A 57,671-nucleotide genomic window follows, 5' to 3' on the forward strand; every position below is an offset into this window, starting at 1 on the left:
TCTGGCGTAATGACGGATTGACACACTTGAAGCCGGAGTCATTCTCGCTGCTATAGGACTCACGCATCACGCGGCGCAACACATCCTCGATCAGATCCGGCGGTACCCCCTGCTGTGCGGCCTCATCGCGCCGGCGCGCCAACATGGCCGCCTCCCGATCCGGTGCATAGATGGGCAGACCATGGCGGCTCTTCACCTCCCCCACCTCGGCCACCAACGCCAGCCGGCGGGCCAGCAGTGCCACCAGCTGCTGATCCACCCCATCGATCTGATCCCTCAGGGCATTCAATTCTTCATTCATGCAAGCTCATCCAAAAATAAGGGGGCCGACCTCACGGCCGCCCCCCATTATGCGGGGTCATCAGGCGGACAGTCGAGCCTTGAGGGCATCCGTCAGCTGGCGATGGCAGTGAGCCAGCAGGGTGGCAGTCGTTTCCCAATCGATGCAGGCATCCGTGATGGAGATGCCGTATTGCATATCGCACTTGGGCTGCTCGCTGGACTGATTTCCCTCACCAATATTGGACTCCAGCATGATGCCGATGATGGAGCGATTACCATCCTGGATCTGATGTAGCACGTTGGCAGCCACCAGCGGCTGCAGTCTGTGGTTCTTGCTGGAGTTACCGTGGCTGCAATCCACCACCAGCCGCGCCGGCAACCCTGCCTTGGCCAAAGCCTGCTCGGCCAAGGCGACATTCACAGAGTCATAATTGGGATGTTTGCCACCACGCAGTATCACATGGCCATCCGGGTTGCCTTGGGTCTGCAACAAGGCGACCTGCCCTTGCTGGTTGATGCCCATGAAGGAGTGGCTAGAAGAGGCGGCCTGCATCGCATTGATGGCGGTATCCAGATTGCCATCGGTACCGTTTTTGAAGCCCACCGGCATGGAGAGACCAGAGGCCATCTCTCTGTGGGTCTGAGATTCTGTGGTACGAGCACCAATGGCTGACCAGGAGAAGAGGTCCGCCAGATATTGCGGACTGATGGGATCCAACGCCTCGGTGGCCAGCGGCAATTGAAGTTCGGCCAACCAGACCAGCAGCTCACGGGCCTTCTTCAGGCCCAGCTCGACGTCGAAGGTGCCGTCCAGGTTCGGATCATTGATGAAGCCTTTCCAGCCGACCGTGGTGCGCGGCTTCTCAAAGTAGACTCGCATGACTATGTACAGAGAATCGGCATATTGATCATGCAGCTTCTTCAGACGGCTGGCGTAATCCTTGGCGGCCTCCATGTCGTGAATGGAGCAGGGACCGCAGATCACCAACAGACGATGATCGCGCTGCTGGACAATATCGGCAATGGTCTTGCGCGCCTGGCTGATGTAGGCCCGAGCGTCCTCAGAGACCGGGAAGAGATCCTTGAGCTCAGCCGGGGTCATCAGCACTTTCTCGGATTGGATATTTACGTCATTGAGCACATCTTTCTGCATGGGAGTCACCAAGTAAACTTTTCTTTACGGCTATGCTGACTACAAAATCACTATCAGTATTGACTTGGTTATGTTTTATAGCTAGCGGACATCCCACCATACCAAGCCTGCACAGATTTGCAAGCCTGCCATCACCCACTTGCCCGTTTAAGTTGCACTAAAACAAGCAGGCCGGTCATCAAGACCGGCCTGCAGGAAACAGCGGCGAGGTTACTGATCTATCTCATCCAGATAATCATCCAAACCGGAATCTGCGGGCTCAGCCGGGGCCAGGCTCTGAGGCCCTGTCTGGTCTTGCACCTTGGCCTCCTCATACTGCAGATAGAAATCGCGAATGTTGGCATAGGGATCCAGAGAATTATCCAGCATGGGCTCTTGAGCTATAATGCTGCTGCGCACCGACAAACCGTCTAGCCCCCAGCGAGCCGCTTTCATCACGAACGTCATCTCGCTAAACGGGAAGTAGAGACCATCCACCACATCCCCCACGGTACTACGCACCGTACTGGGGCCATAAACCGGGTACATGATGTAAGGCCCCTGATCGACAGACCATTTGCCCAGCACGGTAGTCATCTCCATGGTGTTACGTTCCACACCGAGCCGGGAAGCGACATCGATGAAGCCCCCCAGCCCCACAGTGGTGTTGACCATGAAGCGGAAGACGCTGCCAAACGAGCCGCGAAGATCCCAGATCAGGAGATTATTGACGAAGTTATTCGGTTCTTCGAAATTGTTGGCAAAGTTAGCCACGCCATCCCGTAAAGGTTCAGGCACAGTATCAGCATACCAATGCACTACCGGGCGGACAGCCTTGCGATCCATGATGTCGTAGTTAAACCACCACAAACCGCGGTTGATGGATTCGAAATGATCGCTGGCCCCTCCTGGTCCCTGATACAAGCGAGCACCGGTAGGTGCGACGGGAGAGGTATCGGAAAGCGCCAAGTCCTGTTGTTTAGCGGTTTCCGCCAATAAGGAGGGCGTCAATGCCATGGACAGCACAAACACTAAGGCACGATAAGAAAACTGCATTATTATCCCCACACATGTGCTGAACACACTGCGTTAATCTAAGCGGACGATTATAAGAGATTATGATCCAAAAGTGTGACTTCGTGCACCCAGCTTTTATTCACGAAACACCATAAGAGCCGGCCTCGCCGACAGCGCAAGGTCCACTAAGATCCGATGGAGTGCTAGGCCTCACAGCGGCAGCCGCCTATCAAGTAACCACTGATGATGCCGATGAAATAACAATAGCAACAGTGGCGATTTCTTAACGAGCCACACTGCAGGCAGAGCATTCGCTATGGCGGATCTGTTGTCGCCTTGACGCATGACGCTACACGACGGAACAAGCCCGCGCTACAGTCACAGCTGGGCCTGATTAACCCAAGCCCGATGCCTCTGATGGGCCTTTGCCAATAGCAACCAAAGGGGACTTGCGTGTCATCGATTCACTGGCAGCCGGAGCGCCCAACCACAGCCCCGACCGAAGAACAAAATAATGTCAATTCGGCACCTCCGGCGGCGCAAGGATCTGGCGTGCCCAAAGGGCTGTTGGAAGATTTTTTGCGGCAGGTGTCAGCGACGCAGGGGCAATTACCCGCGCCATTGGCGCAAAGCTTGCAGACCTTGTTGCGCCAGATTCCCGCGGTGCTGTTACAAGGCGGTCAAACGACCGTCGCCGCCCAAACCCTAGATGATGCCCCCGTCGAACTGATGTGGTTACAACGCCTGTTGGTCCCCTTGCTAAAGCTTGAACCTAGCTTGCGTCAGGCTTGGCCGTTACCAAACAAAAATCCCCTACCCTCAGACACCAACAGCAATCAGATGATGCAGTCGACGCTCAGCAATGACAGCGTGCTGGCCCAATTGCTTCGGCAACAGCCGGGCCTTGGTCGAGCGCTACTTCAGTGGACGCTGCAGCTACTGGCGCAACACCCTAGATTGATGGAGCAATTGACACCGCAGGAACAACAGCAGTTTCGGCAGCAGACCAAGACTGCGCCAGCAGCGGCCAAGGATGGTAATCCGGCCAGTCCTTCACCTGAAAAAAATGCTGACGGGCTCACTGCGCGTCAACTGCCATCGTTACTCAAAGCGACCCTACCTCTACTACAACCTCAGGCGACTCCATCGGCCAAGGCGCCCCCCCAGAATGTACAGACTGGCCAACCGCAGACCGCATTGCCTCAAGATGCAAAAGCTCCCCAACATCAGGCTCCATCAGAGACGCGCGCGTCCCCTTACTCGGTCGGCCTGGCGCTGCCGCAGGGCGAGGCTTTACTGCACAGTGTCAAGCGCCTGTTACAGGCCCAGGGCTTAACGCCAGCGTCCGCCAATCTTGCCCCAATAGCAATGGCCAGCTCCACCGCCTCCACGCCTCAGTCAGGCAACAAACTGACTTGGGATGCGCTGCTCAGCCTTGCGGGGCTACTCCCTGAGGGCGAGGACTCAAACTGGCCCAAACCGGCACAAGCCGATAGTAACCTATCGGCTTTACCACAACTGATCCGCTTATTGCATAGCAGTAGCACACTAGTCTTGCCTCGCAGCCTGCAGACGGCCATGGCGCAGCTCACGAGCGATCTGCAACGCCCATTAGATACACCACAACAGGCCGAACAGTGGCTTCGCTTCATGAGCGCCCCACTGGCCGACAATACGCTGGGACAAGGCCTTCAACGCTGGCTGTTACAGCTATTGACTCAACGTTTGGCCCAGGCTGATGCCCAACAATCCTCGCTACAGCCATCCCCAGCTCAGACAGGGGAGACACAGTTAAGTCATGGCTTACTGCATCGTTTGGGAACAGCCAGCCTGCAGTTGGTGGAGCAACGCCAGGCGAGTCAACAAGAGCCAGCAGTCACCAATCAGCCCTGGCTTTGTCCTCTGCCCTCCACGCCGCAACGCGCCCATGAGCCTGTACTGACCATACACAGAGGGGGCCATACGGAGCAGGAGTATCACTGGCTGCTGAGTTTTTATCTGGAGCCAGAAGGCGTAGGACCGCTGCAGATCAAGGTCAGGTTGCAGATCCCGGATATAGGTATCATGGTCATAGCAGAACAAACGGAAGGTATCGAACGGGTAAAGCAGACACTGCCACAGTTGGAATCACGCTTTGCCGAATTGGGCCTGCAATCCACCGGTTTTCACTGCCGTCAGGGCAAGGTGAAACCACCACAAGTAGTCAACCCGCCCACCAATGACGGTCTTTCCATTCATATATGAAAAATACTCAAGAAAAGCAGGCCATTGGCTTGCGTTATGACGGCCAGCAAGCGCCCCATGTCAGTAGTCGTGGCGTCGGCGAGGCAGCCGAACAGATATTGGCCATGGCCAAAGAGGAAGGACTCTACATCCATGAGGATCCCCAGCTGCTAGAACGGCTGCTGGGCCTGCAAACAGGAGAGCAAATTCCTCCGGCCCTGTATGTGGTGATAGCAGAGATACTGGCTTATTCCTTTTTGCTCCAGGGCCGTTACCCCGAACACTGGCGCAGACCGGATGGCACAGAGGCGGTGGATACACAGGTATAGATAGGGATTAAGGCGGCAAAGCAAAAGGGAAGGTACTACCTTCCCTTGGCTCGTAACGAGATAAGCAGCTCAGCTTCAGCTTTGGGGATTTCACATTCAGCCATGATCTCTTCAATACCGGCACCCAGTTCAACCATCTTGGCGGCACGGCTGTAAAGTTTACGCTCCGGATCCTGCTGACTTAACTCTTGCTGACGCTCCGCTACCGCTAAAATGGCTTTTTCCACCTCGGTGACCTTCACTCCAAATCCCAAGGCGTTGGCATGCAGTTCGGTGAGTTGCTTGCGGGTACTCTCTTTGACCCGACTCAACTCCTTAATCAGCAGTTCCATGGCAGAGAGCTTGCGTTGTAAATGGGTTATCTGACGCCATAAAAACAAGACACCGGCGCAAGCTATTGCGAGCGCCAGCGTCACCAATAAAAACAGAATGAGCAGAGTATCCATCTGATTAGAGCTGGCTCAGCTCGTCCCACTCGTCATCGCTGAGCAACTTGTTCAAATCCACCAGGATCAGGAGCTCGCCATCACGGTTGCTCACCCCCTGGATGAACTTGGAGCTCTCTTCGGTGCCGACGCTCGGTGCCACATCGATCTCAGAAGAGCGCAGATAAACCACCTCGGCAACGCTATCCACCAAAATACCAATCACCTGCTTATCCGCTTCAATGATCACGATGCGTGAGTTGTCACTGATCTCTGCAGACGGCAGTCCGAAACGGGACCGAGTATCGATAACGGTTACGACATTGCCGCGCAGGTTGATGATGCCGATGACGTAATCCGGCGCTCCCGGTACAGGCGCGATTTCGGTGTAACGCAGTACTTCTTGTACCTGCATTACATTGATACCGTATGTCTCCTTGTCCAGCTGAAAGGTCACCCATTGCAACACTTCATCTTCGGCAATGTTCTGCGCGACATTTCGTTTCTGATTCATTTTGCCTTCCTTTAATTCCGGGTATAGGACTTTTTATACCAACACTAGCAATGATTGAAGTGACCAGCGACATCAGACGCCGTCGATATTGACGCCTTGTTTCAATAGTGTGAGCAACTCCCGTACGTGGAGCAAGGCACACATCTTATCTTTCACCATTCCCGCCAACCAGGGACGTTTCGCGGCCTTATCTCGCCACTTTATCTGATCCCGGTTGAGCCACTCTGTGCCCATCAGCTCATGGCATGCCAAGCCCCAGGTACTTTCCCCCAACATGATGAGGTATTGGTAATCCGTGGTAGCTTCTTTGTCCGGCATAATCCAGCGCCCAGTATCGACCACATTGAGCTGCCGATCCCGCTGGGTCATGACACCGGCGAACCAATCCGGTTTGCCAAATAAGCTGTTCAGTTTACCCAACTGATGGATGCCGCCCAGCTCGGTAAGCGGTACGCCAAAGGTGATCCCGGCAACGCTGAAAAATAGCGCCTGGAATTCCCGCTCCGTCTGAATGTTTTGCCAAACCACAGGTGGCGGCGAAGGAGGTGACTTCGCCACCACCGGCTTTACAACGGCTGTAGGCGCCGACACCACAGCCTTAGGCGCAGGTACCTTGGCAAGGAGTTGCTCCAACTCGGCCTGACGGGGTTTTTCGAGGGTGGGTTTGGCTACGGGAACGGATTGCATCTCCGCAGCCGCAGTAACCGGCTGATTCGGGACAGGAGCCGACTCATTGAGCAACGACTGGAAATAATCTTCCATCGCCTTGAACTGCGATGACTGACTCATGCGGTCTCCTTGCCGGTTTCCAGCTCCAGCTGCTGTAAATAATTGAGCAAGGTGCCATAGGCATGACTGCCTCTGGACTCAGGGGCGAAGATAGAAGGCGGCACATGCTGCAAGCTAGCATCCCGGAACTTGGTATCAATAGGGATCACCGAATTCCACACCACATCGCCGTATTCCGCCTTGATCGCCTGCAATGTCTGTAATGACGCCTTGGTGCGTTTGTCAAACATGGTGGGCACTATGGTATAGCGAAAGGGAGTAGATCGAGATTTTTCCATAATCTCAAAGGTTTTCACCATCCGCTCCAGACCTTTTAGCGCCAGGAATTCGGTCTGAACCGGCACCAAGATCCTATCACTGGCCGCTAATGCGTTGACCATCATGACCCCCAGCACCGGCGGACAGTCAATCAGTACGGCATCAAAATCCGGTTCGACACACTGCAACGCCCGCTTGATCACAAGCCCCATGCCATCCCGCGTGCCCAAGGTGCGATCCAATGTTGCCAGGGTAATGGATGCCGGCAGCAATGAGATCCCCTCAAAGGCGGTCCCCAGGGTCAGTCGCAACACCTGTTCACGGGTAGGCTGAGCACTCTGAAACAGCTCATAGAGGGTGCCATCCAACAAGTCCGAGTCGAAATTGAGGTAACTGGTCAAGGAACCGTGGGGATCCATGTCCAACAGCAATACCCGCTTGCCCTGTCTGGCCAGTAGACCGGCCAATGTCACGACTGTGGTGGTTTTGCCAACACCACCCTTTTGATTAGCGATAGTCCATACCAGCATGTTTCTTTCCTTTCGCCGCCGGCTGTTGAACAGCCAGCAGGCGCACAAGGTACCACCCCAAAAAAAAAGATAGGCAAACGTGGGTCAGCCCTTAACCTCAACCATGATGCGCTGCGCAATTCGCTCCAGGGGCAACACCTCTGCCGCCAAATCCGCTTTGACCACGGCCTGGGGCATGCCGTATACGACACAGCTGGCTTCATCCTGTGCCCAGATCACCGAACCATGACCATGCAACAATCTGGCACCATCACGACCATCGGCCCCCATGCCAGTCAAGACGATGGCGAGCACCTTGTCGCCATAAACCTTGGCCGCAGAAGCAAAGGTGATATCCACACAGGGCTTGTAATTGACCTTGTCATTACCATCCATGATGCGAATGCGCGCCCCGCCAGGACGACCATCCACCAACATCTGTCGGCCACCGGGCGCCAGATAAGCCGTTCCCGGCCGCAAGATATCGCCATCCTCCGCCTCTTTCACGGCAATCTTGCATAAGCCGTTTAGGCGAGAGGCGAACGCAGCAGTGAAAGTCGCCGGCATATGCTGAATCAGCAAAATAGGATACGGAAAGTCCGCTGGCAGCTGAGTCAACACCGTCTGCAAGGCGACCGGCCCGCCGGTTGAGGTCCCTATTGCCATCAATTGATATTGCTTGCCAGAACGCTTGAAGTTGACCGGCGCGGCCGGAGCAGCCGTTGTCAAACGTTCACCGGTTGATGCCGTAATTGACGCCCGTTGGCTGATTCGCAACCCCGCGGCACTAGCCTGAGTCGCGCCAGATGCCGTGCTAGTCGGCAAGGGTCGGGACGGGCTAGCAAAAACCCGGCGCCGAGCGATGGCCTTGACTCTCTGCTGCAGCAGACTGATGGCTTCCTCTTTATCTCTGGCGATGTCCTCAAATTTCTTCGGCAAGAAATCCAGCGCACCGGCGTCCAGTGCATCCAGCGTCGCCTTGGCACCTTCATGAGTCAGGGAAGAAAACATCAAGATGGGTGTCGGGGTCCTGGCCATGATTTCACGCACGGCAGAGATGCCATCCATCACCGGCATTTCGATGTCCATGGTGATGACATCAGGGCGCAAGGAGGCGGCCTTTTCAACCGCCTCCTTGCCATTTTTAGCCGTGTCAACGACCTCCATCATAGGATCCTGATTGATGATCTCAGATACCCGTCGACGGAAAAAGCTCGAATCATCAACTACTAATACTTTTACTGCCATCTGGTTGTCATTCTCGTCTGGGCGCTCATCATCGACGACGAGCATAGGCCTTCAGCAGGCTCGGAATATCCAGAATCAAGGCGATACCACCATCGCTGGTGATGGTAGCGCCGGCCATGCCAGGGGTGCCGTGCAACAGCTTGTCCAGCGGCTTAATCACCACCTCTTCTTGGCCTATCAGATTGTCCACCACAAAACCTACCTGTTTGGCACCGATCTGGACAATGACCACATGGCCCTTATCACGTCGGGTCGGCTTGCGATCCTTGGCCCGAACCAGCCAGTCTTGTAGGTAAAACAAGGGAATCGCCTTCTCACGGACTATGATGGTCAACTGACCATCCACCATCTTGGAGTTACCCAAGTCCAGGTGGAAAATCTCATTGACGTTGGTAAGCGGCAACGCAAAGGTCTGAGCCCCCACCTCAATCATCAGGGTCGGCAAAATGGCCAAGGTCAATGGCACCTTGATCTCAAGGCGTGTACCAACCCCTAATTCGGAATGGATGTAGACAGAGCCATTGAGCTGGCTGATGCTGGTCTTCACCACATCCATGCCCACACCACGACCAGAAATATCTGATATCTCCTGTTTGGTGGAAAAACCCGGGGCAAAAATGAGGTTATAGGCCTCGTTGTCGCTCATCCGTGCAGCGGCATCTTGATCCAAGATGCCGCGTTTGATGGCGATCTGCTTGAGCTTCTCGGGATCCATACCAGCACCGTCATCCTCGATGCACAGTAGGATATGATCCCCCTCTTGCGATGCGCTAAGGGTGATGGTGCCAACCCGTGGCTTACCGGCCTTGGCCCGAATCTCGGGCAACTCGACGCCGTGATCACAGGAGTTGCGAACCAAGTGAACAAGCGGATCCGCCAGGGCTTCAACCAAGTTCTTATCGAGATCAGTTTCCTCCCCCTCCATCACCAGGTTGATCTCTTTCTTGAGACTACGCGCCAAATCGCGAACCACGCGTGGGAAGCGGCCAAATACCTTCTTGATCGGTTGCATGCGGGTCTTCATCACCGCACCTTGGAGATCGGCTGTCACCACATCCAGATTGGAAACGGCCTTGCTCATCTCCTCATCATTACTGGCGATACCCAGACTGACTAAGCGGTTACGCACCAGCACCAATTCACCGACCATATTCATGATCACATCCAGGGTGCGAGTATCCACCCGCACCGTGGTTTCAGCCTGGCTGGCTGCAGGAGGTGCCGACGGAGCAGACTTAGTTACAGCCGCGGTCTGAGGTTCAACATGCACCGGCTTATCTGCACTCGGCTCTTGCTCGATGCCGGCCTCAGTGTTGGCACCCGGCCCCTTGCCCTTGCCATGTAATTCATCCAACAACCGCTCGAACTCATCGTCATTGATCAGTCCGTCGGCCTCCTGCTGGGCCTCTACGGTTGGATTGGCCGGTTTACCACCATGGGCACCTTTACCATGCAGTTGATCAAGCAGCGCCTCAAACTCATCATCCGTGATGTCACCCTCATCACTGATGACGTCTGCCTTGCTGCCAGGGGCATTACCAGAACCATGTAATTCATCCAGCAACCGCTCGAACTCATCATCGGTGATGTCATCAATGGAGCCAGCCGCTGTCGACTCCACCGGCATGGACATTGCTGGTTCTGGTTCCGGCCCGGGCTGCGATTTGGCCTGTTTGGCGGCCAACTCTTCGGCTGAGACAGGCTGACTCAGATCATGCAGCGCATGGAGCAAACTGGCGTCTGCCGCATCAAGGGGCTCACGATTCTGCACCTGGGCGAACATGGCATTGATAGTGTCGAGCGCCTGCAAGATCACATCCATCAACTCGGCATCGACTGGACGCTGGCCATTGCGCAGCATATCAAACACATTCTCCGCCCCGTGGCAGATATCTACCAATTCGGTCAGCGAGAGAAAACCAGCCCCGCCCTTGACGGTATGGAATCCGCGGAAGATGGCGTTGAGGAGATCCCGGTCATCAGGACGTTTCTCCAGATCCACCAACTGTTCGGAGAGTTGTTCCAGGATCTCAGAGGCCTCTACCAGAAAGTCCTGCAGGATATCCTCATCAACATCAAAGCCCATTCTTTCACTCCCTCAGAATCCTAAGCTTGACAGCAAATCGTCTACATCGTCCTGGCTGGCTACCACGTCAGGTCGTTCGTGTTTGTTATGGATAGGCCCTTCTGCCTCGATACCACTGCGCTGCGGTGCTTGTTGCGGCTCGCAGGGGGTATCCAACTGATCGCCGAACATGGTCAGAATCTCTACCAGCTTGCTTTCCACCTCGTGGACAAGCGCTATGACCTTACGGATCATCTGCCCGGTCAGATCCTGGAAATCCTGCGCCATGAGAATCTCGGTGAGCCGCTCCCGCAAGCGGTTCGCATCCAGCTCTGATTGCTTGATATGGTCATCCAGCTGATGACATAACTGCTTGAATTGCAGCACATCCAGTTGTCGGGTCATCAATTGATGCCAGCCTGGCTGCACCGCCTGGATGCGCTCACTGAGCTGATCCGCCAGGGGAAGACAGGCATCCACCGCATCCATGGTGCGATTGGCGGCCTTGTCGGTCATCTCGATAACATAGTTAAGACGAGCTCGAGCATCCGGGATGTCTTGATTAGCGAGATCGGTCAGCCTGGGATCCAGTCTGAACTCTTGCAACGAGGTATGCAGTTGACGTGTCAGCTGCCCCACCTTCTCAAACAACATGTGCACATTGGGAACACAGATGTCGGCCAGCAGTGCCTCGGCATCTTGCTGCCGGTCTTGCTCCAATAGCGTGACCAGCTGTCTGGCTTGCTCAAGGCTGATTAGTGGCGCTTTGACCGTCATGCCCACCCCGTTAGCCAATGCGCTCGAAGATCTTGTCGAGCTTTTCCTTAAGAGTGGCGGCTGTAAAGGGTTTCACAATATAACCGTTCACCCCCGCCTGAGCCGCTTCGATGATCTGCTCGCGCTTGGCTTCGGCAGTCACCATCAACACTGGAAGATGCTTGAGCTTTTCGTCCGCCCGGATGGCCTTGAGCAGATCAATCCCCTGCATCCCTGGCATATTCCAGTCGGTCACCACGAATTCGAAGTCACCATTTTTCAACATTGGTAGGGCCGTATTGCCATCATCGGCCTCATGGGTGTTGTTCAGACCCAAATCGCGGAGCAAGTTCTTGATAATCCGGCGCATCGTTGAGAAATCATCAACGATCAGGATCTTCATGTTCTTATCCAATGTATCCTCCTGATTGGTCGCTAATAAACGACCAAGAAAAGCTTGAAACAACCTGAATTAATTATGCCTGACACTTACGATTGATTGTAGCGGAGCTATTGTGCGTTCAGTACCAATCTTTCATTCTGGCCCGGACGCGATGCATAGCCTGAGAGTGGATCTGGCTGACTCTGGACTCACTGACGTTTAAAATTTGTCCAATTTCCTTAAGGTTAAGCTCTTCATCGTAATACAGAGAGAGTACCAGTGCTTCCCGTTCTGGCAAGCCATCAATGCATTCAGCCAGCGCCGAGTGGAAGCGTTCGCTGGCCAGACCAGCGAATGATTCACCTTCGGTTGAGTCGTCTGACGAATCGCCGATCACATCCAAACTGACGCCCAAATCTTCAATACCGATGATGCGTCCACAGGCCGCATCGTTCAGCATCAGGTGATATTCATCCAAAGAAACGCTGAGGTGATCCGCCACCTCTTTATCGCGAGCGTCCCTTCCCAGGGTTTGCTCTACGGCATCAATGGCGTCTGAGATCATTCGGCTGTTGCGATGCACGGAACGGGGTACCCAGTCACCACGGCGGATCTCATCGATCATGGCGCCACGGATCCGGATACCTGCGTAGGTTTCAAAACTAGCCCCTTTGCTTCCATCAAAGTTGCGCGAAGCTTCCAGCAGGCCAATCATGCCCGCTTGAATAAGATCATCTAGTTGCACACTGCTGGGCAGGCGAGCCAACAGATGCTGTCCGATCCGTTTGACCAACGGCGCGTGGCGTTCGATCAGGGCAGCAGCATCCTGCTGCCTGACATAGGCTTGCGCTTTACTCACGTATCTCTTCCTGCATCACCGGCTGTTTTTGCAACAAGGTCTCGATGAAGAACTCCAGATGTCCTCCTGGCTGATTGGGTGTCGGCCAGCTGGCCACCTTGTTGGCAAGAGCGCGAAAGGCCAATGCCGCTGGCGACTTGGGAAACGCATCCACTATCACCTTCTGCTTCCTCACCGCCTGACGCACGTTGTTGTCGTAGGGGATACAGGCCACCAGCTCCAACGAGGCATCCAAAAAGCGATCCGTGACCCGCGTCAGTTTGCTAAACAACTCCTGACCTTCCCGCAGGCTGCGAACCATATTGGCGACCACCTTAAAACGGAACACCCCGTATTCCCGGGTCAACAGCTTCATCAGCGCGTAGGCATCCGTGATAGAGGTCGGCTCATCGCAGACCACCACCATGATGTCCTGCGCCGCTCGGGCAAAGCTCATCACCATGTCGGAGATACCCGCGGCGGTGTCCACCAGCAGCACATCCACCGGCGTCTTGAGCTCGCTGAAGGCGCGGATGAGGCCAGCATGTTCAGCGGCGGACAATTCCACCATGGATTGAGTCCCGGAGGTGGCCGGAATGATCATCAAACCATGGGGCCCTTCGACAATGACTTCGTCCAGGGTGCACTCGCCAGAGAGCACATGGGACAGATTGCGGCGCACCCGTAGGCCCAGCATGACGTCAATGTTGGCCAGCCCCAAGTCGGCATCCAGCACCAATACCCGTTTGCCCTGGGCGGCCATGGCCACGGCGACGTTTAGCGTGACGTTGGACTTACCCACGCCGCCCTTGCCGCCGGTGACAGCCACCACCTTGACTCTGTTGTTTTGACGCATTCTGCGCAGACCGCTGGCTTGATCCATCTGTTGATTCATTTTACTCATAAAACTCCGCGTGATCGCCTTCATCGGCCTCACTTCCCCAAAAATAGGGACGGGCGCTGTCATCGTCCATTTGCTGCAGTGCTGCCGCCACCAGACGGGGGGCATTGGCCAACTCAAGATCTTCGGGGACCCGCTGGCCGTTGGTGACATAGCTGATGGGCAAGGCATTCTGAATACAAACGCTAATCACCTCCCCCAGATTAAGGCTTTCATCCAACTTGGTCAGAATGCAGCCACTGATGGGGACTCGACGAAAATGCTCCACCGCCTCTTGCAAGACACGCCGCTGCGAGGTGGCCGGCAACACCAGATAACTCTTGATCCGCACCCTGGCATTGCTCATCAAGGTGTCCAACTGCTCACACAGACGTACATCTCGCTGCCCCATGCCGGCGGTATCGATCAATACCAGACGACGGTTACGCAACTGATACAAGGCGGCAGACAACTCTTCCTCGTCGCTGACCGAGCGGACCTGACAGCCCATGATGCGACCGTAGGTCTGCAACTGCTCATGGGCACCGATGCGGTAGTGATCCGTGGTGATCAGTGCCACCTGATCCGGGCCATACTTGAGCGCAAAGCGGGCGGCCAGCTTGGCGATGGTGGTGGTCTTACCTACGCCGGTAGGCCCCAGCAATGCCACGGCCCCACCTTGGTTAAGAATGTCATCCTTACCGGTATGCAGCTGCTCTTCGAGCTGCTGCTGCAACAGCTGCCATGCCTCATGCACCGGCATCGCCTCCGGTACCACGGCCACCAGCTGATCGGCAAACGCCTCCGGGAAACCACCTTTGACCAACTGCTTGATCAGCAGGGCGCGCACCGGCTCGCGCCGCTCCACCTCCTGCCACATGAGACCGGACAGCTGGTGTTGCAACAGCTTACGGATGGAGGCCATCTCGGCACGCATGGCTTCCATCTCCTTGTCACGGGGTGCCTGCGTTGCCGCTTGCCGTTGCGCCGGACGACGAACCGGCTCCGGTTCAGGAAACTGAGATTGTTCCGCCAGGGTTCTGGGGGCCCCTTGCGGCCGAGATTGCGGCTGCTGACGGGCCAACAGGGCGCCCAATGAGTCGGCAAAGCTCTCTTTAGCGTTATCAGAGCTGTCAGAATTTTGACTAACCAATCCGGATAGCTCGGAATAAGCCTCCATTTTTTTGGCTTTCGACGAGAGTTTGACGCTGTCATCCACCATGGTAGGCAGAGACGTTGGCGGGGTTTGCGCCGGGGGCGGTGCTGTTTGATAGTCCACGGCGGCAACGATTTCGATACCCCCTGAGACCTTCTTATTGGACATGATGACGGCATCCGGCCCCAAGGTCTCCTTGACCTCGGCCAGAGCCGTGCGCATGTCCTTGGCAAAAAACCGTTTAATCTTCACCTAAACCTCCAGGGGTTACTGCTGTCCCACGGCACAGACGATACGGATCTGTTTGTCATCCGGCACCTCCTGATAGGAGAGAACCCGCAAACCCGGAATGGCATTTTTGACAAATCGCGCCAGGGTGGTCCGTAGCACGCCGGACGTCAGCAGTATGGCGGCCTGGCCTTCCAACTCCTGCTTTTGCGTGGCTTCGGTCAAGGAGCGCTGCATGCGCTCCGCCAAACCTGGCTCGATGCCGGCCCCCTCCGGGCCACCGGCCTGCAGGGACTGATGCAATATACGTTCCAAATCTGGGGCCAGGGTGATGACAGGAATGATGGACTCGGCACCGGCCACCTCCTGCACGATAAGACGGCGCAGGGCGATGCGGCAGGCGGCAGTCAACACATCGGTATCCTGACTGCGGGGCGCGTATTCGATCAGGGTCTGAAGGATGGTGCGCATGTCGCGAATGGGTACGCCCTCGCCCAGCAGGTTTTGCAGCACCTTGGTCAAATTGCCCAGGGAGATGGTGCCCGGTATCAGCCCCTCGACCAGCTTGGGCTGAGCACGCCCCACCATATCCAGCAGGTTCTGAACCTCTTCATGTCCCAAGAGTTCGGCGGCGTGATTGGCCAGCAGCTGGCTCATGTGGGTGGCGATGACAGTTGCGGCATCCACTACCGTGTAGCCCAGGCTATGCGCCTGATCCACCTGATCACGCCCGATCCAGATGGCCTCCAAGCCAAAGGCAGGGTCTTTGGTTTCAATGCCTTGCAGACTACCAAAGACCTGCCCCGGATTGATGGCCATCTCCCGATCATGATAAACCTCCGCCTCCCCACTGCTGACCCCCATCAGTATGATGCGGTACTGATTGGGAGCCAGATCCAGGTTGTCACGAATATGCACAGGGGGGATCAGGAAACCCAGTTCCTGGGACAGCTTCTTGCGCACCCCCTTCACCCGGTTGAGCAACTCGCCGCCCTGGGCCCGATCCACCATGGGGATCAGCCGATAGCCGACTTCCAGTCCTATGATGTCCACCGGCGTGACGTCATCCCAACTGAGCTCCTTGAGCTCAGGCACCCCCTTGCTCTCCACCGGCGCCAGGGCCTGCGCCCGACTGGCCTCCTGGGCCAGGCGGCGTTTGCGCTGCATCCACCAGGCGGCGAGGCCCGCCAGGGCCGCCAACGAGAGGAAGGAGAAGTGGGGCATCCCAGGTACCAGGCCCATGATGCACAGCACACCGGCGGCGATGATCAGCGACTTGGGTTCATCGAACATCTGGGTGAGCACCACCTCGCCCATGTCCTGCTCGGCGTTTTGCCGAGTGACTATGATGGCGGCGGCGATGGAGAGCAGCAGGGACGGGATCTGGGCCACCAGGCCATCACCTATGGTCAGCAGGGTGTAGATTTCGGTCGCCTCACCAAAGCTCAGCCCATGCTGAACCATACCGATGATGAAACCACCGATGATGTTGATAAACAGGATCATGATACCGGCGATGGCATCGCCCTTGACGAACTTGGAGGCACCGTCCATGGAGCCGTAGAAGTCCGCTTCCATGGTGACATCCAGCCGGCGGCGCTTGGCCTCATCCTGATTGATCAGACCGGCATTGAGGTCGGCGTCGATGGCCATCTGCTTACCGGGCATGGCATCCAGGGTAAAGCGCGCACTCACCTCTGAGATACGCCCGGCCCCCTTGGTGACCACCACAAAGTTGATGATCATCAGAATGATGAAGACGATGAGGCCCACGGCATAGTTGCCACCAATCACCACGTTACCGAAGGCCTCAATCACGTGACCGGCTGCCGCGCCGCCATTATGCCCCTCCAGCAAGACCACGCGGGTTGAGGCCACGTTCAGCGCCAGACGCAGCAAGGTCGCCACCAGCAATACGGTGGGAAACGCAGCAAAGTCCAGAGGACGGCGACTATAAACCGCCACCAGCAGCACAACCAGCGCCAGGGCGATATTGAAGGTAAACAGGATATCCAGCAGGAAGGCGGGCATGGGCAGCACCACCATCCCCAGGCTGGCCAGAACCAGCAGGGGCGTCCCGACCCCCTTGTTAAGCAGGGTGCGAAATTGGCCAACGTTCGGGATCAGGGCTCGTATATCCATCAGACATCAATCATCAGTATCCAGTTGCCCTTATTATGCAATTAATAAGCCACTAGATAAGTGATTGAATTATGGTTTTTTCTTTTCAACGCGAATTAGGGCGTCAAAAAAACATCAGTGTCTGAGCTCGTTGGGGATAGGTAACTCATCCGGTAATGGAGTCGGTCGATTCCCTTTACCCGCCTGATAGGCCTGTAGTTGAAAGACATAGGCCAGGATCTGGGCCACCGCCATGAAGAGGCCATCGGGGATCTCCTGCTCCAGCTTGGTGGTGTGATAGATGGCCCGCGCCAAGGCCGGCGAGGCCACCTGGGTAATCTTGTGCTCCCGGGCTATCTCCCGGATCTTCATGGCCACCTCGTCCACTCCCTTGGCCACCACCACGGGTGCCCCCTTGGGCTTGGTTCTGTCGTACTTGAGTGCCACAGCATAGTGGGTCGGGTTGGTCACCACCACATCCGCCTTGGGCACCTCGGCCATCATGCGACGGTTGGCCATCTCATATTGCATCCTTCGGATCCGTCCCTTGACCTCGGGTTTACCCTCGATGTCCTTGTATTCATCCTTGACCTCTTGCTTGGTCATCTTCAGCTGACGGGTATGGTTCCAGACTTGGAAGGGGACATCAATGGCGACGATGGGCAGCAGGGAACAGCAGATCGCCAAGCCGATCCAGAGCAGCAGATCCAGGGCATCCATCAGACCAACCGACAGCTGCTCCACCGACAGGTTGAGCAGATGAGACAGGTTGCTGCGCAAGAGCAAGGCGGCAATGGTGCCGATAAAGGTCACCTTGGCGATGGATTTGAGCAGTTCCACCAACGCCTGGACCCCAAACATGCGCTTGATGCCATTCATGGGATTGAGCTTGCTCAACTTGGGCATCATGGCCTGGCTGCTGAAGTTAAGCCCCCCTAACAGGGTGCTGCCCAAGATGGCGGCCAACAGCACCACCGCAAACCAGCTGAGCATGGGCCAAACGACCTGAGCGATATGGGTTGCCAGGGCTTCGATCATCAACTGAGGATCGAACACGGCCTCCCGCTCTAGGCTGAAACTGGAACGAAACACCTCCAGCAGGGCCAATCCCAGCGAGCGACCGCTTAACATCAGTCCCGCCATGCCGGCCACCAGCACGGCTGCGGTAGCGGCCTCTTTGGATCTGGGTATCTGCCCCTTTTCCTTCGCCTGACTTAATCGTCGGCCTGTGGGGTCTTCTGTACGTTCCTGACCATCTGATTCTGCCATCTTGCCTCCTTAGCAGTTCAGACGGACCACGGAACACATCAGGCTCTGCACCCGACTCCAGTGGCTCAGGTAATGATCCAAAAAGCTCCCCAGGGAGAGCCACAGGATGAGGAGGCCACAGACCATGCTGATGGCAAAGCCCAGGCTGAAGATGTTCAGCTGCGGCGCCGCCCGCGTCATCACCCCGAAGGAGAAGTTGATGATCAACATGGCGATGATGGCCGACAAGGAAACCGCCAGCGCCGCCTGAAACATGACGGCACCAAAGTTCACCAACTCCTGCATGGCCCCCAGGGAGAGACCGGACAAGGAAACAGGCAGGCTGTGAAAGCTCAGGGTCACCAGGCGTATCATGGCCAGATGACCATCGATTGCAAAAAACACCAGGGTGCCCAGCATCAGATACAGCTGGCCCACCACAGGGGTGGAGCCGCCGTTGATGGGATCCACCATGGAGGCAAACCCCAGCCCGGTCTGCATGGCGATGACCTGACCGGCGATGATAAAGGTCTGAATGAGAAACTGGGAGATCAGCCCCAGGGCGATGCCGATCAGCAGCTGATTGATGGTGACCAGAAAGCCATTGAGGCTAAACAGCTCGATGGCCGGCATGGCCGGCAACAGGGGGGCAATGGCCACCGTGATGAGCAGCCCCAGCTTGACCCGCACCAAGGGGGAGACCGTCTGGGAGCCAATGATGATCATGGTCATCAGCATGGCCGAGACCCGGCAAAACGGCCACAGATACGCCGCCAGCCACTCCATGATAAGGGTGGCGGGGTAATTCATCCCAGCACCTCGGGGATCTGGTGAACCAGTGCCTCAAAAAACTCCATCAAGGTTCGCAAGCCCCAGTGCGCCCCCAGAGCCAATGCCGCCAGGGTGACCAACAAACGGGGCAGGAAGCTCAAGGTCTGCTCGTTGATGGAGGTGGCGGCCTGGAAGATAGACACCACCAGCCCCACCAGCAGACTGGGCAGAATGGAGGCCGCCACCAGCAGGCTCACCAGCCCCAGCGCCTCCCGGAACACATCGACGAAGACTTCCGGCTCCATCTCAGCCGCTCCCCATGCCGAAACTGGTGGCTAGGGAGCCCATGATGAGGGACCAACCATCCACCAACACGAACAGCATCAACTTGAAGGGCAAGGAGATCAGCATGGGCGACAGCATCATCATCCCCATGGCCATCAGGATACTGGCCACCACCAGATCGATGACCAGAAACGGCAGGAACAACATGAACCCCATCTGGAAGGCCGTCTTGAGCTCGCTGGTCATGAAGGCCGGGATCAGCACCCGCAACGGCACGTCGGCCGGCTTGTCCACCTCCACCCCGGCGATGTCCACGAAGGTGTTGAGATCCTTGATACGGGTCTGCCCCAGCATAAATTGCCGCAACGGCTGCTCGGCCCGGGTCACAGCCTCCTGGGCGGTGATGGTCTCCGCCAGGTAGGGTTGCAGGGCCTCGTCGTTAATCCGATCCAGCACCGGTGTCATGATGAACAAGGACATGAACAGGGCGATGCCGATGAGGATCTGGTTCGGCGGGCTCTGCTGCAACCCCATGGCCTGCCGGAGGATGGACAACACCACTATGATGCGGGTAAAGGAGGTCATCATGATGACGATGGACGGCAGGAAGGTCAGGGCCGTCATCAGCGCCAGCACCTGCAGGGTCAGGGAGTACTCCTGCCCACCATCCGCCGCCGTGGTGACGGTCACCGCCGAGAGGCCGGTCTGGGCCCAGATCCCGGGGGCCACCAGGGCCAGTGCCAGCCAGCACCAATTAATCCGTTTCATCTTGCTTGAGTACCTTACGCAGCTGCTGGGCAAAGGGCGCATTCGGCGCCAGAGGTTCATCCAGTTGACACAGCAAGGAAATCTGCTGCGGGGTGGCGCCAATCAGCAGCTGTTGCTGCCCCACCTGCACCACCAGCAGCCGTTCCTTGTAGCCCAGCGCCAGGCTCGCCACCACCTTGAGGCCTGAGCCGGTCAGCCGGGTGTTGAGACGGGTCTTCTTCAAGAGCCACCCCAGAGCCAGGATCAGGCCAATGACCAGGGCGCAGCTGAGCAACCAGCTGGCCAATCCCCCCGTGCCCAGCACGCCGGGCGAGGAGGTCGCGGCACCGCTGACGGCCGCCCCGAGCGCATCAATGCTGCTCATTTGAGCTTCTTGATCCGTTCGTTCTGACTGATGACGTCGGTCAGACGGATACCAAACTTGTCATTCACCACCACCACCTCGCCGTGGGCGATCAGGGTACCATTGACCAGCACATCCAGCGGCTCACCGGCGATGCGATCCAGCTCCACCACAGAACCCTGGTTCAACTGCAGCAGGTTGCGGATGCTGATCTGGCTGCGCCCCACCTCCATGGTGATGGTGACCGGGATATCGAGGATGGTATCCAGCTTGCGCCGCTCATCCTGACTCAGGGGATTTTCCTCGTGGAGCTCTTCAAGCTCGGCCCGTTTGGCCTCACCATCGCTCTGCTCGCCCAGGGCCGCCGCCCAGGCATCCGCCATCAGATCTTGATCATCCATTTATTCTTCGTCCTCAATACTGCGTTCCAAGGCTTCCAGCTCGGCCATGCCATCCAGGCGGATGCCGTTGCGGGTCACCAGGGTCATCTCACTCTTCACCGACTCGGGCCGCTTGATCTTCTCGCAAATCTTGATGGCCACGTTTTCCTTGGTGCGGCCCAGCTTGGCTCGATAGGTGGGTAAATCCTCCACGAACACCAGCAAGGACTCGGGCATCTCCACCGGTATGATATCGCCGGCCTTGAGATCCATCAGCTTGCGCAGGCTGAGCTCGGTTTCCAGCAGTTTGACCCGCATGTTCACCGGCACATCCATGATCTCGTCCCGCAGCGCCTTGCTCCAGCGCAGATCCGTATCGCCCTTGTCGCTCTGCACCCCGGCATCCAGCAGTTCACGGATGGGTTCCAGCATGGAATAGGGCATGGCGACGTGAAAATCCCCGCCACCGCCATCCAGCTCGATGTGGAAGGAGCTGACCACTATGACTTCGGTGGGGCTGACGATGTTGGCCATCGCCGGGTTCACCTCCGAGTCCAGATACTCGAACTCCACGTCCATGACCGGCGCCCAGGCTTCCTTGTAGTCCTCGAACACCAGCTTAAGCAGCATCTGGATGATGCGCCGCTCGGTGGGGGTAAACTCCCGCCCCTCGATCTTGGCATGGTAGCGGCCATCGCCGCCAAAAAAGTTCTCCACCAGGATGAAGACCAGCCGGGCCTCCATGGTGATGAGCGCCGTGCCCTTCAAGGGACGGAAGCGCACCATGTTCAGACTGGTGGGGACAAACAGGGTATGCACGTATTCGCCGAATTTGAGCATCTGCACACCGTTGATGGACACCTCGGCGGTGCGCCGCATCATGTTGAACAGGCTGATGCGCATATGGCGAGCGAAGCGTTCGTTCACCAACTCCAGGGTCGGCATGCGACCCCGGACGATACGATCCTGGGAGGAGAAGTCAAACACCACGGCGCCGGCTTGCTCGCCGCCGAGTATCTCCTCCTCTTCGACTTCATCGACCCCATGGAGCAGGGCATCGATTTCGTCCTGGGTTAACAGATCGCTCACGCTTGTTCCTCAGTTATTGCATCACAAAACCGGTAAACAGGATCTGCTCCACCACCGGCTTGCCAGTCAATTCGGTCAACACCCGGCGGATCTCTTCAACCGAGTCTTTGCGAAGCTTATCCTTGCCCTCTACCGTGCTCAGTTGCTGTACCGTGGCGGCACTAAACACCCGCAGCAGGGTGCCTTCGATGAGCGGCGTATGCTGCTTGGCCAGCCCCTCGGCGTCGCTGCCGCGCACCATCAACTGCACCTTGATCTGTACCAGACGATCCCGCGGCTTGCCGGCCACGTTGAACACAAAGGCCCGCGGCATCCCCACGTACAGGGCCGCATCCGCCACCTTGGCTGTAGCCTGGCCATCGGCAGCGGCACCTTGTTCGGCGGTCGCCGGCGCGGGTTCCTCGCCACCGGCCAACAACAGCCAACCGCCCACACCGCCCCCCACCAGCAGCAACACGGCCACCACTATGATGATCAGGGTCTTTTTACTGCGCGCCGGTTTGAGCTCCAGCTGCGGTTCTTTTTCGTCAGCCATCTTGCATCCTTTAGGGCTTGAACCAAGTGGCCACTATCATAAGCGTGGCCTTGCCGGCATCAAGCATAGAAATCAATTCCTGCGCTGCCTGTCGAATGAATCGCCAACGTCTGCGCCACGGGCTCCTCCGTCGTCGCCCCGCTTTGCCCCCGCGCACCGCCTCCCGAGGCATCGCCCTGCCCTTGACCACCCCATTGCCCGCCCTGAGCACCGGCCCCTTGCTGCCCCGCACTGTGCTGCTGCACCTGAGCCTGGCTCATCTGAATGCCCTGCCCCGCCAGCATGTCCCGCAGACGCGGCAAGGCCTGATCCACCAGCTCCTTGGTCTGCTGATGCTGTACCATGATGTGCACCTGGGCCTGCTGCTCCTGATCCATCTTCAGCTGGATGCGCATCTTGCCCAGGCCTTCGGGCTCGAGCTGCAATTCGGCCTCATGCCACTTCTGTCCCAGCATCAGGGTGAGACGCTGCCCCAACTGCTCGGCGTTATCGTTCTGGTTGGCGGTCATGGCAAAAGAAGACAAGGTCGGCAGGGCGGTGGGCAGACGGTCGGATTTTTCCGTCAACTGGGGTGTCTGGGCCAAGGGCGCACCCTGGGCCGGACTGCCGTGGCTGGCAGACGGACTGCTCAGCGCAGACGGACCGTCGCCGGCAGGGCTGCTGGCTTGGCCGCCCTGGCTAGTCAGGGCAGCTAAGCCCTGGCTGGTACTGAGTTGATCCAGCCGTTGATCGCTGGTAGAGGCATCGGTTGACGGGGACGCATCGACATCGTTAACCGGCGTCGTCTCCTGCCCCACCAGCGCCCCGGCCGGTTGGCCCGTCTGCTGGATCGCCGCGTTGGCTAGCTTGCCCAGGCCGGCCCCCCGGGTCTGATTGCCGGCCGTGGCCGCCACGCCGCCACTGGCCAGGCCGCTCAGGTAGGCGCTCTTCAACTCCCCTTGCTGCGCCTCCCCGGCGCTGGCGGCCCCCTGCAGCGCCGCCAGCGCCGGGTTTATGCCGTTATTCTGAGCCTGGGACGCCTCCACAGAATGAGACCCCTTCGGCTTGGTGACTGTCTGCTCACCCGCTTGGGCCGTCTGTCCGACCGCCTGTTTGGTCGCGGCGGCAAACTCGGCCGCCAGGCTCTCTTCGGTCGCCGAGGATTGGGCCTCGGCTTGCGGTGCCATCTCGCCCTCAGACAGGGAACCCGCCGCCGCCGACTTGCTGGCGGCGGCCTTGGCATGCCCCCCCGCGGGCTTGGCCTCATGGGCCGACGACACAGCATCAGACGGGGATGGCTCGCCGTCCGCCTGACGCGCGGGATCCGACGATTGACCTTTGCCGCGGGCCAATTCGGCCGCCTGCTCCCGGCTGGCCTGCAGGTGGGCTAACCAGGCCTCACCATCCCCATGCCAGTCACTGGCTTGCCCGACATCCTGTGCCGCATCCGCCGCTTGCGCCGGCGCATCCGATTCTGCGGCTGCGTCACTGGCTTGCGGGGCCTGCCAATCTGGTGCCACCGCGAGGTCTGACTGAGCCCCCTCCTCGCCCGGCTTGAGGGACTGGCCCTTATCCTGATCCTGCGGCAACTTATTGCCGCTGGCCTTCCCCGTCGACGCCTTGGCCGTGGCCTCCGCCGGCTCACGACCGGTGCCGTCCACCGCCTGACGATCCTGGGGGGTATCAGACTGGCGGGGGCGATCGGACGAGCGGCTCTTGTGCTGTGCGGCAGGTTTCTGGCCGCTCTCTTGGGCTTGGCGCTGCGGCGCGGTGGCGCGCGCATTATCGGCCGGGCCCTTGCGCTCACTGGCCTGGCCCATCAGACGGGCGAAGTCATCCTGACGAGCGGCACCTGCGCCGCCGGCGGCTGACGATGATGACGTCATGGCGGAATTGCTGGGGGTGGAAGGGGTGATAACAGGCATGGATCCCACCTTTTCAATGGCTGGGCCCCCTGGGGGCCTTGTATGCATCGTCAAACCCGTGACGACGGCACCTGACTAATGCCTATCTCTAGCAAAGCTTGGGCCAGCTTTTTATGGCTCCGGCTGCTGACGGTGAAAGTGCTGAATGGTGGCGAACTCGTCCAGCAGCTTCTGCTCCTGGCGCGCCTGGCGCAGGGCTTCCCGCGCCGCCTGGCGCTCCAACAGGGTCTCCATGGCCTTGCGTTTTTGTTGCAGTTGCTGCCATTCCTGCTGACGTTGCTGAGCCACGGCACGCACCTGGCGAACCCCTTGCTGCTGCTGCTGCGCGGCATTGTCCAGCTTGTTGATGAAGGCCTGGTAGTGACTGAGCTGATCCCGGCCCATGCCTTGACTGGCCTTATCACCCAGCTGCTGGGAGTAGATCTGGCGATATTCGTTCAAGGCGCCCAGCTGCTGCTCATAGCGCAGCTGATCCTGCCGCGCCAACGCCAGCACCCGGGCGGCCCTGTCTTCGGCGTCCTTGATCCGTTCGGTCAACATGTTCAAGGCCTTGCTCATGGCATCTCCTTACGGCTAGCCGGTGCGGCGATCAAACTGCCGCCCCAACAGACTGTCGGTCAACTGCTGCAGGCCCGTCAGACAATCGTCGTAGGGCACCACTTCCTTCATCCGTTGGTGCAAGAACTGATCCAATGCTGGCCGCAGGGCGATGGCCTGATCCAACCGCGGATCCGCCCCCTGGCTGTAGGCGCCAATGGTGATGAGATCGCGATTCTGCTGATAGAGGGAGTAGTACTGCTTGACGGTGCGGGCCCGCAGCATGTGCTCCTCCGAGGTCACCATGGGCATCACCCGGCTGATGGACTTTTCGATGTCGATGGCCGGGTAGTGGCCACTGTCGGCCAGCTCCCGCGACAGCACTATGTGGCCATCCAGGATGGCCCGGGCGGCGTCGGCGATGGGATCCTGCAGATCGTCCCCTTCGGTGAGCACGGTGAAGAAGGCGGTGATGGAGCCCTGCCCCTCGCCGCCGTTACCGGCCCGTTCCACCAGCGCCGGCAGCTTGGCAAACACCGAGGGCGGATAGCCCTTGGTGGCCGGCGGCTCCCCCACCGCCAGGGCGATTTCCCGCTGGGCCTGGGCGTAGCGGGTCAGGGAGTCCATCAACAGCAGGACATTGAGCCCCTGATCGCGGAAATATTCCGCCAGGGTCAGGGCCGTTTCACAGCCCTTCAGCCGCATCAGGGGCGAGGCGTCCGCCGGCGCCGCCACCACCACGGAGCGAGCCCGACCCTCGGCCCCCAGGATATCTTCGATGAATTCTTTGACTTCCCGGCCCCGCTCACCGATGAGCCCCACCACCACCACATCGGCGGTGGTGCCGCGGGTCATCATGCCGAGCAGCACCGACTTACCCACGCCGGAGCCGGCAAACAGCCCCATCCGCTGGCCCTGACCGACGGTGAGAATGGCGTTGATGGCCTTGACCCCCACATCCATGGGTTCGCAAATGGGTTTGCGGGCCAGGGGATTGAGACGCTGGCTGACGAATTGCGCATTATTGGCGGTGAGGATGGGGCCGAGGCCATCCAGGGGCACCCCGACGCCATCGATGACCCGGCCCAGCAGCTCCATGCCCACCGGCACACCGTGCTCCTCGCCGATGGGGGTCACCTTGGCACCGGGGATCACCCCCTTGAGCTGTTCGCTGGGCATCAGGAACAGCTTGTCGCCGGCAAAGCCCACCACCTCGGCCTCCATGTGGCCGTTCAGGGTCTCGATACGGCACAAGGAGCCCACGGCGGCACGGCAGCCGATGGCTTCCAGGGTCAACCCCACCACCCGCGTCAATTTTCCGGCGACCGCCGGCCGCACCGCCAGCTCGCCGACCTGCCAGGCCTGCAGGCGGTGAAGCAGGCTCATGAGGCCCGCTCCAGATTGCTGCGCAGAAACTGGCGCAACAGCTGATCGATGCGCTGCTCCAGCAGCATGTCGATGCTGGAGGTGTGACTGCTCACCTGCAGATCCCCCTGCTCCAAGCTGGGATCGGCTTCCAGTTGCCAGCCCCGCTTGGCACAGACCTCCTCACCGTAGGCCTGCTGCACCAGGGCCAGATCCTCGGGATGCAGGGCGATATGCACCCCCTCCTCGGCCGCCGGCAGCAGGCTGATGGCCTCCTTGAGGGCCGCCAGCAGCAGATCGGGCGCCGTCTGGGCTTCATGCTTGATCAGGGCCCGGGCCAGCCGCATGGCCAGCCAGACGAGCTGGTTCTCCACCTGACCATCCAGTTCATGCAGGGGCTGGGCCAGTCGGTCCAGCAGGCCTTGCCACTGGGTGGCCTGGCTTTCGATGAGCTCCCGCCCCAGGGCCAGACCCTCCTCCTTGCCCTGCTCAAAGCCGGCCTCATGGCCCTGCTGCAGGCCAAGCAACTTGCCCTCTTCGAGCCCCTTGGCCAACCCGGCCTCGCGACCTTCGGCAAAGCCATCCTCATAGGCGGCCTGGCGTACCGCCTCTATCTCTTCGAGGGTCAGGGGCTGCTGGGGCTCCTCCTCCGGCTCCGCCGCTTCCGGCTCGGGTCGGCGATACCAATCGGGCGGATAACCCAAGGCATTGCTCTGGGCCTCACTGCGGGGCGGTTCCATCTCCGGCCATTGCCAGGTTTGTGCTGTCTGTTCGTCAGACCCGTCATCAGGCTGCTTGGGCACCATGGCTTATCCTCACACGAAATCGTCGCCGCCACCGCCACCGAGCATGATCTCGCCGGCATCGGACAGGCGGCGGGCGATACTGAGAATTTCTTTCTGGGCCGCCTCCACATCGCTGATACGGATGGGGCCCATGGCAGCCAGGTCGTCCACCAACATCTCGGCGGCCCGTTTGGACATGTTCTTGAATACCTTGTCCTTGAGCTGATCGTCGGCGCCTTTGAGCGCCTTTTGCAGCAGCTCGCCGGGCACCTCTCGCAGCAGGGTCTGGATACCCCGGTCGTCCACGTCGATGAGGTTTTCGAACACGAACATCAGATCCTGGATCTGCTGGCTCATCTCCTCGTCGGAGTCGCGGATGGCGTCCATCAGCTGACCTTCCACGTTGGTGTCCAGGTAGTTCATGATGCTGGCCGCCGCCTTCAGGCCACCCATCTTGGCAGCCTGGGCGCCGGCGGAGCCGGCAAACTGTTTCTCCATGATGTCGTTGAGCTCTTGCAGCGCCGCCGGTTGCACCTCTTCGAGGTTGGCGATGCGCATGATGAGATCCAGCCGCACCTGTTCGGGAAACTGGCTGAGGATCTCGGCGGACTGCTCGGGGTCGAGATAGGACAGCACTATGGTCTGGATCTGGGGGTGTTCGTTCTGGATGATGCTGGCCACCTGGCGGGCATCCATCCACTTCAGGGAGTCCAGACCCCGGGCGCCGGAGCCCATGATGATCTGATCCACCAGGTTGCCGGCCTTGTCTTCCCCCAGCGCCGCCACCAGGGCCTTGCGCACGAAGTCCTCGCTGCCGATGCCGATGTTGGAGAACTTCTGGATGTCTTCGATAAACAGGCGGTGAACGGCGGTCACCTTGTCATGGCTGAAGTCTTTCATCGACGCCATGGCCATCCCCAACCGTTGTACCTGCTTGGGCTCCAGATGGCGGAAGATTTGCGCCGCGTCCTCTTCGTTCAGGCTCAGCATCAGCACCGCCGCCTTCTCGATGCCGTTCATGGCATCCAGCAGTTGCTGCTGTTCGTTGCTGATATGACTTACCTTGTTGGCTTCACTCATTTTTCAAGTTCCCGCACCACCCATTCCTTGACCACCTGCGCCGCCAGATCCGGCTCGTTGGCCACCAGTGCCCGCACTGCCTTGAGCAAGTCTTCATCCTTGTGCAGATCCGGCAGGATTAGCTGGCCCTGCCGCATGCCGAAGATGGGTTCCTGCATCTCGGCCTGATTGGCCAGCAGGTTCAGATCATCATCCCCTTCCAGGGCGATGGAGCTGTCCAGATCCACTTCCTTGCCCTCGCCCTTGGCATCCGGGTAGAGCAGGCGCTTGAGCATGGGCCGCACCACAGTGACGATGAGGACTATGATGACCAGCACGGAGGCGACGATACGCATGGCACGCCAGAACCAGGCCTGCTCATACATGGGCTCTTCGGCCACCGCCTCCAGATCCGGCCGGTTGAAGGGCACGCTCACCACTTCGATATGATCACCCCGGCTGACATCAAACCCCAAGCCGCCCTTGAGCAGGCGCCGCAGGGTCTCCAGCTCTTCCTGGGAGCGCGGTTGGCGGGTGACGGTGCCATCCTCGCCCTTGACGGCGGTGTAATCCACCGCCAGGGACACGGTCAGGCGACGAATGTTGCCGGCGGCGCGCTTGATGTGGCTGACGGTGGTGTCCAGCTCGAAGTTGCGGGTGGCCTCCTTGCGGCTGCTGCCGGAGCCCTGGCTCTGCTGGCTGCTGCCGGTGGCCTGCTCGGGGATCTTGCTATCCAGCGGTGGCTGATTGGACAGGGCACCGGGGATGCCCACGGCACCGTTGCCCATCTTGGTGTCTTCCACCGTCATCTCGGAGCGGACCGCCGGCAGATCCGGGTTGAAACTCTTGCTGGTCTGCTCCTCCTGGGTGAAGTCCAGGCTGACGTCCACCTCGGCGGTGTAGTTGTCGATGCCCAGCACCGGTGCCAGGATGGCGTCAATCTTCTGCTTGTATTCGAGCTCCTGCTTCTGCTGCAGCTCGAACTCCTTGCGGGAACGGCTGGCCAGCGGATCCTGGGAGCCGGAGTTGAGCAGGCGGCCGTTGTGATCGGTCACCGTCACCCGGGTCGGCTCCAGGCCATGGACGGCGGAGGCCACGGTATCGACGATGGCATCCACCTCTTCCTGCTTGAGGCTGCCACTGCCCAGGGTCAGCACGACGGTGGCACTGGGCTTACGCTCGTTACGGGCGAAGACGTTGTCTTTGGGGATGGCCAGCAGCACCACGGCCTTGGAGACGTTGTTGTACTGTTCGATGGCCCGCGCCAGCTGTTGCTCGCGGCTGAACTTCAGACGCTCGTTCTCCAGCCGTTGGCTGACGCCAAAGCCCGGATCCTTGAGCAGCAGGCTATCGCCGTTGTTGGTGGCGGCCTCGGGGGCAGACAGGCCGGCGCGCTTGAGCTGCAAGCGGATGTTGGCGTAGTCATCGGCATTGACGAAGATGCTGTTGCCGTTGACCTTGTAGGGGATCTGCTGCTGATCCAGGTAATCCAGGGTCTTGACCAGCTCCTCGGTGTTGAACTGGCCCAGGGGACGCTGCTCGGGCTCCTTGCCCCACACCAGAATGAAGACGGCAATGGCCAGACAGATGGCCAGCCCCAGGATCAGGGTCACCTGGCGCAGCACATCGGGATTGGACAAGAAACCAAAAGGCGAGGCTTTGGGCATGGGCACCGTATCGTCGAGGCCGCCCAACGACGCATGATTATCGCTGACCACCAGGTCGTTACGCTTTTCCTCGGCCACGATAGCCCCCTTACACCGGCATGTTCATGATGGTTTTATAGGCCTCAAGCACCTTGTTGCGCACCTGCACCGTGGCTTCAAAGGCGATGGAGGATTTCTGCCCGGCGATCATCACATCCGACAGGCTGATGCTGCGATCCCCCATGTCGAAGCGGGTGCGCAGATCATTGGTGGTCTGCTGCAGCTCGTTGACGTTGCCCAGGGCATCCTGGAGCATCTTACCGAAGCTGGAGTGCACATCGTTCACGCCAAGATCATTGCGCACCGCCTGGGTCGGCAGACCGCGAGCCTCGACGCGCATGGCCTCGAGCTCAGTAAACAGAGAGGATCCGGGTACGTTCATAACCACTCCTTGCGGGATGTCGTGTTTTTGACATCGGAACTAGATATCAGGTCAATGCAAGGAGGGTGCCATGAAAACGCAAGGCGCACCTTAGCAAAAAGGTGCGCCTAATAATATGAAAAAACGTGAAAAATGGGCGGCTCAGCCGGGAACGTCGATTCCCTGCTCACGCATGCGGGCCAACTTGTATCTCAGGGTCCTCGGGCTGATCCCCAGCTGCTCTGCCACCGCCTTGCGGCTGCCCTGGCAGGCACTGAGGGTCTCCAGGATGATCTGCTGCTCCTGTTGGCGCAGCTCACCCCCCAGACCCCCCACCTCATCGGCCAACCCCACCGGCGGCACCGCGGGGGCCGACCAATCCAGCTCCTGACTATCGAAGACCAGATCTTCGGCCTCCAGCACCCCGCCCTGCCACAGGATCAGCGCCCGTTGGATGACATTATCCAGCTCCCGCACATTGCCCGGCCAGCCATGGGCCTGCAAGCGCGCCGCCGCCACCGGGGACAACTCGGGGACCGCCACGCCCTGGGCCTGGGCATGCCGCGCCAGCAGGTGACGGGCGATGGGCAATATGTCGCCAGGCCGTTGGGCAAGGGGACGCCAGCGCAATGGAAAGACGTTGAGCCGGTAGAAGAGATCCTCGCGAAACTCCCCTTCGCTCACCGCCTGGCGCAGCTCCCGGTTGCTGGTGGCGATGACCCGCACATCCAGGGGGATGGTCTTGCGGCTGCCCAGGCGCTCCACCTCCTTCTCCTGCAGCACCCGCAGCAGCTTGGCCTGCAGCCCCAATTCCATCTCGGTGATCTCATCCAGCAGCAGGGTGCCGCCTTGGGCCTGTTCGAACTTGCCCGGACAGCCCTGCACCGCGCCGGTGAAGGCGCCCTTCTCGTAACCAAACAGGGTGGCTTCCAGCATGTTCTCCGGAATGGCGGCACAGTTGATGGCCACGAAGGGACCGTCACAGCGGCTGGACTGATCGTGGATATAGCGCGCCAGCACCTCCTTACCCGCCCCGCTGGGCCCGGAGATCATCACGGTGGCGTCGCTGCGGGCCACCCGGGCCGCCAGCTGCAGCAGCTCGCCGGTGCTGGCATCGCCAAACACCGGCGTGTGCCGCTCCACCTTGTGGGGCGGCACATAGCGGCTCACCTGGTTGAGCAACACCTCCGGCGAGAAGGGCTTGGCCAGGTAGTCAATGGCGCCTTCGCGCATGGCCCGCACGGCGCCATCGATGTTGGCGTAGGCGGTCATCAGCAACACCGGCAGTTGAGGCCATTTCTGCTTGAGATTGGCCAGCAGGGTGTGACCGTCCATGCCGCCCATCTGAATGTCGGAGATCACCATGTCGACCGCCTGTTGCCCCAGACACAGGAGGGCCGCCTCGCCGCTGTCCGCCGCCAGACAGTCATAGCCCGCCAGCAACAGGGTATCGACGATGGCCTCCTGCAGGCCGGCGTCGTCTTCCACCACCAGAATGCGTGATTGGCTCATGCCGCTCCTCCTGTCGCCGCGGCGACCTGTTGACGCTGCAAGGGCAGCATCAGGGTAAAACAACTGCCCTCACCAGGCACGGAAGCCACCGCCACCGAACCTTGATGGGCCTGCACCACCGACTGCACCACCGCCAGCCCCAGGCCGGTGCCCTGAGAGCGGGTGGTGAAGAAGGGCTCGAAGATCTGCTGGACGAGCTCAGGCGCCATGCCCTTGCCGTTGTCCACCACCCGGATGGCCACCTGCTCCGCCTGCCGCTCGGCACTGACCAAGAGCGCCCGGGCACCCGCCTGCAGGGCATTGGCCAGCAGGTTGTTGATGGCGCTGGACAGGGCATTGCCATTGGCCAGCAGCAGGAGATCCGGCTCCGGCAGGCTGATATCCAGCCGGGCACCGGCTTGGTTCATCATGGCCTCGGCACCGGCCTGCACCTGTTGCAGCAGCCCCTGCACCGACAATTCGCTCACCGCCAGATGCTCCTCGCTCTTGGCAAACAGCAGCACATCGCTCACCTGCTGCTCCAGATCCCGCAGCCGGTCCATCAGCTTGCGCTGGAAGTTGCCGCGGGCCTCGAGACTCAAGGTCCGGTTGGCCAGGTTGGCGCCATAGAGCATGGCGGCTGACAAGGGGGTGCGGATCTGGTGGGCTAGGCTGGCCGCCATGCGGCCCAGGGCCGACAGGCGCTGCATGTGAGCCACCCGGGCCTGTAGCTGGCGGGTCTGGGTAAGATCTGTGATGACGACCAGCTGCCCCGGCTCATCCCGCAGGGGTGAGGTGGTCAACTGCACCAGGCGGCCATCCCGCAGGGAGACTTCGTGACCGTCGTCCTGCCGCGGGCTGAAGGCCCGCTGGATCACTGCCACCCAGGCCTCCCCCTGCAAGGGATGTCCCAACAGCCCCTCGGCCGCCTGGTTGGCCTCGGCGATGCGCCCCTGGCCATCGAGGATCAGCAGGCCCGAGGGCAAGGCCTCGAACACGGAACGCAGGCGACCGGCATCCCGCCGGCCACGGGCGGCGATATCCAGTTCGATGAGAGGCGATGAGGCAGACATGATCCACTCCGGTATTTGACACTTGCCAGGAGTGAATCAAAAAGTATGCCAAGATATATTTGTATTGATTTACAAAAGGTTAGCTGTGCTAGTCAAAAGATTGGCTTAGAGCTCCTTGCTCATGCCGTACTTTTTCATCTTCTCCACCAGAGTGGTTCTGCGCATGCCGAGCATGTCGGCAGCCCGCGCCACCACCCCCTCCTGGGCGTCCAAGGCTTGGCGGATCATCTCCATCTCCAGCTCCGCCAGCATCTCCTTGAGGTTGAGCCCATCCTCCGGCAACACCTGGGCAAAGGGATCGGCGGCGACGGCTTGCTCTACCGGCTCTGGCTCGTCCATGAAGATCTGCGCCAGGGCATCCCGCTCCTCCCACTCCCCGGCCGGGGCCGCCAGGCTATCGCCGGTATCGCCGTAGCGGTACTTGGCCGGCAACTCGTGCAGATCCACGATGCGGTTGGGGTAGAGGATGAGCAGGCGCTCCACCAGGTTGGAGAGCTCACGCACGTTACCTGACCAGTGATGCTGCATCAGGGATTCGATGGCCCGCTGGGTGAAGCGGATCCAGGCGTGATGCTCGGCGCTGTGACGGTTGAGCAGCTCCTGCAGCAACAAGGGGATATCGTCGGCCCGCTCCCGCAAGGGCGGCGTTTCGATGGGGAAGACGTTGAGGCGGTAATAGAGATCCTCGCGGAAACTCTGCTGCTGGATCATCTGCTCCAGATCCCGGTGGGTGGCCGCTATGATGCGCACGTCGGCGACAATCGGCTTGCCGCCCCCCACCCGCTCGAACACCCGCTCCTGCAGCACCCGCAGCAGCTTCACCTGCATGGGCATGGGCATGTCACCTATCTCATCCAGAAACAGGGTACCGCCCTGGGCCAGCTCGAAACGACCACGGCGTGACGAGATGGCGCCGGTGAAGGCCCCCTTCTCGTGACCAAACAACTCGCTCTCCAGCAGTTCGCCGGGAATGGCACCACAGTTGACCGGCACGAAGGGGCCCGCGGCCCGGGGTGACAACTCATGAATGGCGCGGGCCACCACCTCTTTGCCGGTCCCGGACTCCCCCAGGATCAGTACGTTGGCATCCTTATCCGCCACCTGGCCAATCAAGCGCCGCACACTCTGGATGGCCGAACCCTTGCCCACCAGCAGCCTGAGCAGGGTCTGGCTGTGCTCGGTGCCCTTAAGCGCCGGGTGCAAGGAGAGATAAGACTGACAATAGTGCAGTTGCTGGGTCAGGCTCTCGTACTGCACCGGCTGCTGCAGGCAGGCAATCAGGTTGCGCGGGCCCAAATCCCGCGGCGCCGCTGACAGAAAGGGCAATTGCGGATAGGTCGCCAGCAGGCTATCCAGGTCAGTCGTTGTCAGGCTACCCACCACCACCGCCATCAGATCGTCGGCACTGGCCAGGTAGGCCAGGCAATCCTCCTCCGCCCCGCTCTGCCAGGGCACCCCCATGAAGGAAAGCACCGTCTCCAGTTGCTGGCGGCGGCTGTCGTCGTTGTCGATAAGCAGCAGGTTGCCCTTTACTTCCATCCCCTATTCCTTCTTTTCGACGCCCATATGGCGTTAACCGGCCTTACTATACCAAGGAAAACCGTACTGCCCAGCACTAGCGCCAAAAAAACGACGGTGAGTCAACAAAATGCCGACACCAATAATCCTAAATCCAAGCCCAAGCAACAGCTGTCCTCGCAGTCGCCGACGACACATTGAGCTCGGCGCTACATTCAGTCAGCACCAAGGTGCTATCGCCTGCTTGCTAGGTGGATAACGTAAGGATTCTGCTCACCAGGCCTGCCAGCCGCCGTCCACCGACAGGGATTGACCGGTGACATAGGCGGAGAGATCCGAGGCCAAATAGAGCAAGGCCCCCAACATGTCCTGCTCAGTCGCCATGCGCCCAAGGGGGGTGCGCCGCTGGTAGGCCTCGACGAAGCTGGCCGGTTGCTGGCGGAAGATACCGCCAGGGATCAGGGTGTTGACGCGGATCTGCGGCGCCAGTGTGGTGGCCAGCCAGCGAGTGAGCTGATGCAGGCCCCCCTTACTGGCGCCATAAGCCGCAGGATTGGCCATCTGGGTCCCCTGATAGAGCGACCAGTCCGGCCCCACCTCGCCGTAAATCGACCCCACATTGATCACCACCCCCTTGCCCTGTGCCGCCAGTCGGGGCGCCAAGTGCTGGATCAGCGCAAAGGGGGCGGTCAGGTTGACCTCCAGGCAATTACGCCAGGTCTCCAGCGATTGCTGATCAAACGGCACGGCCCAGCCCGCATGGGCGTCTGTACCGACAAAGGCGGCGTTATTGATGAGGATATCCAGCCGCTCGCCCGGCGGGAACAGCCGATCCAGCTGCGCCAGCATGTCGGGGGCCGACAACTCCAGCCCCAGGGGAATCACCCCCTCCGCCAGCCTGGCCAGGCTCTCGGGGCGATCCAGGCCATAGACCCTGGCGCCCTGCTCTTGGAGCACCTGGCAGCACAACCGGCCCAGATGCCCGGCGGCTCCCGTTACCAGGGCAACCCGATCACTCAGATCCGCCTGGCGGCTCAGAAAGCTGCCGGCTTGGTCGACGATGTTATTCATGCGTGGTTTTCTCGCTGATAGAGGCACTCGGCCAGATAGAGATCCAGGGGTTCATCGATGTCGATGGCGCGCTCCCGAGGAACACTGACCAGCGCCACCCGGCCTTGCCAGATCCCCTGATGGGCCATGATAAACTCCGGCGAGCTGACATAGGCCACCGTGGTCAGATCATACAGGGGTGGCGCATCCTGGCGGCGATGGTACTGGCCAGGCATGACTAGCTCAACCTGGCCGTCGGGCCTTTGCTGCACCATGTTGAAAAAGGGGCTGCGCTGCGCCGGCGTACCGGTGAGCACCATATCAACGTCCCCTTGGCCATAGCGTTTCAGGCAGGCGTCGATGTCCTGCACCTGGCGCAGGGGTGCCGTCGCCGGCAGGCTGATGAAGACGGAAAAGGGACCGATGGACGGATCACGCAGGCAATGACTCACAGCGTGCTGCCAGGCCAACCACTCTGATGCCTTATCCGAAGCCAGCTCGGCTGGCCGCAGAAATGGCACTTGGGCCCCCTGCTGGCGGGCCACCTCAGCGATGGCCTCATCGTCTGTTGAGACCACCACCTGGGCGATCGCCTGGCAGGCCCTGGCCTGCCTTATGCTGTGGGCGATAAGTGGCAGGCCGCCCAGCAGGGCTATGTTCTTGCCGGGTATTCCCTTCGAGCCCCCGCGGGCAAAGATAAAAGCAATCGTCTTACTGGTCATCAATAGACTGCTCCCGACCATTTGCCATCGCCTGCTGGGCAGCCGCTATGATCCGCAAGGCGGCCAGCCCCTCCCTGGCCGGCGTCCCCTCGCCGGTGCCTTCGATAAAGGCCTGCAACTGACGTTGTGCCATCTCGACGCCAGCCGGGGCGCTCTGCTGGTGGCGGCAGATCTCCCCTTGCCGATCATAGACACTGACGCTGTTGGTCAGCAGATCCCACTCCAGCTGCCCCCCCTCGCCCACCCACTTGGCTCGGCGGCAGGGCTTGTATTGCAGCATATCCAGATGAACCTGAACCAGGGCGCCGCCATCGTAGCCCAGGGTCAACTCGACGCACTCCTCAACGGCCAGGCCCAGGTGACTGGCGGCGCCACGTCGGGCATAGACGCTCTGAGGCAAGCCCATCAGGGCGACCAGGTAATCCAGCTCGTGGCTCAATTCCAGCAGAACACCGCCGCCAAGCTCGGCACGGGCCGAGACCATCTCCGCCACCGGGGTGTTCGGTCGCCACTGTGGCAGATACTGTCCCACCTCTAGGCGGGCAAAATAAAGGCGCCCCAGGGTGGGCAACCATTGCCGCACACAACCGTAGCCTTCGCTAAACCTCAACTGATAACCCAGCCAGCAGTGCGGCGGGGCCACGCTCAACAGGCGCTCGCCCTGCCTCAGATCCATTGCCAGCGGCTTCTCAACCAACAGAGGGATGCCCAGGGGGGCCAAGGCAGCCACGTGCTCGGCGTGGTGAGAGGCCGGAGAGGCGATGATCGCATAATCCGGCTGCCAGGCGAGGGCCTGCTGCGCCGAGTGAAACAGCCCGGCCAGCGCCCATGCCGGACGGGGACGCCCGGCGCGGCACCAGACCGCCAGCTCGGCCTGGGGATAGCATTGTTGCAGGTTAAGCAGGTGCTTTTGCGCTATGCTGCCAAAGCCGACCACCAGCACTTTCATCAAAAACCTGCCTCGTAGATATCCTTGTTAGCCTGTTCAAAGTCATGGTGCTGGCCGATATCCAGCCAGTACTCCCGGATCGGGAACAGGCAGGTCTCCTGCCGCTGTTCGATCAAGAGGTTGAACAGGGTTGGCATGTCCAGGTATTCACCGGGGGTGATGAGATCAAAGGCAGGCCTATCCAGCACATAGATACCGGCATTGACAAAATAATGCTCCACCGGCTTTTCGGTGATCCCCACTATCTTATGGCCCTCGGCATTCACCACACCGTAGGGCACCTGATACTGCCACTCCCGGGCACACATGGTGGCCGCCGCCTGATGCTCCTGATGAAACTTCAGCAGGGCCGCAAAATTGACCCGGGTGAGAATGTCACCATTCATCACTATGGCCGGGAGAGTCAGCTGCGCTTTGTCTATCAACCCCAAGGCGCCAGCCGTGCCCAGCGGCTTTTCCTCCTCCAGGTAGCAAATGTTTACACCCCATTCGCTGCCGTCCTCGAAGTAGTCCTTCACCATCTCCGCCAGATAATTGACGGAGAGATAAAAGTTATGGAAGCCATGCTCGGCAAAGCTCTCTATGATGGTTTCGAGCAATGGCTTGGCGCCGATCTTGAGCATCGGTTTGGGACAATCGGAGGTCAAGGGCCGCAGCCGGGAGCCCAGACCGCCGGCCATCAGCACCACGCTGTTGTCCAGCCGCAGCGGCTGGTTAAGCTCCTGCAGGGTCTGCAGCCCTGTGATGCGGCCATGGGCATCCAGCACAGGGATCTGCTCCACACCCCGCAGGCGCATCTGGCGCAGCACCTCCTCTCTGGGCTGACCGTCTTGGCAGGTGATGGGCGAAGCCTGCATGATCTCGGTCACCCGAACGGAGAGCGGCAGATGGCGCAACAGTCCCCGCCGGACATCGCCATCGGTCACTGTGCCCAGCAGCTTGCGTTCGCCATCGACGACCAGCGCTACCTTCAAGCCACTCTTGTCGATCACCAGTATCGCCTGCTCTATGGTGGTGTCAGGCGGGATCAGTGCGTTTTGCCAACGTTTCATATCAGCTATCCCCCGGATTTTTCACAAGATTAGGCAATTATAGTGCCAACCGGGAGCTAAAACTGCGTGGCAGGTATGCCTTTAACACGGCTGCCGGCCGGCCAGTTGCCGAGCACTACGGCACCGGCCGCCACCAAGCAGTGATCCCCAAGGGTGATCCCCTGGAGCAGAGAAGCCCCGGTTCCCACATGGCAAAGCGCGCCAAGGCGGACGCCGCCACTGAGCCGGGCTCCCGGGGCAATATGACAGTGGGCGGCCAGCTCGCAGTGGTGATCCACGCTGGCGGCCGTGTTGACGAGGACATTCTCGTGGAGGTGGCAACCCGGCTGGATCACAGCCCCCGCCATCACTTGCACGCCCTCGGCCAGCACGGCCGAGCGCGCCACGATCGCCCGCGGATGGATCAGGGTGACACACTCAAACCCCCACCGCTTTGCCCGCTCAAACAACTGGCGCCGTAGCGGCATCACCCCTGTGCTGCCAACCCCCAAGGCCACGCGATAGTCTGACGGAGAAAGGGTCGACAAGAGGCTATCATCGCCAAGATATGGCAGGTCCAGCCGACCTGGTGACGGCGCCAGATAACCGGCCATCGGCACATCACAGAGTGTTAGCACATCCAGGACTACGGCGGCATGCCCGCCGCCACCGAGCAACAGCACCGGCTTCATGCTATCCCCTCACCGGCCTGGTAATCCCGCCCGGCGGGCCGGCCCAGCAGTTGCCAATAATCGAGGCCGGAACGCCCGGCGTGGTGACGGCGCACCCCCAGGTTACTTTCGTTGAAGCACTCCCCCTCGGCAATCGGTCTCAGGGCAACCAGCCGGCGACGCGCGCAGGCGGCGGTATTGAGCTCGGCGGCCGTCGGCTGCTTGCGGCCATCCCCCACGGCCAGCTCAATCTCGCGAATTTGTCGCACCATCTGGCCCAGCTCGTCCGGCTCCAGCGAGGCAAGGTGATCCGGACCTGGTAGCTGACGATCTAGGGTGAAGTGCTTTTCGATGACGCAAGCCCCCAGTGCAGCGGCAGCCACCGGTATGTGGATCCCCTGGCTGTGATCAGAAAAGCCCACCGGCAGCTTGAAGTGTTCGCGCAAGGTCTGCATAGCCCGCAGGTTGATGCTGTCGGCCGGCGCCGGGTACTCACTGGTGCAATGCAGCAGTGTGACTCTTTGGCGCAGGGCGGCCAGGGCGGCAGGGTTATTAAAGAGGTCGCCCAGCGCCTCGGGCGTTGGCGCACTGGTCTTATCCAGAGCACCAAACGCCAAGATCGCCAAGGCATGCTGGATATCCTCCAAGGTCGCCATGCCGGTAGAGACGATAAGCGGCAGGGATGAGCGGGCAGCCGCCAGCAGCAGAGGGCCATTGGTCAGCTCACCGGAGGGGATCTTGAGCAGCGACAGATGCATCTCATCCACCAAGAAGGCGAGACTCGTGAGATCAAAGGGTGAAGATAGCCACATTATCCCCTGCTCGGCGGCATAGAGGGCCAGCGCCCGCTGCGCCTCGAAACTCAGTGCCAGACGGCTCAGCATCTCATACTGGCTTTGCTCGCTATCCAGGTTACGGCGCTGATAATCAGCCATCCCAACCTCGGGGGTGACCAGCTCGTCCACCACAAAACTCTGAAACTTAACCGCATCTGCGCCGGCCGCCGCCGCCGCCTGGATAAGCTGCTTGGCCAACACCAGGTCACCGTTGTGGTTAACCCCGGCCTCGGCGATGATAAACACGGCATCAGAACGGGTGTTCATTGATTACTCCCTATCGACAAACGGCAGTTTTTGCAGGCCCTCGCTCAAGGCTGCTTTGAGGTATTCCAGCATGCGCCCGGCCACCCCAGGCGCCCCATATTCATGCTGGCCCCGTCCAGTGTCTGCGCGAGGGCATTGCAGCAGCCCAGACAAGGCCGCCGCCATGGCATCCGGCTCGGCCGCCACCTGGATCACCGAGGCAGGGGCATAACGGCCGCTCTGGCGCGTGCCAATATCCAAGGTTGGCGTACCCAGGATAGGCACCTCAATCAGGCCGCTGGAGGAGTTGCCCACCACCACGGACGCGGCGGCCACCGCCGACAGATAGCCCTGAAGGCCCAGAGCAGCAAAATGCCATACGCCATCATGGCGAGCCGCAAAGTCACGCAGTATCGCATCAATGCAGGCCCCCCCCGCATCGGCATTGCTACCTGTGATGACAATCCCCCGCGCCAAATGCGGCTCTAGCAGCCGGCACATGCAGGTGGCCAACCACTCGGCAGAGGCACAGCCCCGCGTTTCTGGATGCAGGGTCACAAGCAAAAAACCCGGTTTAAGACGGGTGCCAAAACGCGCGTTAAATTCCTCGACACAAAGCAGCTTAACCTGAGCCACATTATCGACAGCCAGGGCGCCGGTATTGAATACGCGCCGCTCATCCTCGCCCATCTGCAAGAGGCGCCGGCGATGTTCCTCGGTCGAGACAAAGTGCAGGCTGGCCATCTTGCTGATGGCGTGGCGGATGGCATCGTCAATCGCCCCCAGGGTCAACTCGCCGCCGTGAATGTGGATCAACGGAATGTTAAGCAGCAGCGCCGCCTCAGCCGCCGCCAGGATCTCATAGCGGTCTCCCAGCACCACCACCGCATCAGGCGCAAGATCATGGAGCGCCTCACTCATCCCTAACACCCCCTGCCCCAACGAGCGGGCCATCGCCAGGTGGCTGTCCCCCGGTTGCTGTGAGGTAACCTTGGCGGCGATGGCAAAACCGTCGGCTTCGATCTGCCGCCATGTCTCACCGTGCTGGGCACTCAGGTGATAGCCGGTGACAATCAGCATCAGCGCCAGGCTATCATCCGCCTCAATGGCACAGAGCAAGGGACGCAGCAGACCATAGTCAGCCCGGCCACCGGTCACCACCGCTATAGTCCACATCAATCGAGTCCTCGTACACCGCTGGGCAGATTCACCAGACGCTGAGCCAAATCATTTGCCACTGGCAATGGGCCACTGGGCGCTGTAATAAAGGCAGGTAACTCATTCATCAGCCGCCAAGCCGGACGCGCCTGCACCCCCTGTTGATTGGCATAATGCAGAAAAGCATCCCGTTCGCTGAGTGAATCCAGCAGCAGCGTATTCAACCAGTAATTGGATTCTGTGCCTGGACGCGCCGGCACAAAGTTCAGACCATGCGCCATACCAAATGATTGATACGCCGAGGCGGTAGCTTGCTTGTCTGCCAGCAGGCTTGTTAGCTGTTCTAACTGAGCACAACCTAATGCGGCATTGATGTTGGGCATACGATAATTGAAAGCCACTTCATCATGATAAAAGTGCCAGGCATGGGGCAGCTTTCCTGTGGTTGTCAGGTGTTTTGCCCGCCGGGCCAACACCTCATCATCAGTAACAATGCACCCCCCACCGCCGCAGGTAATGATCTTATTGCCATTAAAGCTAAATGCACCCAATTGGCCAAAGGTGCCGGCATGACGGCCTTGCGAACGGCTGCCCAAGGCTTCTGCCGCATCCTCGACCAACTGCAATTGCCAGCTATCACAGACTCTCAGCAATGCCTCGATATCACACATCAAGCCAAAGCTGTGCATGGGCACCACAGCGGCAATCCGCCGATTGAGGGATTTATGAAAGGTGCCTTGCACACGACGTTCAGCATGCTCCAGCAGCCACGCCTCCAGCGCCACAGCACTCATCCCCAAGGTCTGTGAGTCGACATCAACAAACGCCGGGGAAGCCCCCAGATAACTGATGGCATTACAGGTAGCCACAAAGGTCAGAGGTTGAGTCACCACCAAGTCATCCGGCTGCACCCCCGCTAGGCGCAATGCAACATGCAATGCCGCCGTACCGTTAACAGTGGCAATGGCGTACCCCGCACCGGTTAACTCACATATCATGGCTTCAAATCGATCCACATAGGCACCGACTGAGGAAACAAAGGTGGTATCGATACAGTCGCACAAGTATTGTTTTTCATTTCCCCAAAAAACCGGAGAATGCAGTGGAACCGCACCTTGCTCACCATATAAGCGGTGCACAAAGTCAACCAATTCCATCAAGGCAGGACGCAGTTTAGACATTGTAAATATCGGTCTTATAACGAGAAAGGTGCACTGGCTGAGTAAACCAATCAATGGTCTTTTTTAAGCCAGTTCGTATATCTGTCTCAGGGCGATAGCCTGTCAGCTCAATCAACCGGCGATTGTCACACCATAGACGGAAAACTTCTGAGCCTTGAGGTCTGACCCTCGTCTCATCCAGCAAAAACTCTACATTTGACCCCATGAGCTCGCGGATCAGATTAACCGTATCACCAATGGAGATCTCATAATTGGAGCCGATGTTAACCGTCTGCCCTATGGCTGCAGGACACCGGGCTAGCGCAAGGAAGCCACGGCAGGTATCCGCAACATAATTAAAGTCCCGCGTAGGAGTGACATCGCCCAGCTTTATGGTTGATTTGCCAGCGGCGATCTGAGTGATAATAGTGGGAATGACGGCTCGAGCACTTTGTCGTGGTCCGTAAGTATTAAATGGTCTGGCGATGACGAGCGGCAATTCAAAGGCGTTATGAAAGCTCATGGCCATGGCATCAGCCGCTATTTTGCTGGCACTGTAGGGTGATTGCGGTTGCAATGGATGCCGCTCGTCGATAGGCACATACAGTGCTGTACCATATACTTCAGAGGTAGAGGTGTGCACTACTAGGCTCACCCCATTGTCGCGGGCAGCTTGACAGATATTCAGCGTGCCTTTGACATTCACATCCACATAGCTATCAGGCGCGGCATAGGAATAGGGAATGGCAATCAAAGCGGCCAAATGAAAGATGACATCCACTCCCTTAGTCAATTTTTGACAAAAATGAGGGTCTCGAATATCACCACTTACTACCGTGATATTATCGAGACAAGAGACCTGCTCCAACCACCCCCAATCATTGAAGGAGTTATATTGTACAAGCGCTGTCACCTCAAAGCCCTCTTGAACCAATAGCTCAACCAAGTGAGAACCTATGAAACCATCAGCACCGGTAACTAATGCATTCTTCACAACGTGCCCCTTTATCAAGAAACTAATTAGATGTTGAGTTATTGCGATAGAGCTTCACTATTTCACAGTCAATTGTGTCTTTGGTCACCAAAGCCTGCGGATATTTCACCTTGGTTTCTTCCAAATACTCTATCATGATTGCAATAAGCTCATTCATCATCTTGGCAGTAACAGTCTCATCATCAAAAAGGTACAATGCAGTGGATAAAAGAGCAAAGAGATAGTTGACGGTGCCTATCAAGACTCGATAAATATGTTGAGAGCGAGTACCAGCAAGATACACGAGATATCCGAACTGCCTCTGCATTCTTTCACAGATGTCATCTCGACTAGTATATGGCTGCTGCCATTCCGAGATTAATCTATTTACGAAATTAACAAATCCGTCCACATCCAACAATTCAGGCAAACAAGATGGTTCGACCGGTAGCGGTGAAAACATATTGCAATATATAGAATCAACTATCGCTTTTTTGTCTATCCCTCGATCAGATAACTGCAGTTCAGAGAGCAACAGCGGTTTGGCGCCAACCACAAGGGCACCATCACTGCAGTTATGGCAGTTAACATCATCATTATGTTTAAGCAGTGACTCCATGACTCGAGCAGATGCCGCAAACAGCCTGTTCGTGATCACAGTACCACCAAAATTACCAGGAGCAGTAAAGCCTGTGGCAGCAGAAACAATCTTAGTCAAGGCATCAATGGGCTTACCATCAGCATCGTAGTACGCACTATGCTTAGAATGATGATGTTCCTTGTCCTTATATCCATTATCCAAGCCGAAAAGATATATATTTTTAAACCCCAGGGTCACCGGCATGCCAATCCCAATGTTGCCAACCAACGGGTTAATAAAGTTAAGCACTTCAAACCTGCTAGCTTCCATGAAGTTTTTTGCGAAAATGGAGTACATTGGCTCATTTGGCTTAAATCCAACAGCCATTCTATCAAAATACTGGTGACAGTCCGGGTGAATTACATCAGAAGACAAAAACAATATATCCCTTAAATATTCCTTGTCACCGAGCAAACCAATAAAATCTGGGACGGCCTTAGTTCGTTCAATAGCAACATAAATATCTGGCTTTATATCCTGTTTATGCAAAGCAGAGATGCTACTTCCGCAGGAAACAATTATTGCGCGATCCTGATACTTCTTTATAAAAGGAATAGCCACATCCAAGGAAGGCCCATTTCCAACAACAAACACTGGCACCTGACTATCGCTATTTGACACCTTTTTACCTTTCAGTAAAAATGGAGTCTTCAAAGCAATATTTTCTGCGCTGTGCGCTAATGCAAATAAATTATCATCAAAAAAACCCCAGCCGGTGCTCAACATGTAAAACTCTCGAGCGACCCGCTCCACCAGACTGAATACTTGTTTGCTAGGGTAATGCCAAAAACCAAACATATTTGCAGACCAAAATGCCCCTCTTTTATTAAGAGCAATCAGCAAGTCCGCCATTATATTTTCTTCATCCTGCCCTATGAATATATGAATACCTAGTTTCTCTTCATCAAGATAACTCAACAATGGAGCCCAATCAAAGGTAAACAAAGAAGCATAGAATAGATCAATGTCGGGCTCAAAAATGAAGAGATTTTTAATCTTGCAACGTTCATAGAGATAGCCAAGCTGATAACCAAGCCCAACTCCAAACATCATTGCCATAGGGATGCTGTCGGGTAGGTTATTCATAGGAGAATGAATAGATTTTGCCGCATTCAAGTGCCCCACCATCTTATTTAGGTACTGAACATGTATTTGATTAAAGAGATCTTTTTCAACGCCAAAATTAAACCGCCTAACCGACGAACTAGTGATCACTTCTTCAATCTGTTCTTGTGCCTGCAAATGGGGGTCATCGCCATAAAGGGCAATGTTATCATCTAGCCAAATTAGATTTGGTATGCCATTCTCATTACAAAAAAAACGAAATGCCCTATTAGGGCTGTACTGACGAAAGGTATTGGCTATATCAGGTATAAACCGCTCAAATGCAACGATATTTTGCGCAAAGCGTATTGGCAAGACTTCAGCCATGGCCTTTTCCTGTGCTGATTGCAACCGAAGTTTATCCGCCTGCTTTTCAGTCTTCAGGATCAGCTTGTTGATGTCCATTTTTGTCGCTCCTGAGTATCTCATTGTCTATTTTTCTTATACATGGCATTCGCCCTCGCCCCCGTGACCATCTTGGCAATATTACTGCCAATCCGTTCCTTTTCATCCAGTAACGTAGATTGTAGTGGCGCCTCAACGCTAAGCAGTTGGCGTGCAAGAGTGACCAAGGCATCGGGGAAAGGGTTTTCTGGGTCTTGCTGTGTTACTAGCACAGACAACAAGGCTAAGCGCTCGTCGCCAAGCTGCTTAGCCTTATCAAATTTTTCTTGTTTGATCGCCGTCTGTATCTGACGGCTGAGTTCGTCGAGGCGCGCTATCAGCGACGACCAATCTCTATCTTGTCCCTGGCGGGGACTGTCGGTCATAGATCACCTTCTTGCGCCTGCTTCTGAGATAAGGCCAGCTCCCGCTCGCTAGGAGGTATCGCATCCCAGGCAGACTTGATGGTGATAAATAGTTTCGCTACTTCGTCCACTGGCTCCTGACTCATCTCCCGACTGGCATCCATCAACCGTTGCTTCATGTAGTCATAGAGAGAAAACAAGTCTTGAGGGATTTTGCCGTAGGAAAGATCCAATGCGCCTTGCAAGCCATCCAACAAGCCGATGGCCTTGGAGATAGCAACCGATTTGGCCTCAAAATCCCGCCGTTCTATCGCCCCCTTGGCCTGAGCTAAACGCTCCATCACCCCCTGCATCATCAACTGAATGATGCGGTAAGGATCCGCAACCGACATCTCAGATTGCAAGCTATTGGCGGTATAGGCCTTAAGGTTTTTACGGTACATGTTGGCGCCCCAAGAATAAAAACAATGCGATTTTAGCTACTGCTAGTGGAGTTTGCGATGAGATTCAAATAGGAAAGAGACTGGCTCATCTGCACCAAAAGACTGTCAAGGCTACCATATTGTGCACGAAGATTAGCCTCATACTTTGTCATTTGTTCTGTAATAGTGGCTTGTTTGAAAGACAATTCACGCAAATCAGAATTAAGGCTATCTTGACGTTGGGCCAACAATCCGCCGGTACGAGAATATACCTCCAATGCACTGGAAAGTTGGCCGGCTACTCCGTCATCACCACCAAACAGAGCCACGACTTGTTCAAAGTTATTATCCAGCGCCTCATTGAATTTATCCTCATCCAAGGAAAGAACACCATCCTTGTCCATCTCAATACCCAATTGGAAAATATAGCTATAGACAGAAGATTGATCTGATTTACTACTAACAATACCCGTCATTACGTTGACAATACTACGGGTCACAGAGTCGCCGGCCAAGGCGCCACCATCATCCTGGCTTTCCCCTGCCACTACGGAGTTGCGCTTTCCTAAACCATTCGCCGTGCTGACCAGAGTGTTATAGCCATTGATAAAGCCTTTCACCAAATCCTGGATACCTGTGCGGTCAGTGGTAATCGACAGCTGATTGGATTTGAGAGTTGCACCTGTGACGTCAGAAGGGTCTGTATCGGAGACACGAAGCGCCGTCAGGCTCAGACCGACGATGGAGTCATCAAACTCATTGGTATCGCTGGTGAGGGTGTTGCCATCCACAGTGATGCTGGCATCCTGCGCTGTTTGGGTCTGCGTAAAGTTGGAGGAAAAGCTAGATAGTTCGCCAGTACCCGTAATGGTCATGTCATTGCCTGCCCCAGTCACACCGGAGTCCAATACCAATTTGGCCTCACCACTGGCGGTGTTGATGATATTGGCCGTCACACCAAAGTTGTCGCCGTTGTTATTGATCCGCTTGCGAATGCTCTCCAGGGTGTCCCCCGCTTTGACATTGACAGTAAAGGACTTATCACCGGCACCAAAGGACAGGGTAGCATCCGCAGTCACCAGAGCGGAGGTAGAGCTAGTGAAGGTGCCGGTAAATTTGCTGGTAGCCGCCAGTTGATTGACTGTGATGTCATACTGACCATTGGAGGCCCCCGTCTTGGTCTCAACGCTGTAGACAGGGTTATCCTCATCTTGCTTTATCTCCACGGTGCGTTTGTTAAACGCCCCAGTCTTGGTCATGTCCTTTAAGGTGGATACGTAAGATGAAATCGCGGATTTGAGCTTGCCTAACCCTGACAGGTTGATCTGGGTATTGGTCTTCTTGGTGGTAACCGGAGTCTGCAGCTGGGAACGCTTGGCCTCCACACTGGCTGAGATGATGCTTTCCAGATCGATACCAGAACCGGCACCGGCAGATGTGATTGTGGCCATAGCTCTTTCCTCCCCAGTGGCACTAAGGCCCCTGTTTAAATCTGACTATCTAACAGCAATCCAGACATGCCCTGGCTGCCTGACTCACCATTTTGCATAGATTGTACCCGCCGACTGATGTTCAGCAGCTCCTCACTGGGAATTTGCCGTATCATCTGCTGGGTTTCTGAGTCCACCACGGTAATGATGGTCTTATCCAGATCATTATCAATCCGGAAATTCACCGCCCACCCTTTAAGATGACTCATTTCTTGCAATTTTTGGGCCTGTTTAATGATGTCATCCAGCACATCCGCAGGCGACTTGGCGTCTTCCTTGGGCTCTGTGTTGGTCTGGGTCGCAGACGAGCCTGCCAAACTTTTGACACTTTCCGACTGATCTGTAAGCACCTGAGCGGCCTTGCGGCCGCTCGGGTCTGTTACAGATAGGGAAGAGACGCTGGCAGGCGTTAATGGAATGGATTCGTTTGCCATAATCTCCCCCTCATCTCACTTGATGGTCGAGCCCAAATTAACCCAGCAGAGACAAGGCGGACTGCGGACGTTGGTTTGCCTGCGCCAGTATGGTGGAGGCAGCCTGCTGCAGAATGTTCTGCTTGGTCATGTTGGCGGTTTCGGTAGCAAAATCGGCATCCCGGATACGAGAGCGCGCAGCGCTGACGTTTTCAGAGATATTGGCCTGGTTGCGAATGGTGGAGTCGAAACGGTTCTGCACCGCACCCAGCTCGGCCCGCTTGGAGTCAACCTGTTGAATCATCAGATCCAAGTTAGCCATGGCCAGTTGTGCATTACTGGCGGTGGAGCCGGATATATCATCAATATCCGCCCAATCCAATGCCGCTGCTGCAGAGGTAGCCACGAAATCGCCATTGGAATCGGCACTGACAGTGTATGACAAACCAGTGCTGGCACCAGCGATCCCACTTACCGTCATGGAAAAACCAGTCATGCTGAAAGAAATGGTCTGGGCAGCGTCGGCACCTACCTGGAATTCACCACGATAGTTACCATCCAGTATCTTCTGTCCACCAAAAGTGGTGTCACTGGAGATTCGGTTAATCTCTGTCGCCAGCTGCGCATATTCCTGCTGCAGTGCATCACGGTCATCTTCGTTGTTCGAGCCGTTGGCGGATTGTTGAGCCAGGGTACGCATGCGTTGCAGCATGGAGGTCACTTCATCCATGGCACCTTCTGCGGTTTGGGCCACAGAGATACCATCGTTGGCGTTACGGTTGCCCTGATCCAGGCCGTTGATCTGAGAGGTCAAACGGTTGGAGATCTGCAGGCCAGCCGCATCGTCCTTGGCGCTGTTGATGCGCAGACCTGAGGCCAAACGGGTGTAGGAAGTATCCAGCGACTTGCTGGTATTCATCAAGTTACGCTGAGCGTTCAAAGATGACGTATTGGTGTTGATGTACAAAGCCATAATATTTCTCCCGATGAGAAGTTAACTGCGAGCCTCATTCGCACATAAGTCCGATGAGTCCCACCGTTCAGGCCAACTGGGTTGAACCGACCCTGTTGGCCCGAGCGCGGGTCGTCACGTTGAACCGGACGCGAGACCCGCAGTACCGCAAATAGTTGGATTTCCGAACACCCCTCAATTTGCTTCATCTTGGTTAGCGGCCTGCGTATGGAAAGCTTTAGGAATTTTTTTGCCTCAGGGAAAAAAAAGCGGCAACAGCTTGCCGGGTTGCCGTCACAAGGCAATGAAGAGACGGAAGGCTACACTGGGTCTTATGCCCCGCCCATGACCGGGGAGCAGAAGACATGGACATTGCCGGCGATTATGATGGCAGCCAAAAACACATTGGCATGGTAAATGCTTATACAGTAGGGGAGTGCCAAGACGTTGGCGCCCACAAAAAAGGCCAGCGCTTGGCTGGCCAATGAGCAAGTGCTCAGGAGATTGGCTGAATTTCACTCTACATTGGCATTAGGCCATGGCAGAATGTTTCAGCGTGTAACCAGAGAGTCAACTCTCTCCCGATAGATTAGAGACCGCGTATCCGAACACCCCTCTAATCCATCCTCTACAGGGCGGCCTGAACCACCGCCCTGTTTCTTTATTTAAAACCTTAACCTTGCAGCAGTTGCAGGGCTGACTGCGGACGCTGGTTGGCCTGAGACAGTATGGTGGAGGCGGCCTGCTGCAGAATGTTCTGCTTGGTCATATTGGCCGTCTCGGTGGCGAAGTCCGCATCCCGGATCCGAGAGCGAGCCGCACTCACGTTCTCAGACACGTTGGCCTGGTTGCGGATGGTGGAGTCAAACCGGTTCTGCACCGCCCCCAGTTCTGCCCGCTTGGTATCTACCTGCTTGAGCATCAGATCCAGGTTGGCCATGGCCAGCTGAGCATTACTACCAGTAGAACCGGAGATATCATCGATATCTGCCCAATCGAGCGCCGCCGCAGCGGATGTCGCTACGAAATCACCATTTGAATCGGCACTGACAGTGTAAGAGATACCTGTATTAGCCGCAGCCAATCCACTAACGGTCAAAGAGAAACCCGTCATGCTAAAAGAGATGGTTTGAGCCGCATCGGCACCAACTTGAAACTCGCCACGATAGCTACCATCCAGCAGCTTCTGCCCACCAAAAGTGGTATCGCTGGCAATTCGGTTGATCTCGGTAGCCAGTTGCTGATATTCCTGTTGCAACGCATCGCGATCTTCGTCGTTGTTGGAGCCGTTGGCAGATTGTTGAGCCAGGGTGCGCATCCGCTGCAGCATGGAGGTCACTTCATCCATGGCGCCCTCTGCGGTTTGCGCCACAGAGATACCGTCGTTGGCGTTGCGGTTACCCTGATCCAGACCATTGATCTGGGAGGTCAGACGGTTGGCAATTTGCAAACCGGCGGCGTCGTCCTTGGCACTGTTGATCCGCAGACCAGAGGCCAAACGGGTGTAAGAGGTATCCAGAGACTTGCTGCTGTTGGTCAGGTTGCGCTGAGCATTCAGTGATGAAACGTTGGTGTTGACATACATAGCCATGATCAATTTCTCCTAAGCATTTATTTTTGAAAATAACCAGGCTTATTAGTGTGTTATGTCTGCCTGCTTGACTTATTTATCGGTCAGTCTGGGATTTCCTTTAGCACTTTTTTCAACTTTCTTGGCTTTGGGATATCGCAACTGCCTTACACCTTGTTTATCGGTCCCACTGCCGATTCCTTTAGCTTTTTTTGCTTCCCCAGATGGCAAAAACAACAAGGCCACCCGCAGGTGGCCTTGTTGTAGATGGGCTCATGAATCGCTTAGCGAAGATAATCAAACAGGCTCTGTTGCTGCAGCTTGCCGAAGGTCTGCTGGGCCACGCTCAACGCATTCTGCTCCTTGTACAGGTCCGTGATGGCCTGATACATGTCGATCTCGGATACTGCCGCTCGAGCTTCGGTATTGCTCTCTTCCAGGCTGCCGTTGGAGGCCAACACAGAATCAAGCGTGTTCATCCGTGCGCCGGTCTGCCACAAGGCGGTACCCACCTGATCACGGGTGTGGCTCATGTGGGTTTGCACATCCGCCACCGCCTGCTGCAATTCATCCCCACTCAAGGAGGAGGGATCCTTAAGCACGGCTATGATATCGCTCAGGCTGTTGAGGATGTTGTCATTGGTTGGTGAGTCCATCTGAAAGCTCTGACTGCCCCCGGTCGCCACATCAACGGTAATTGACAGGCCATTAAAATCCAGCGCCTCACCAGCGACATATTCCCCAGACTTGAGCACAGTGCCACCGCTGTCGGTGATTTCGTATGTATCTGGCGTGCCGGCAATGGTATTGAAAATAAAGCTATTGCTGGCCGTACTGCTGGTATCGTAGTTGTTCTTGTAATAGGTATCGTAGGCGCCCTGATCACTCACCAGTATGCTGATATTGTTGTTACCCGTCAGCGGGCTGGCGGTACGCCGGGTGGCGGCCGTCTCAAAGATGGTATGTCCACTGTCACTAGCCTGGATCGACACCGAGGGCGACACCTGCACACTGCGCACGCCGGCATCTCCCTGGAACACGTAACGCCCGTTGGCATCCTTGGCAAACGGCTGGGTCTGGGTCTGGTTACCCGAAAACAGGTATTCCCCTTGGGGGTCCTTGCTGTTCATCAGGTCGTACAACTCGGCCTGCCGCATCTCCAACTCATGACCCAGATCCTGCAGATCCCCATCGCTCATGGCGCCGTTTTGGATCTTCTGCAGCAAGGTGGTGGTACTGAGCAGATTATCGTTGATAGAGGAGAGCACCGTCTCCTCATGGCTCAGAGTGCTCTGCAGCAGATTGCCGTTGGTAGTGTACTGCTGGTACAGCTCGATATTGGTGGTGAGTCCCATCTTCTGGCTCATGCCAAAAGGATCCTCACCGGCAGTGGCGAATTTATCACCACTCAGCAGGCGTTCGTTCGCCTTGTCCAATCGCCCCGAGGTATTCATCAGTGACTGCAGATGGCGATCAAACTGCATGTTGGTGGATATACGCATGGACTCTCTCCTCCTGCTCTATCAGCTCACCGCATTGAGCAAGGTGTCGAAGGTACTCTTGGCCACGTTGACGATCTGTGCCGCCGCCGAGTAAGCCTGCTGATACTTGATGAGATTGGACGCCTCTTCATCCAGATTGACGCCGCTGACACTGTTGTACCAGTCCTGACTCTGGGTGAGTTTGGCCTCCGAGGCCGTCATCTCCGTCTTGGCCTGACTCACCTTGCTGCCCACCCCCGTCACCAGGGCCGTAAAGGACTCGTTGAGGGTGATGGTATTGTCGGCAGATGTACTATCGGCCCGGCGCACCAAATCTTTATTCTGCAGGTTCGCCATGGCCAGGCCGTTGGTGTTGTCAGAAAAACCGTCGGTGTTGAACTCCAGGGTAAAGTTGTCGCCGGGCGCTACGCTGCCATCGATAGAAAACTCGAAGCCTGGGTAAGTCTGCGCCGCCGGCGAGCCATAGATGGCGGCCATCAGGTTCTTACCCCCGGTGCTGGCGGCGGCCGTGCCAATCACGCCCCCTGTGCCGTCATACACCACATAGTTGCCGCTATCGTCGATGGTCACGCTGTGGGGGGCCGCGCTGTCCAGCGACCCACTGCTAAAGCCAGAGCTACCGTCGGTGTTAGTCACCCCATCCAGCTTGATGCTACCCGTGCCGTAGTTGTTACTGTCGGCGGTAAGCTTGAGGGGGGATGCCAGCGCCAAGTCATCCGCCACCCGCAGCTCGCGGCTCAAGCCTCCCGCCGCATTCAAGGTCGGTTGCAGCAGGAATTTATCGCCGGCGGCCGGTGCGCCGGACAAATTCAAGCTGAGCCCCTCGGCGTCCAGATCGATGGTGGCAGGAAAGGTGGTAGTCCCTGTGATGGGCGAGCCGGTTTTCTTACCATCATCATCCAACCGGTAAATCTCATAATCGTTCGCCGTGGTGAAGGTCACCAGGTAATCCATACCGGTGACATTGCTCCCCTCACCCGCCATGAAATCCACCGAGACGGCGCCGGTACCGGCATTGCCGGCATAGGGCAGCCCCTCACTGCTGGGCAGGGTGAAGATATCGCCGCCCAGCTGGTTATTCAGCGTCATCCCCAGGCGGTTCTGTTGATTCATGGCATCCGCCATGGCCACCGCCAACTGACCAAGCTGGCGCTTGGTGGGCGCCAGCTCATCCCGCGCGGCAAACATGCCGCCCAGCGAACCGCCCAGCACCTCTTGCTTGAGACTGGTGGTCGCCTTGTTCAGGGAGAGTTGAATGCCGGTTTCTCGAGAGTCCGGGTCACCATTGACCACCAACATGCTGGCGGCCTGCCCGCGCGCTACCAAGGATTGCCCCGTGGTCATGTTCACCAGCAGGCTGCCGTCATCCTGCGGCACGGTGCGGATATCCAACATCTCGGAGAGCTGGCGTACCTGCTCGTCCCGTTGATCCATCAGGTGCAGTGAGGTGCCATCATCCCCGCTGCCCTGCCGTTTGATCAGTTGGGTATTGAGGTCGTTGATGTTGCTGAGCAGGGTGTTGATCTTGTTGACCGCATTACCAATCTTGGCGTTGGCGGTATCGTACTGCTGCGTCAGCTGGCTGTTGAGGGCGCTGTAACGGTTGAGCATGCTGTCGATGTTGCTCAGCACCCCCTCACGCCCAGACTGACCGTTGGGGGTCTCGTTGGCCGAATGCAGCCCCTTGAAGAAGTTATCGATCCCCACGCCGGCGCTGTTGGCCGAATCACTCAGCAGCTTGTCGGTATAGGCAACATCAGCGTAATAGCTACTGTTGTAGGCATGGGTGGAGGTATCACGCCACAGTTCGCCCTGCGCAAACTGATTGAGTACCCGGGTGGTATTACTGCTACCCACCCCAAGGTTCACCGCGTTGGTGTAGAGGGTGGTCTGCTGGCGGGTGAAGCCCTCGGTGTTGAGGTTGGAAATATTATTGCCGGCGGTCCAAAGCAGCCGCTGTTGGCCCAACAGGCCTGAGGTGCCAATTCCCAACAGATCGGTAGACATACCTTACCCCTTTTTAGGTTTCCATCTCTTGCCGCGCCTGCTCGAAGGCCTCACTGCGCAGAACCTGCTTCAACTTGCGGGCGTAATGCGGATCCGTGGCATAACCGGCATCTTGCAACGCCTCAAAATACGCCTCGGGATCCTGGGCGACCGCCCGCGCCTTTTCATAGCGGGGATGCCGACCGATCAGCTCCACATAGTCCTTCATGCTCTGAGCATAGGAGTTGTAGCTGCGAAACTGCGACAACCGCATGACCGGTTTGCCGTCTTCATATTCAAGGCTGTTCATCTGGGTCTGCTGCCCCTGCCAGCGGCTGCCCGCCTTGATGCCAAACAGGTTGCGGCTTGACTCACCATCGGCCCCCGGCATCACATGCTTGCCCCAGCCGGTTTCCAGCGCCGCCTGGGCCACCAGGGCCTCCGGCGACAGGCCAAGCTTGGCCGCCACCTGCCGGGCCACCGGCAACAGTTGCCGGACAAACTCTTGTGGCGAATCAAATTGCTGGCTGCGTGACCGGCTCGTCCCCTGCCCCTCCAGCCGCTGCACGAAGCGCTCGGCGGCCGAGACACCGGCATGGTGGCGAAAGCGGGCCCGGCGTCCCTCGCTCGCTTGCCGCGCCACCGCCTCGGTGCCTGCACTCTGCTCAGCACTATCCGTGCCAACATTTTGACTGTCCTTGGACTGTGTCGTATCCAGGCGCCGCAAGACCGGCAGACGCCCTTCGGGCATCTTTAGCTGACGGGGCACCTCGGCATCGCTGCTGCCTGCCTGATTACCGGAGAACTGGCGCACCAGCATGGCGGCCAGGCCCGTCTTGCCACCCGCCGGACTGACGGTGGCGGACATCTGCTGATCTAGCATGCCCTGGTAAAACTCGGTGTAGCGGCTGTTCAGCGGGCTATCCTGGGTCAGCACAGAGTTGGCCTGGCGCATGCCTTTCATCCACATCTGGGTGAACAGGGACTCAAATTGCCGGGCGGCGGCCTCCAGGGCCTGCTGCTGACTGGCCTTGCCCTGGGTACTCAACTGCCGCAACCGATCCAGGGAACGGATGTCATCGACGACGCCGGTCTGGGTAAACTTGTCCATACGGCCTCCGCTACCTTAGATGATCACCAGCTGACCCTGAATGGCACCCGCCTGTTGCAGCGCCTCCAGAATCGCCATCAGATCCCCGGGCGCCACCCCCACCTGATTGACGGCCCGCACCAGGTCATCCAGGGTATTGCCGGTATCCAGCTTGAACATGCGGCTGTCTTGTTGCTGGACATTGATGTTGGAGTTGTTGGTCACGGCGGTATTGCCGCCCGCCAAGGCGTTGGGTTGGGAGACCTGTTGCTGTTCGCTGATGGTCACCGTCAGGCCACCGTGGGTAATGGCCGCCGGACGCAGACGCACCTGGTTACCGATGACGATGGTGCCGGTGCGGGAGTTGACGATGATCTTGGCCGCCTCATCCGCCGGATCCACTTCCAGATTCTCCAGGGTGGCCAGATAGGAAACCCGCTGCGCCGGATCCCGCGGGGCATACACCTCCACCGAGGTGGCATCCAAAGCGCGGGCGGTATCCGGCCCCACCAAGCCGTTAATCACATCCGTCAACCGCTTGGCGGTGGTGAAATCAGCACGGTTGAGGTTGAAGGTGATGGTGTCACCCTGACCAAAGGCGTTGGGCACCTCACGTTCCACGGTGGCGCCATTGGCGATCCGTCCCACGGTCGGGGTATTGATCACTACCTTGGAGCCATCCGCCCCTTCGGCCCCCAGGCCCCCTACCACCAGCGAACCTTGCGCCAGGGCATACACCCGGCCGTCCACCCCTTTGAGGAAGGTTTGCAGCAGGGTACCGCCCCGCAGGCTCTTGGCCTCACCAATGGCGGAAACGGTCACATCCACCGTCTGCCCTGGCTTGGAGAACGGCGGCAGTTCCGCATGCACGGCTACCGGCGCCACATCCTTGATCTTGGGCTTGAGGGAGTCCGGCACCTTGATACCAAAGTTGTTGAGCATGGTGCGAAAGGTCTGCTCGGAGAAGGCGTTGTTCTTCTCACCTGTGCCCGGCAAGCCCACCACCAGGCCATAGCCGATCAACTGGTTGGTACGCACGCCCTGCACCGAGGCGAGATCCTTGATACGGGCCGCCTGGGCCTGGGGCAGCAGCAGGCTGAGCCCCAGGGCAATGGCAGTCAGGTGTCGGAATTTTGTCATTTGGCTTACTCCTAGAACGGACTCCAGGGACTATTAAAGAACTGTGCCAACCAGCCCCGCTCCTGAGTATTGGCAAAGTCACCCGTCCCACCGTAATAGATGCGCGCATCAGCCACCCGCTGGGATTCCACCGTGTTGTCGGCCTGCACATCCTCCGCCCGGACAATGCCGGTGATGCGGATATATTCGTTGCCGGTGTTGAGCATGATCCACTTCTCGCCCCGCACCATCAGGTTGCCGTTGGGCAGCACCCGGGTGACGGTCACCGAGATGTTGCCTTGCAGGCTGTTGCTCTGATCGGCCTTGGACTGCCCCTTGAAGCTGTTGTTGGCCCCCATGCCGACGCTGGTGTCATAGCCACCGACGGTCACCGGCTTGCCCCCCAGCTCCAGGGCATCCAGGCCGAGGCTGGAATCCTTGCCCAGCTGACTGTTGGCATTCTTCTTGGCGGAAGTGGACTCCACCAGTTGCACCGTGATGATATCGCCCACCTGACGCGCCTTGATGTCAGAGTAGAGACTGGTGGTCTGCTTCTGGCTGAAAATGGAACCGTTTGATTCCATGTTCACCACGCTTTCCTCCGGCATCACCGGCGAAAACTCCGGATCATCCGGCTTCGGCATATTGGGTGTCGTGGAGCAGGCGGCCAACAAGAGCCCGCATCCGGCCAAACAGAGTGCCAACTTCATGGCGGCCTCCTTCAATTCTTTACAGACGTTGTGTCACGTAGGACATCATCTCATCCACGCTGGAGATGACCTTGGAGTTCATCTCGTAGACACGCTGCGCCTGGATGAGGTTGACCAGCTCCTCGGTCACATTGACGTTGGAGGTTTCCAGCATCCCCTGCTTAATCACTCCCAGACCATCGGCCCCGGCCACCCCTTGCAGGGGCGCCCCGCTGGACTGGGTTTCCAGATAGAGGTTCTCCCCCATGGGCTGCAGGCCGGCGGGGTTGACGAAGTCGGTGACCGTGAGCTGCCCCACCACCTGGGATTCCGCCTGCCCCATCAACTGCACCGATACCTGGCCATCCGAGCCCACGGTAATGCTCTGGGCATTCTCGGGGATCTGGATCTCCGGCTGAATGGCATAGCCCATGCCGGAAGTCACTATGGTGCCTTCGTCGTTCAAGGAGAACTGACCGTTGCGGGTGTAGGCCGTGGTGCCATCCGGCAGCAGTACTTCGAAAAAGCCTCGGCCCTCGAGCATCACATCCAGGGAGTTATCCGTGGTCTGCACGTTGCCCTGGCTGAAGTTTTTCTGGGTGGCCACCACCTTGGCGCCGGCCCCCAGCATCAAGCCGTTGGGCAGGGTGGTATCCGCCGAGGAGCGGCCCCCGGGCTGGTTGATGTTCTGATAGAGCAAATCTTCAAAGATGGCCCGCCCCTTCTTGTAACCGACGGTCGAGGCGTTGGCCAGGTTGTTGGAGGTGACCGAGATGTTG

57 protein-coding genes (2 of these 57 cut by a window edge) are annotated in these 57,671 nt (G+C 58.0%); 2 read left to right on the forward strand and 55 right to left on the reverse strand.

Annotated features, from left to right (window positions below):
* From tyrA to ABD847_RS05955, 3 genes are all read right to left on the reverse strand, one after another.
* Positions 1–301, reverse strand: the beginning of a protein-coding gene (tyrA, locus tag ABD847_RS05945; RefSeq protein ID WP_345010999.1) for a bifunctional chorismate mutase/prephenate dehydrogenase. Its footprint begins 833 nt before the window's first position; the window shows 301 of its 1,134 coding nt (coding positions 1–301); the start codon lies at positions 299–301; its stop codon lies off the left edge, out of view.
* Between the two features lie 60 nt (positions 302–361).
* Entirely contained in the window at positions 362–1,435 is a 1,074-nt protein-coding gene (locus tag ABD847_RS05950; protein WP_345011001.1) for a 3-deoxy-7-phosphoheptulonate synthase, read from the reverse strand.
* A gap of 210 nt (positions 1,436–1,645) precedes the next feature.
* Positions 1,646–2,470 (reverse strand): MlaA family lipoprotein, encoded by an 825-nt coding sequence (locus ABD847_RS05955; RefSeq protein ID WP_345011003.1) that lies wholly within the window; start codon positions 2,468–2,470, stop codon positions 1,646–1,648.
* Between the two features lie 414 nt (positions 2,471–2,884).
* On the opposite strand from ABD847_RS05955, the gene fliK reads away from it, so the two are divergent.
* Positions 2,885–4,675, forward strand: a complete 1,791-nt coding sequence (gene fliK, locus ABD847_RS05960) for a flagellar hook-length control protein FliK (protein ID WP_345011005.1) — start codon at positions 2,885–2,887, stop codon at positions 4,673–4,675.
* Complete coding sequence (locus tag ABD847_RS05965) at positions 4,672–4,983, forward strand: EscU/YscU/HrcU family type III secretion system export apparatus switch protein (protein ID WP_345011007.1); 312 nt, start codon at positions 4,672–4,674, stop codon at positions 4,981–4,983. The genes fliK and ABD847_RS05965 overlap by 4 nt, the downstream gene beginning before the upstream one ends.
* A gap of 35 nt (positions 4,984–5,018) precedes the next feature.
* Here ABD847_RS05965 and ABD847_RS05970 read toward each other — a convergent pair whose 3' ends face one another.
* The 52 genes from ABD847_RS05970 to flgG all read right to left on the reverse strand — a co-directional run.
* On the reverse strand, positions 5,019–5,429 hold the full coding sequence (locus ABD847_RS05970) for a DUF2802 domain-containing protein (RefSeq protein ID WP_345011009.1): 411 nt from the start codon (positions 5,427–5,429) through the stop codon (positions 5,019–5,021).
* 4 nt (positions 5,430–5,433) lie between these two features.
* Entirely contained in the window at positions 5,434–5,922 is a 489-nt protein-coding gene (locus ABD847_RS05975; RefSeq protein ID WP_345011011.1) for a chemotaxis protein CheW, read from the reverse strand.
* A gap of 72 nt (positions 5,923–5,994) precedes the next feature.
* Positions 5,995–6,711, reverse strand: coding sequence for a chemotaxis protein CheW (locus ABD847_RS05980; protein WP_345011013.1), 717 nt, complete (start codon positions 6,709–6,711; stop codon positions 5,995–5,997).
* Positions 6,708–7,499, reverse strand: a complete 792-nt coding sequence (locus tag ABD847_RS05985) for a ParA family protein (RefSeq protein ID WP_345011015.1) — start codon at positions 7,497–7,499, stop codon at positions 6,708–6,710. The genes ABD847_RS05980 and ABD847_RS05985 overlap by 4 nt, the downstream gene beginning before the upstream one ends.
* Before the next feature lie 84 nt (positions 7,500–7,583).
* Positions 7,584–8,726, reverse strand: coding sequence for a protein-glutamate methylesterase/protein-glutamine glutaminase (locus ABD847_RS05990; RefSeq protein WP_345011455.1), 1,143 nt, complete (start codon positions 8,724–8,726; stop codon positions 7,584–7,586).
* A 28-nt stretch (positions 8,727–8,754) separates the two neighbouring features.
* Complete coding sequence (locus tag ABD847_RS05995; protein WP_345011017.1) at positions 8,755–10,812, reverse strand: chemotaxis protein CheA; 2,058 nt, start codon at positions 10,810–10,812, stop codon at positions 8,755–8,757.
* Between the two features lie 12 nt (positions 10,813–10,824).
* The gene (locus tag ABD847_RS06000) at positions 10,825–11,568 is read right to left on the reverse strand and encodes a protein phosphatase CheZ (protein ID WP_345011019.1); all 744 of its coding nucleotides are present in this window, start codon (positions 11,566–11,568) and stop codon (positions 10,825–10,827) included.
* 10 nt (positions 11,569–11,578) lie between these two features.
* Positions 11,579–11,950, reverse strand: a complete 372-nt coding sequence (gene cheY, locus ABD847_RS06005; RefSeq protein ID WP_425568411.1) for a chemotaxis response regulator CheY — start codon at positions 11,948–11,950, stop codon at positions 11,579–11,581.
* Between the two features lie 118 nt (positions 11,951–12,068).
* Complete coding sequence (locus ABD847_RS06010) at positions 12,069–12,788, reverse strand: RNA polymerase sigma factor FliA (RefSeq protein WP_345011023.1); 720 nt, start codon at positions 12,786–12,788, stop codon at positions 12,069–12,071.
* Positions 12,781–13,650, reverse strand: a complete 870-nt coding sequence (locus tag ABD847_RS06015) for a MinD/ParA family protein (protein WP_345011457.1) — start codon at positions 13,648–13,650, stop codon at positions 12,781–12,783. The genes ABD847_RS06010 and ABD847_RS06015 overlap by 8 nt, the downstream gene beginning before the upstream one ends.
* A gap of 13 nt (positions 13,651–13,663) precedes the next feature.
* A complete protein-coding gene (flhF, locus tag ABD847_RS06020) occupies positions 13,664–15,055 on the reverse strand; it encodes a flagellar biosynthesis GTPase FlhF (protein WP_345011025.1) in 1,392 nt (463 codons plus the stop codon).
* A 15-nt stretch (positions 15,056–15,070) separates the two neighbouring features.
* A complete protein-coding gene (gene flhA, locus ABD847_RS06025; RefSeq protein ID WP_345011027.1) occupies positions 15,071–17,173 on the reverse strand; it encodes a flagellar biosynthesis protein FlhA in 2,103 nt (700 codons plus the stop codon).
* A gap of 114 nt (positions 17,174–17,287) precedes the next feature.
* Positions 17,288–18,421: a flagellar biosynthesis protein FlhB gene (flhB, locus tag ABD847_RS06030; RefSeq protein WP_345011029.1), complete on the reverse strand. Its 1,134-nt coding sequence runs from the start codon at positions 18,419–18,421 to the stop codon at positions 17,288–17,290.
* Between the two features lie 9 nt (positions 18,422–18,430).
* On the reverse strand, positions 18,431–19,210 hold the full coding sequence (gene fliR / locus ABD847_RS06035; RefSeq protein ID WP_345011031.1) for a flagellar biosynthetic protein FliR: 780 nt from the start codon (positions 19,208–19,210) through the stop codon (positions 18,431–18,433).
* Positions 19,207–19,476 (reverse strand): flagellar biosynthesis protein FliQ, encoded by a 270-nt coding sequence (gene fliQ / locus ABD847_RS06040; protein WP_345011033.1) that lies wholly within the window; start codon positions 19,474–19,476, stop codon positions 19,207–19,209. The genes fliR and fliQ overlap by 4 nt, the downstream gene beginning before the upstream one ends.
* Position 19,477: 1 nt before the next feature.
* Complete coding sequence (gene fliP / locus ABD847_RS06045) at positions 19,478–20,224, reverse strand: flagellar type III secretion system pore protein FliP (protein ID WP_345011035.1); 747 nt, start codon at positions 20,222–20,224, stop codon at positions 19,478–19,480.
* Entirely contained in the window at positions 20,211–20,588 is a 378-nt protein-coding gene (fliO, locus tag ABD847_RS06050) for a flagellar biosynthetic protein FliO (RefSeq protein WP_345011037.1), read from the reverse strand. Before fliO ends, fliP begins: the two co-directional genes overlap by 14 nt.
* Entirely contained in the window at positions 20,585–20,968 is a 384-nt protein-coding gene (gene fliN / locus ABD847_RS06055; protein WP_345011039.1) for a flagellar motor switch protein FliN, read from the reverse strand. The genes fliO and fliN overlap by 4 nt, the downstream gene beginning before the upstream one ends.
* Positions 20,969–22,036, reverse strand: a complete 1,068-nt coding sequence (fliM, locus tag ABD847_RS06060) for a flagellar motor switch protein FliM (RefSeq protein ID WP_345011041.1) — start codon at positions 22,034–22,036, stop codon at positions 20,969–20,971.
* 13 nt (positions 22,037–22,049) lie between these two features.
* Positions 22,050–22,571 (reverse strand): flagellar basal body-associated protein FliL, encoded by a 522-nt coding sequence (gene fliL / locus ABD847_RS06065; protein ID WP_345011043.1) that lies wholly within the window; start codon positions 22,569–22,571, stop codon positions 22,050–22,052.
* A gap of 59 nt (positions 22,572–22,630) precedes the next feature.
* Positions 22,631–24,475 (reverse strand): flagellar hook-length control protein FliK, encoded by a 1,845-nt coding sequence (locus tag ABD847_RS06070; RefSeq protein WP_345011045.1) that lies wholly within the window; start codon positions 24,473–24,475, stop codon positions 22,631–22,633.
* A 111-nt stretch (positions 24,476–24,586) separates the two neighbouring features.
* Positions 24,587–25,033, reverse strand: a complete 447-nt coding sequence (gene fliJ, locus ABD847_RS06075; RefSeq protein ID WP_345011047.1) for a flagellar export protein FliJ — start codon at positions 25,031–25,033, stop codon at positions 24,587–24,589.
* A 15-nt stretch (positions 25,034–25,048) separates the two neighbouring features.
* Positions 25,049–26,398, reverse strand: a complete 1,350-nt coding sequence (gene fliI / locus ABD847_RS06080) for a flagellar protein export ATPase FliI (RefSeq protein ID WP_345011049.1) — start codon at positions 26,396–26,398, stop codon at positions 25,049–25,051.
* Positions 26,395–27,183 (reverse strand): flagellar assembly protein FliH, encoded by a 789-nt coding sequence (gene fliH, locus ABD847_RS06085; RefSeq protein ID WP_345011051.1) that lies wholly within the window; start codon positions 27,181–27,183, stop codon positions 26,395–26,397. Before fliH ends, fliI begins: the two co-directional genes overlap by 4 nt.
* Positions 27,184–27,192: 9 nt before the next feature.
* Positions 27,193–28,242, reverse strand: a complete 1,050-nt coding sequence (gene fliG / locus ABD847_RS06090) for a flagellar motor switch protein FliG (protein ID WP_345011053.1) — start codon at positions 28,240–28,242, stop codon at positions 27,193–27,195.
* Positions 28,239–29,915, reverse strand: coding sequence for a flagellar basal-body MS-ring/collar protein FliF (gene fliF / locus ABD847_RS06095; RefSeq protein WP_425568421.1), 1,677 nt, complete (start codon positions 29,913–29,915; stop codon positions 28,239–28,241). Before fliF ends, fliG begins: the two co-directional genes overlap by 4 nt.
* Before the next feature lie 61 nt (positions 29,916–29,976).
* The gene (fliE, locus tag ABD847_RS06100; RefSeq protein WP_345011055.1) at positions 29,977–30,309 is read right to left on the reverse strand and encodes a flagellar hook-basal body complex protein FliE; all 333 of its coding nucleotides are present in this window, start codon (positions 30,307–30,309) and stop codon (positions 29,977–29,979) included.
* Positions 30,310–30,450: 141 nt separating this feature from the next.
* Positions 30,451–31,800, reverse strand: coding sequence for a sigma-54-dependent transcriptional regulator (locus ABD847_RS06105; RefSeq protein WP_345011057.1), 1,350 nt, complete (start codon positions 31,798–31,800; stop codon positions 30,451–30,453).
* Positions 31,797–32,852, reverse strand: a complete 1,056-nt coding sequence (locus ABD847_RS06110) for a sensor histidine kinase (protein WP_345011059.1) — start codon at positions 32,850–32,852, stop codon at positions 31,797–31,799. Before ABD847_RS06110 ends, ABD847_RS06105 begins: the two co-directional genes overlap by 4 nt.
* A gap of 105 nt (positions 32,853–32,957) precedes the next feature.
* Complete coding sequence (locus tag ABD847_RS06115) at positions 32,958–34,391, reverse strand: sigma-54 dependent transcriptional regulator (RefSeq protein ID WP_345011061.1); 1,434 nt, start codon at positions 34,389–34,391, stop codon at positions 32,958–32,960.
* Between the two features lie 252 nt (positions 34,392–34,643).
* Entirely contained in the window at positions 34,644–35,441 is a 798-nt protein-coding gene (locus tag ABD847_RS06120; protein WP_345011063.1) for an SDR family oxidoreductase, read from the reverse strand.
* On the reverse strand, positions 35,438–36,142 hold the full coding sequence (locus ABD847_RS06125; RefSeq protein ID WP_345011064.1) for an acylneuraminate cytidylyltransferase family protein: 705 nt from the start codon (positions 36,140–36,142) through the stop codon (positions 35,438–35,440). Before ABD847_RS06125 ends, ABD847_RS06120 begins: the two co-directional genes overlap by 4 nt.
* On the reverse strand, positions 36,132–37,091 hold the full coding sequence (locus ABD847_RS06130; RefSeq protein ID WP_345011066.1) for a Gfo/Idh/MocA family protein: 960 nt from the start codon (positions 37,089–37,091) through the stop codon (positions 36,132–36,134). Before ABD847_RS06130 ends, ABD847_RS06125 begins: the two co-directional genes overlap by 11 nt.
* Complete coding sequence (locus ABD847_RS06135; protein WP_345011068.1) at positions 37,091–38,143, reverse strand: nucleotidyltransferase family protein; 1,053 nt, start codon at positions 38,141–38,143, stop codon at positions 37,091–37,093. The genes ABD847_RS06130 and ABD847_RS06135 overlap by 1 nt, the downstream gene beginning before the upstream one ends.
* Before the next feature lie 56 nt (positions 38,144–38,199).
* Positions 38,200–38,814, reverse strand: coding sequence for an acetyltransferase (locus tag ABD847_RS06140; protein WP_345011070.1), 615 nt, complete (start codon positions 38,812–38,814; stop codon positions 38,200–38,202).
* Positions 38,811–39,896 (reverse strand): N-acetylneuraminate synthase, encoded by a 1,086-nt coding sequence (gene neuB, locus ABD847_RS06145; protein ID WP_345011072.1) that lies wholly within the window; start codon positions 39,894–39,896, stop codon positions 38,811–38,813. The genes ABD847_RS06140 and neuB overlap by 4 nt, the downstream gene beginning before the upstream one ends.
* Positions 39,897–39,899: 3 nt before the next feature.
* Positions 39,900–41,051, reverse strand: a complete 1,152-nt coding sequence (neuC, locus tag ABD847_RS06150; RefSeq protein WP_345011074.1) for a UDP-N-acetylglucosamine 2-epimerase — start codon at positions 41,049–41,051, stop codon at positions 39,900–39,902.
* Positions 41,051–42,214, reverse strand: coding sequence for a LegC family aminotransferase (locus ABD847_RS06155; protein ID WP_345011076.1), 1,164 nt, complete (start codon positions 42,212–42,214; stop codon positions 41,051–41,053). The genes neuC and ABD847_RS06155 overlap by 1 nt, the downstream gene beginning before the upstream one ends.
* A complete protein-coding gene (locus ABD847_RS06160; RefSeq protein WP_345011078.1) occupies positions 42,207–43,187 on the reverse strand; it encodes an NAD-dependent 4,6-dehydratase LegB in 981 nt (326 codons plus the stop codon). Before ABD847_RS06160 ends, ABD847_RS06155 begins: the two co-directional genes overlap by 8 nt.
* Positions 43,188–43,209: 22 nt before the next feature.
* Positions 43,210–45,315 (reverse strand): motility associated factor glycosyltransferase family protein, encoded by a 2,106-nt coding sequence (locus ABD847_RS06165; protein ID WP_345011080.1) that lies wholly within the window; start codon positions 45,313–45,315, stop codon positions 43,210–43,212.
* 20 nt (positions 45,316–45,335) lie between these two features.
* Positions 45,336–45,680 carry a flagellar protein FliT gene (gene fliT, locus ABD847_RS06170; RefSeq protein ID WP_345011082.1) on the reverse strand — a complete coding sequence of 115 codons (345 nt, stop codon included), beginning with the start codon at positions 45,678–45,680 and terminating at the stop codon, positions 45,336–45,338.
* Positions 45,677–46,102 (reverse strand): flagellar export chaperone FliS, encoded by a 426-nt coding sequence (gene fliS, locus ABD847_RS06175; protein WP_345011084.1) that lies wholly within the window; start codon positions 46,100–46,102, stop codon positions 45,677–45,679. The genes fliT and fliS overlap by 4 nt, the downstream gene beginning before the upstream one ends.
* 32 nt (positions 46,103–46,134) lie before the next feature.
* Positions 46,135–47,532 carry a flagellar filament capping protein FliD gene (gene fliD / locus ABD847_RS06180; RefSeq protein WP_345011086.1) on the reverse strand — a complete coding sequence of 466 codons (1,398 nt, stop codon included), beginning with the start codon at positions 47,530–47,532 and terminating at the stop codon, positions 46,135–46,137.
* A gap of 35 nt (positions 47,533–47,567) precedes the next feature.
* Positions 47,568–48,005 carry a flagellar protein FlaG gene (locus tag ABD847_RS06185; protein ID WP_345011088.1) on the reverse strand — a complete coding sequence of 146 codons (438 nt, stop codon included), beginning with the start codon at positions 48,003–48,005 and terminating at the stop codon, positions 47,568–47,570.
* Positions 48,006–48,042: 37 nt separating this feature from the next.
* Positions 48,043–48,957 (reverse strand): flagellin B, encoded by a 915-nt coding sequence (flaB, locus tag ABD847_RS06190; protein ID WP_345011090.1) that lies wholly within the window; start codon positions 48,955–48,957, stop codon positions 48,043–48,045.
* 652 nt (positions 48,958–49,609) lie between these two features.
* Complete coding sequence (locus ABD847_RS06195; RefSeq protein ID WP_345011092.1) at positions 49,610–50,527, reverse strand: flagellin N-terminal helical domain-containing protein; 918 nt, start codon at positions 50,525–50,527, stop codon at positions 49,610–49,612.
* A 263-nt stretch (positions 50,528–50,790) separates the two neighbouring features.
* Positions 50,791–52,008: a flagellar hook-associated protein FlgL gene (gene flgL / locus ABD847_RS06200; protein WP_345011094.1), complete on the reverse strand. Its 1,218-nt coding sequence runs from the start codon at positions 52,006–52,008 to the stop codon at positions 50,791–50,793.
* 21 nt (positions 52,009–52,029) lie between these two features.
* A complete protein-coding gene (locus tag ABD847_RS06205; RefSeq protein ID WP_345011096.1) occupies positions 52,030–54,015 on the reverse strand; it encodes a FlgK family flagellar hook-associated protein in 1,986 nt (661 codons plus the stop codon).
* A 13-nt stretch (positions 54,016–54,028) separates the two neighbouring features.
* Positions 54,029–55,105, reverse strand: coding sequence for a flagellar assembly peptidoglycan hydrolase FlgJ (flgJ, locus tag ABD847_RS06210; protein WP_345011098.1), 1,077 nt, complete (start codon positions 55,103–55,105; stop codon positions 54,029–54,031).
* 15 nt (positions 55,106–55,120) lie between these two features.
* The gene (locus tag ABD847_RS06215) at positions 55,121–56,224 is read right to left on the reverse strand and encodes a flagellar basal body P-ring protein FlgI (RefSeq protein WP_345011100.1); all 1,104 of its coding nucleotides are present in this window, start codon (positions 56,222–56,224) and stop codon (positions 55,121–55,123) included.
* Between the two features lie 11 nt (positions 56,225–56,235).
* Entirely contained in the window at positions 56,236–56,913 is a 678-nt protein-coding gene (flgH, locus tag ABD847_RS06220) for a flagellar basal body L-ring protein FlgH (RefSeq protein WP_345011103.1), read from the reverse strand.
* Between the two features lie 19 nt (positions 56,914–56,932).
* On the reverse strand, positions 56,933–57,671 hold the 3' portion of the coding sequence (flgG, locus tag ABD847_RS06225; protein ID WP_345011104.1) for a flagellar basal-body rod protein FlgG. Its footprint extends 50 nt past the window's final position; only the last 739 of its 789 coding nucleotides appear in the window; its start codon lies off the right edge, out of view — the gene reads right to left on this strand; its stop codon occupies positions 56,933–56,935.

It is taken from the genome of Pseudaeromonas paramecii (genome assembly GCF_039540575.1).
Classification (GTDB): Bacteria; Pseudomonadota; Gammaproteobacteria; order Enterobacterales; family Aeromonadaceae; genus Pseudaeromonas; species Pseudaeromonas paramecii.

Coding starts and splice junctions, on each gene's coding strand:
- ABD847_RS05950 (WP_345011001.1), bottom strand. CDS start 1,435: ATGCAGAAAGATGTGCTCAATGACGTAAATATCCAATCCGAGAAAGTG.
- ABD847_RS05955 (WP_345011003.1), bottom strand. CDS start 2,470: ATGCAGTTTTCTTATCGTGCCTTAGTGTTTGTGCTGTCCATGGCATTG.
- ABD847_RS05965 (WP_345011007.1), top strand. CDS start 4,672: ATGAAAAATACTCAAGAAAAGCAGGCCATTGGCTTGCGTTATGACGGC.
- ABD847_RS05970 (WP_345011009.1), bottom strand. CDS start 5,429: ATGGATACTCTGCTCATTCTGTTTTTATTGGTGACGCTGGCGCTCGCA.
- ABD847_RS05975 (WP_345011011.1), bottom strand. CDS start 5,922: ATGAATCAGAAACGAAATGTCGCGCAGAACATTGCCGAAGATGAAGTG.
- ABD847_RS05980 (WP_345011013.1), bottom strand. CDS start 6,711: ATGAGTCAGTCATCGCAGTTCAAGGCGATGGAAGATTATTTCCAGTCG.
- ABD847_RS05985 (WP_345011015.1), bottom strand. CDS start 7,499: ATGCTGGTATGGACTATCGCTAATCAAAAGGGTGGTGTTGGCAAAACC.
- ABD847_RS05990 (WP_345011455.1), bottom strand. CDS start 8,726: ATGGCAGTAAAAGTATTAGTAGTTGATGATTCGAGCTTTTTCCGTCGA.
- ABD847_RS05995 (WP_345011017.1), bottom strand. CDS start 10,812: ATGGGCTTTGATGTTGATGAGGATATCCTGCAGGACTTTCTGGTAGAG.
- ABD847_RS06000 (WP_345011019.1), bottom strand. CDS start 11,568: ATGACGGTCAAAGCGCCACTAATCAGCCTTGAGCAAGCCAGACAGCTG.
- cheY (WP_425568411.1), bottom strand. CDS start 11,950: ATGAAGATCCTGATCGTTGATGATTTCTCAACGATGCGCCGGATTATC.
- ABD847_RS06015 (WP_345011457.1), bottom strand. CDS start 13,650: ATGGATCAAGCCAGCGGTCTGCGCAGAATGCGTCAAAACAACAGAGTC.
- flhA (WP_345011027.1), bottom strand. CDS start 17,173: ATGGATATACGAGCCCTGATCCCGAACGTTGGCCAATTTCGCACCCTG.
- flhB (WP_345011029.1), bottom strand. CDS start 18,421: ATGGCAGAATCAGATGGTCAGGAACGTACAGAAGACCCCACAGGCCGA.
- fliR (WP_345011031.1), bottom strand. CDS start 19,210: ATGAATTACCCCGCCACCCTTATCATGGAGTGGCTGGCGGCGTATCTG.
- fliQ (WP_345011033.1), bottom strand. CDS start 19,476: ATGGAGCCGGAAGTCTTCGTCGATGTGTTCCGGGAGGCGCTGGGGCTG.
- fliP (WP_345011035.1), bottom strand. CDS start 20,224: ATGAAACGGATTAATTGGTGCTGGCTGGCACTGGCCCTGGTGGCCCCC.
- fliO (WP_345011037.1), bottom strand. CDS start 20,588: ATGAGCAGCATTGATGCGCTCGGGGCGGCCGTCAGCGGTGCCGCGACC.
- fliN (WP_345011039.1), bottom strand. CDS start 20,968: ATGGATGATCAAGATCTGATGGCGGATGCCTGGGCGGCGGCCCTGGGC.
- fliL (WP_345011043.1), bottom strand. CDS start 22,571: ATGGCTGACGAAAAAGAACCGCAGCTGGAGCTCAAACCGGCGCGCAGT.
- ABD847_RS06070 (WP_345011045.1), bottom strand. CDS start 24,475: ATGCCTGTTATCACCCCTTCCACCCCCAGCAATTCCGCCATGACGTCA.
- fliJ (WP_345011047.1), bottom strand. CDS start 25,033: ATGAGCAAGGCCTTGAACATGTTGACCGAACGGATCAAGGACGCCGAA.
- fliI (WP_345011049.1), bottom strand. CDS start 26,398: ATGAGCCTGCTTCACCGCCTGCAGGCCTGGCAGGTCGGCGAGCTGGCG.
- fliH (WP_345011051.1), bottom strand. CDS start 27,183: ATGGTGCCCAAGCAGCCTGATGACGGGTCTGACGAACAGACAGCACAA.
- fliG (WP_345011053.1), bottom strand. CDS start 28,242: ATGAGTGAAGCCAACAAGGTAAGTCATATCAGCAACGAACAGCAGCAA.
- fliE (WP_345011055.1), bottom strand. CDS start 30,309: ATGAACGTACCCGGATCCTCTCTGTTTACTGAGCTCGAGGCCATGCGC.
- ABD847_RS06105 (WP_345011057.1), bottom strand. CDS start 31,800: ATGAGCCAATCACGCATTCTGGTGGTGGAAGACGACGCCGGCCTGCAG.
- ABD847_RS06110 (WP_345011059.1), bottom strand. CDS start 32,852: ATGTCTGCCTCATCGCCTCTCATCGAACTGGATATCGCCGCCCGTGGC.
- ABD847_RS06115 (WP_345011061.1), bottom strand. CDS start 34,391: ATGGAAGTAAAGGGCAACCTGCTGCTTATCGACAACGACGACAGCCGC.
- ABD847_RS06120 (WP_345011063.1), bottom strand. CDS start 35,441: ATGAATAACATCGTCGACCAAGCCGGCAGCTTTCTGAGCCGCCAGGCG.
- ABD847_RS06125 (WP_345011064.1), bottom strand. CDS start 36,142: ATGACCAGTAAGACGATTGCTTTTATCTTTGCCCGCGGGGGCTCGAAG.
- ABD847_RS06130 (WP_345011066.1), bottom strand. CDS start 37,091: ATGAAAGTGCTGGTGGTCGGCTTTGGCAGCATAGCGCAAAAGCACCTG.
- ABD847_RS06135 (WP_345011068.1), bottom strand. CDS start 38,143: ATGAAACGTTGGCAAAACGCACTGATCCCGCCTGACACCACCATAGAG.
- ABD847_RS06140 (WP_345011070.1), bottom strand. CDS start 38,814: ATGAAGCCGGTGCTGTTGCTCGGTGGCGGCGGGCATGCCGCCGTAGTC.
- neuB (WP_345011072.1), bottom strand. CDS start 39,896: ATGAACACCCGTTCTGATGCCGTGTTTATCATCGCCGAGGCCGGGGTT.
- neuC (WP_345011074.1), bottom strand. CDS start 41,051: ATGTGGACTATAGCGGTGGTGACCGGTGGCCGGGCTGACTATGGTCTG.
- ABD847_RS06155 (WP_345011076.1), bottom strand. CDS start 42,214: ATGTCTAAACTGCGTCCTGCCTTGATGGAATTGGTTGACTTTGTGCAC.
- ABD847_RS06165 (WP_345011080.1), bottom strand. CDS start 45,315: ATGGACATCAACAAGCTGATCCTGAAGACTGAAAAGCAGGCGGATAAA.
- fliT (WP_345011082.1), bottom strand. CDS start 45,680: ATGACCGACAGTCCCCGCCAGGGACAAGATAGAGATTGGTCGTCGCTG.
- fliS (WP_345011084.1), bottom strand. CDS start 46,102: ATGTACCGTAAAAACCTTAAGGCCTATACCGCCAATAGCTTGCAATCT.
- fliD (WP_345011086.1), bottom strand. CDS start 47,532: ATGGCCACAATCACATCTGCCGGTGCCGGTTCTGGTATCGATCTGGAA.
- ABD847_RS06185 (WP_345011088.1), bottom strand. CDS start 48,005: ATGGCAAACGAATCCATTCCATTAACGCCTGCCAGCGTCTCTTCCCTA.
- flaB (WP_345011090.1), bottom strand. CDS start 48,957: ATGGCTTTGTACATCAACACCAATACGTCATCTTTGAACGCTCAGCGT.
- ABD847_RS06195 (WP_345011092.1), bottom strand. CDS start 50,527: ATGGCTATGTATGTCAACACCAACGTTTCATCACTGAATGCTCAGCGC.
- flgL (WP_345011094.1), bottom strand. CDS start 52,008: ATGCGTATATCCACCAACATGCAGTTTGATCGCCATCTGCAGTCACTG.
- ABD847_RS06205 (WP_345011096.1), bottom strand. CDS start 54,015: ATGTCTACCGATCTGTTGGGAATTGGCACCTCAGGCCTGTTGGGCCAA.
- flgJ (WP_345011098.1), bottom strand. CDS start 55,105: ATGGACAAGTTTACCCAGACCGGCGTCGTCGATGACATCCGTTCCCTG.
- ABD847_RS06215 (WP_345011100.1), bottom strand. CDS start 56,224: ATGACAAAATTCCGACACCTGACTGCCATTGCCCTGGGGCTCAGCCTG.
- flgH (WP_345011103.1), bottom strand. CDS start 56,913: ATGAAGTTGGCACTCTGTTTGGCCGGATGCGGGCTCTTGTTGGCCGCC.